Genomic DNA, 40,968 nt, shown 5'->3' on the forward strand with positions numbered 1-40,968 from the left:
CTTAATTTAAATCCCTTTACTCTTGAAGAGACTAAGCAGCATTTAGAAAAATACTATGATCAAGTGTTGCCTGAAGATGTATCAGAATTCCACAGGTTAACATCTCAAAATCCACGTATTCAAAACATCGCTTTGGCTAAAGGTCAAAGTTTAACGGAAACTCTACGCTTTTTCGGTACAAACCCTAAAAGCATCGAAGATACTATAAGTGATTTATTAGAAGCAGCTATCAATAATATTAAAGAGAATAACTTTAGTGAGAGCACCAAAATAGACAAGCTATGTGAGTCAATTGCGATTCTTAGACCTTTACTACCTGTCGAGGTACTCGCAAAAATATCACAGGTCCCTGAGGAACAAATCAGAAGCTTTATCGCAGATATTGGCGGACATCCTATTCGGTTACTGGATGACTATATCCAATTTATTGATGAACCAACAGAAACTTGGTTTAGAGACAATTATCACCCTAAAGACAGTCTACAACTTAGAGCTTATATCACTACACTCAAACCTTTGGTTAGCGACTCACATTATGTCGCCTCAGTTTTACCACAGCTAATGCTTGAGGCTGAAGAATATGAAGATCTTTTTGATGCTGTCTTAAACTCTAAACTCCTCCCTGAGACCTCCTCACTAGAGAGAAGACAAATTGAAGTACAACGGCTTCAATTTGCAATCAAAGCAGGCATTAAGCTTAATAGATTAGTTGATGTTGCTAAACTGTCATTAATGGCTGGAGGTGAAAGTGCCGCTCAAACCAGACAGAATGTTTTAATAGCAGATAATTTGGACTTAGCCGCAGTTTTTTTTGATGATAACCAGTTACAAGAATTAATAGCGAATAATATTTTTACTTTAGAGGATAAATGGGAAGGTGCGAAATTTGCTTGCGAAGCACAGCTGCTCTCATATAAGCCAAATTTATTAAGTGAGGCTAGAAGTAAACTTAGAGTAGCTGAAGACTGGCTTCATAGTTGGCTTAAACAACCCGTAGATGAAAGATATCAGAGAGGATTTGACGAAAAAGATATTTCAAGACTATTTATTGCTCATTTTAATATACATGGTCCTGAAAAAAGCTTAGCTTGGCTAAATAGATGGAAGCCAAAGTCTTTAACCTATATTGTGGCAACTTACGTAGCTCAAGAATTTCTAGAACATAATAGACTATCAGATTTAAAGTCTATGTTAGAACATGCCAGCAATAACATTTATTTCACATTAGGTATAGTGAACGAAGCCGTAAAACAAAACTATGGCATTCCTAAGCAGTATTTATCAAGATCTTTCAAGATTATAAGTCGCAACGGTGTTTTAATTAAATTGGAAGATGGTATTAAAACTATAAGTTTGAATACCATAACGAACTATCTACTTGCCTGTTATAGGTCTGGAGTCTGTAATAACATAACTGCCTCAGATGTATTATCTCGTTATATGCCAACTAGACTCCCTTATGAACTTGAAGATACTTGTGGTCACTATGAAAAATCAATATATATGCTTGCTTATGCATTATTAGCTAAGTGGCAAGCTAGCGAATTAACAATAGAAGACATTATTGACGAAGACACTAAAGAAAAAATCGAAGAATCTAACAGTTCATCTGAACTGAATGAAATTACCAATAATATTGAAAAATTAATTCCTTGGTATAAATTGTTAGCTGATAGCCTGTTATCTACGTCAACCATTTCAGGTATTGAAGAGTCGATTAGTATGGTTTTAAATGACTCCTATCTCCCTAAGGCAGATGAATATCGCTTTAATCGTAGTATGGCAGAAGACATTGTATGGGCATGGTTTAAAATTATCATTACTAATAGTCAAAACATAAAACAGTTAGTACAGGAGTTATTTGATTATTTAAGTATTAGGAAAATTACATTACTTCCTAGAACCCTAAATGAGTTTACAAAAATATGCTGTCAACATTCTGAACTTGAAGAACTCGCTTACGATTTGAGCCAACAAAACTTCGAGAGAGCAATTAAAGCTCAAGTAAATGCAAATGAGATACTGGACGATATTGTAGAAGTTGCGAGAGCAATACTACCGTTAGATACCAAGCAGGCTGAGTCATATTTTAATAAAGCTATAGAAGTCAGTAGTAAGATTGGCGATGAAAACTTTTCTCGATGGGAAGCTTTAATTTATCATGCTTCTAATACCAATGGGTTAATGTATAGTGAACAACCTGAACTAGCCTACAGATTCGCTAGATGTTCTGAGCTCACATATAAATATATATACGAAGACCATTTTAACTGGGATGCAACCGTTAAAGCACTCGTTGATATCCATCCAAATTCAGCTTTAGCTATTGCAAGTAGATGGCGTGATAGACGTTTTGGAGAAGATGAATTAGTAATCAGTACAATAGGAGAAAAGCTTTTAGAACATAAGCTTATCTCACCATTAGCACTTCTTTCCTTGCTTTGCCTAGAAACAGGTTCTTATTTAAAAGAAATATTAGATAGTATTCAATTTAATAGTTTAGATAATGAAATCCAAAAAGCTGTGATTCTTATAGTCTATCAATATCAAGTTATACCTAATCCATCTGAAAACAATATAACTATACTTAAAAAGCTATACGATAATTACTCACTACAAATAGATGAAATACAACGGTTTTTAGATACCTATGAGCCTGATGAATTGAAATCAAAAGACTCCAGCTATGATTGTAGCTCTACAGTCGAGAGTATAGATTGGGACAGCGTTTTTATCGATGATCAACTAGATAGCCAATACGATTATCAATCAGCTCAAGATAGATACCTAAGTATTAAAGAATATAGTTCATTAGATGATAGATACTATAGCGAGCTTCACAATAGGCTGTCCAATGCCTACGTTTACGATTATATAGAGTTGACCTTAAATGATCCAAAAATAGGAATATATAGATTAAACTTTATTTTGAAAACAATACCTGATAAATGGAAAAGACGTGAAGCCGTAAGAGAATGTTTTAGCGAACAATTCAAAGTATATTGTCGCAGGCATGCATTAGAACTATTTATCAGTCTTCGCTATGGTGACTTAAAGTTAATTACTGTAATGAGTTTAATATCTAATCTCCCAGAGAGTGAGTTACTTGGACAGGTATTATTAGGGCGTTCAGAAAGTGCGGAACTTCTAGATAGTGACCAACTATTTAACATGGTAAGCATGATTAGTAAAATCATCGATCCTGGAGACTCAAAAGACGTATTAGAATATGGTTTAACCTTGTTGGAACAAGATTTATCTGATGATATATCTGACGGTGAGTGGCTTGCTCACTTGATACCTCCAGATACTATTGAGGAAGCCTATGCAGGTTATCTTGTTTCAGGGCTAGCCTCACCATTTCTTTATACACGTTGGCTTAATGCTCATGCTGTCAAAGTACTGGGAGAGCTCCAACAAAAACCCGTATTAGATGCTTTAGTAAACCAAATAGACACTCAAGCTAATAAAGCTTTTATAGACAACCGTTTCAGTTATTACAGTTATACTGCCCTTCAATGGTTGCTCATAGCTTTTTTAAAGGTTTCTAATGGACACGCCAGCGCAATAGCACCTTATATTGACTTCTTCAAGTCTAATATAAATCCAGATAAACCTCACATTTTAATCCGTTTGTATTCTGCTAAAATTCTTCTGAACCTACATGAGCAAGATATTATTAGTCTAACACTGACTGAAGTAAAAGCTTACGAGTCAATTGGAACTTCAAATTTTGAGGTTATAGAAAAAGAAGCTGTTAATTTAGATGAATATCAGAATATCGATAAGTCTGAAGTAGATTCATTTGGTATTGATTTTGGACCTTATTGGATTGAGCCTCTTGGCGAATATTTTGGTTTACATGCCAAATATGCCTACTATGAAGTATCACTTGTCAAAGATAGCTTGTTTAATAATCCGAATAAATTAACAGATCATAGACACTCATCTTCAATATATGAGTGGCAAGCAACAAATCATAGTCGTGGCTCAGCACCAGAAGTAGAAGATTTAGAATTTTATAAAAACTATCATTCACTGATGATTGCGGCAGATATATTGCTAAATAAAAGGCCCTTAGTTCAACAAGACTGGTATACATTTTCTTATTGGCTATCGAAGTATGATTTTACATTGCTGAATGGCGTTTGGCTATCGAACTATAGAGACCCTACACCTAAACGAACAACCGAGTGGCATATTGGTATAGAGCAGAATAGTCCAAGTTGGGAGTACAGTATGTCATCAAGCGACTTTGATGAACATTTCAATTTTGATAACGATTGGTTGCCCATATGGGGTAGTTGGACAGAAGTACTTGATAGAAAAGAAAAAAGTTTTAACATGCGTTCAAGCTTAGTAAATCCTAAGACATCTTTTGCTTTATTACGTTCGTTGCAGTCTTACACAGACCCTAGCGATTATTGTTTACCAAAACAAGGCGATGACTTTAACATTGGCAACGGTGTCTTTAATTTAACATCATTTATAACAGAATCTGAATGGTTCGATAATACCATTTTCGAGAAAGACCCTTGGTCAGCATCTATTGAGTATAGAAGTCTAAAACCTACTGACAGTGTTATTGAACTTATGAACATAAGCTGTGACTCACTTGGTAAGACTTGGTTTGATAAAAATGGTAGTGAAGTTATTAGAACGTCTTATTGGGGGCGTTTGCGCTCTCGTAATCAAGAGTACTCCCGTGGTACTAAAATGCTCGTTTCTAAGCATTTTCTCATCAGTATGCTCAAAGCTTTAAATATGAACTTAATAGTATCATTTTCAGGTGAACATCGACTTCATTCAAGACATGGAAAGGAGGAGGATTATTACAAGGAGTTTGGGTATATTCCTAATAGTAAAAAAGCATATTTAATCACTAAGGAAAGCGAACTATATGGATATTAACTCACTGAAGCAGTTAGGCAAGACCCTTATAAAAGAATATGGGCTTGAAAGCTCTACCAATACTTTAGAAAGATGGATGCTTCACTATTTAGCTGAACTTTTTGATAAAGAAAAAGAATGTAATAATCCCAACGAGACAAAAACCATTCAACTTGAAATTAAAGAAATAATTTTAGAGTTTTGGCGCTTAAGATATTGCTTAGCAGATGAAGATAGTTTATTTAAGAAAAACCAAGCCCTTATTGATACGTTAGAGAAGATAAGCCCTCAGTCCTTTATACCCATTAGCTCGTTTTTTAATCCCTATGATAGTAAAGACACACTTGAAGTTAGCGAAGCAGGATGGCAAGAAAGACTGTTAGCTATTGACAAATCGTCAAAAGTAGTCATGTCACATTGTGTCTTAAAACACCTTAACGATATTGCTGATAAAAATAGTGATATTGTGAAACTCATTGAGTCTATTGAAGCTTTTAACTCTCCAGAATCCTTTTTAAGTAGGTTTTATGGTGATGAGACAGTAGAGACAGATAAAATTGAAAATATAGAAGAACGCATTCAAAACTTAACTGTCTTTATCGATACAGCGGAGTCTGTAATTGAAGAATATAGGTCTGAGCTAGATAGCTTAGATGTTGATTCACATAATAAACCTAAATAATTTTGCTTATCTAGGACAGCCCCTAATTTAATTACTCGAACTTAATTGTTTCATAGCTGCTACTTGCAACGACAATGATTGTTAACTAGCTATCATCATGTTTAATTAACACAATCAAAAGATACCCTAGATATTTAAGTACTCCCGATGATGCATAATAGTAATCAGTGGTAGCCAAGTTTTTGTCAGAGTGTTTACGTTTTCTCTGTACAACCCTTACCTCATAGCCATGAAAACTCTCACGAGCACCGACACGTATTGAGCTGTTCAGACCTAAGTCTTTTTTAACATCACTTACAACTTGCTCACTATATGTCCTAACTTGCCAATGATTGGCATCAATAAGCTGACAACCTACTAGCATAAAACTCTGTAGCATCTCAATCTGGGTCTCCTTAATACCAAAATGGATCGATGAGTTATTTAAGTTATGCTTATGCGCAAATATCTCAATAAATACTCTCAACTTCTCAGGATCCTTTATAGACATCTGATATGCCCTATCTAATGCTCTAATGATTACTTCCTGATTCTTACTACCTTTAGGCCTACCTAGTAATAGCCTGTCATCGTCGAACAGCTGACTAGCGCGCAGGTATAAACATTTAGATTCATTTAGACTTATACCATGTCTAATAGCAACTTCAGGTAACAGCTCATCTCGAGAGTTTTCTTTTAACTCCTGCAGCTCCTCTAGAAAACCTATGACGTCCGCATATTTAGGGTGAATAAAAATTGAATTTGTATTCGACTCTTTCAATTCATTCAAACTACTATTTAACAGTGGCTGGCTAGCATTGCTATCAGGTTCATCTGCATTCTTAAATAATGGTGTTTTATTAACAGCCGTTTTTTTAAGGAAATATGGTCTTATCTTATTTAATTGCACAGTCTTTGTCGTTGCATCATAAGCAGTTTTGTCTTGTCTATAGATAGCAGAGTAATCTAGATCTGTTATTAACTCTAAAACTGTTATAGGTAGCTCCAAGCAAGCATTACTCAGCCGCTCCCCTGCCAGCAGATGAGCAGTATGAATATAATACTCGAAGGTTGTGTCGCACGTTAAATGTCCTGCAAAGCTGGCCAGTCCAAACCAGGATCCTTGTTCCTTGTGATAGCCAAGGACCCCTTTTATTACTTTTTCGCACTGCTCATTATCATAATCAGTCATCACCTGTGCCAATGGCGACTTACTTAGTACTAACGCCAGCTGACTAATCGCAGTATGCCTAAAGCTGTGAAATGTGAAATCGTGCTCTCCTAGCAATCTGTCCCAAATTAACTTCATGAGATTACTGAAAATCACACTGGGTAACGGCTGATCACCTGAACCTTGAGAAAACAAGTAACGACGCTTCAACCTTTTCTGCTGACGATATAACTGAGTAAATTGTTTTAACTCGTCTTTCTTAAGTAGGCAGTTAATGGGTATAAGGCGGCTTGCGCTGCTACTTTTCAATCTCCGATAGCGATTTGGTCTTAACCATATTTGCGGCTGCTCTATTCGTTGTCCATGTTCATCAATATAGATGTCAGCTATATCACGAACTTTAACACCGATAAGTTCTTTAATTCGCAACCCTGTTCGATACGCAAGACTTAACACTACTAAGCACAGGTTTTTCTGTTCATCGTCTAAGCCCGAATTGACCAAATACTCTTTCATCGCATGATATATCCGAGGTGATATCATGTTCGCATTTACCACTTGGCGTTTATTACCCCATGGGAAATGCACAAACGGCGTATTATAGGATGCTCGCTGATAATCATGGAAAGCTCGTAGTCTGCCGTAAGTAAATTTTTGAGTATCTTTGAGCTTATCCAGATATGAAACTTTGTTTTTGTTTATATGCTCATTCTTTAAGCCATTGAGACTACATTGACTTATCACATCGTCTGCACAGCCAACTAAATCATCATCTGTATCTAGATTGTCTTCACCAAAGCCTGAGTTTTTGTTCAAAATAGACCGCTTTCTTCCATCCTTAATCTTACTTTGAATGATCTCCTCATATACAGCTTCAAAGTCCTCACCAGACCATTCATCAAGATTCTCATCCATTGTTAGCATCAGCCAATCCCGACCAATACATCCCAGATATTTACTAATGGTATCTAACCTGTTATTACTATCACTCAACAAGCTATTGACCCATCCTAAAAGACGAGTAGCATTAGGTTGAGTAAACTCCTGCTGCAACAGCTCTAGTTTTACAATAGCTGGGGCTTTACTGCCCTTAAGGGCATCTTGAACCTCTTTAATAAGATTCTTACTAAAACTCGGATACTCCCTACTATTGGTGCCTTTTTCGTCAGATTCTGAAAAGCTTGCTACAAATAACTCTTCCCAAGTAAGCGGCTGTAGATTTGAGTTAATCACCTCTTGATTATAATTAATAAGCTTATTTGTGGTTAAGCCCGTCGTTTTAATCTTGCCCTGTCTAACAATAGCCAGTGCAGTGTCTATATCGCCTCCCTTCATCTGCCGCCAATGATAGTCAGCGTACTTTATTAACTGTGATAAATGCGGTTTACTTTTATCTTTATTTTGTAGTTTTAGCTTCTTACAAATCTCATTAATAATGATTTCAAACGACTTCACATCTTCTTTTTTTAACTTTTTATCTTTTAGCACGTATAAAAAGCAAAGTGTCATATCATCAGGTATGTACTCTACATAGCGCTGTAAGCTTGTAGCAGATACATCCTCTGAGGTATGACTTTGCGTATAAGAACAACCGTAATTGTCATCATCAATACTGAGCAAGATTAGCGCCAAACTCTCGCTGCTGACACCTGAATCTGGTAACTCATCAGTTGCTGGTAGCTGCAATTGATATATGTCACGTTCGCCTAGGAGCCATTGATACAGTGCTTTTAACACATCTATGTCATTCAATCCCCCATACATCACGCTACAGTAGAGCACTGACTCAATCAAATCATTGTTTGAGAACCTTCTTTTCCGTTGCCATATCTCAATTATTTGCTGGCTAGCAAGGCTTACTTGAGCACCACTTACCATCCAATCATAGGATATTGTTAAATGATCACGCTCTGCTATGACTGGCACAACTGGTTCATCCATACTCAGTTCATGAGCTTTGTTATAACTCCGTATGTATTCTAAAAACCCTTGTCTGGCTAAGTGATAGCTATGCGCAGTATCAAAATGCACCTCAAGTATGCTACCAATGGTTTGATAGTATTCAGTTAGGTCTGTTCCTGTGAGTATGTGATTGTCATCAACATACGAAGCTATCAAAAATTTTGCCTCATTTTTGATACTCTCATGACTCTTGCTTTTATTTTCTTCTCTTAACTGATGAGCAACGGCATTATCCATATATATTCACCTCAACTTGTCGTAGGTTAAGCTCAACTGCAACTTTCTCTAAGTCAGCGGATAACGCTTTTAGCTCATTAATGGATAATGACGACATGGGATGCATAGCCTCCTGATCTGGATGTTCATGACCATATAGGGCGCAGATCAAATGCTCAGGGGACCTATTCGTTAGTAGTGAGCGTAATTGATGTCTAAGCCAGTTGTCTTGGTGACTAAAAAAGTGTTTTATCTGATAGCGAACCTTACTAGGTTTAATACCGGTAAAGCCTTTGGGATTTTGGCTAAATAGCTGAATGAGTGGCTGACTAGAGTTCAAAATTTTATTTATAGGAAATTGGTCATTGGGATATATAGAATTATGCATGACCGCAAATTGCTTGATATATTTAATATAATTTTGAATCGCTGTGATTAAGAAATCACTAAGAGGAATAAGCCTTCCCTGCCCTTGTCCCTGACGCTCTTCTTTATCCGACACCCATAACAGCCTTTGCCTAAAATCAAATTGATTTAAAAGCCCAGGCGCATGCTTTACGGGTCTAATCCCAGTCTGAATAAAGATGATGTGCCATAACCAGACACCATAAGCATTAAACTGCTCAATATAACGGTCCTGCCTTATGCTTACGTTCCGCTTTAATCGACCGTTATAACTCTCAGTTGCTTCAGCAAGCTCATCAAAAAATCTTTGGCAGATATCAATATTTAAAGTCATGTCACTACCAATATATTTTTTATAACGATTGCTTTTCGTGCTAGACATACTAAGCTGTCGTAGCTCACCTTGGCTGTCCGCAGTACAGTATTCGGTCAATAGTTGTATGGCGCTGTAGTAAGTCTTCTCTAAGCTTATCGTCTCAATACTGGTGTAATACAAAGATGAGCTGTGCTTCACATCAACCCCAGTAATCATGTCGGCATGTAAAGGCTCTTGCAGCTCATTCTTTATAACTGTGTATAAACAAGCGTCAATATGCTGATTCGATAATGCTGGTAAGTCCAGTTGCATTTTTAAACTTACCAGCACTTCAGACACTTCATCGCTATCCACTAAAAACTTATTTTCAATAACTGCTTGCAGCCTAGTTGGCAGAGGTAATTTAAATTCATTATCATGGCTTTGACGATGTGGCAATAAGTGACTTCTACGATTCGAAGTTACGTTAATAGTATTACTCATAGCATAAATATCAGCAGCCAAACCGCTCTCATGACTCAACCACTTGCGCTGACTTTTATCCAACGCCAGCTCATAAATAACGTCTTGGATCTTCCGTCCACTTATCATTGATAGCAATATAACGGCATAAACCTGACGCTGTTTATAGCTAACAACGGTAAAAAGCTGCCACACCCGAGCAAATAGCATTTGATAGCTTAGTAGGCTTAGTTGACGTAGGTTGGTAGGAAAATGAAACTGATTACGGCGGGCGTGTCGATAGTTGTTTTTTAGCTTCCATTGCTGCAACTCTGAGGATTTAGCGGTTGTCCTGGAAGGCTTAAAATCGTTATCTAAGAACGCAGGCGGGTCATCATCAGCAATATTCTCAGCGTCCGCCACGTTATCATTTTTATGGGGTCTGCCAAATACTGTCGCTCGTATTGGCTCATCAGCACTATCAAGGTATCGCTTATTAGTGTGTTCTTTGCTAAATTTATTGTTTTGTGAGTTGGTATAGGTTTTGCCTACAAACGCTTTGTTCTCTGCAACCACCTCATAGGCAAGTCTTATTTGACCAATTTTACCAGCCAACTTTTGATTAACCACTTTGCCTGACTCTTCATCACTTCTTATCTTAGCTTCATATACGCGTAATGCTGCTAGCGCATTCGTCAGTGAAGCACGTTGAGCATGGATATCAATCAGTTTTTTAACAATCTCAGACTGTGGGTTATTGTCCTTTAACCCCATCCTTAGACGCACACTTAGCTGACTGACTTTGGCAGAGTGCTCATCCTTACGTATAGCAATCATTATAATTATCTGCAGATATGCACTCATAAACTGCCATGCTTCATCATCCCTACGTGCTTGGCCATACCTCTGGTAAGACAAGACCAGCATATAAGTGACTGCCCAATCTTCAATCTTTTTCTCTTTGACGACTTCCCTGGCAATAGCTTCATATTCAGACGATGCAAATACTGGCATATCTATGTTGGCCTGTTCACCAATATGTAGGCAGAAGCCTGGATTAATATAAAGAGTATTGATAATCAGACTTTGTATTTTTATACAGTACGGTGAATCAAGTGGCACTAGATGATCTAAAACCCTCTGTAATTCGCTATTATCAAACTGCTTTATATTCATTAGGGTGCACCACTCAACCAGCTCATACTTTGAGGAATACCTAGAACTCGCTCTTCTAGTGCAAACTTACATTGGCGATATTCATAACTACTCTGGCTAATACCTGCAAAATGGCAATACTCCCTTACAGTCAGTTGCCTAACCCCCATAAGCTGACATATCACACTTTGAGGCGCCGTACTTTTAAGCGCTTTAAACAAATCAGGATGATGAATGCCTTTCAAGAACATCAAGTCTATGACCTCCATCCATGCGAGCTGCTGAACATCTTTAAGACTTTCAGGGATTATTAAACATGGGTAATCGCTATCACTCTCGAACCTTAAAACCTGATCGACTCTTTGGAAATCATTAAAGAAATAGAAAACACCGTCTCCTTCATTAACCAAGCGCAGTGGTGGACGGTAAAAGTTATTCAAAAATTTCGTATTGATATAAGTAGTCTTAGGTCTCAATCTCTGCCAAACACATAAAGCAGTTCTAGCATACGGATGTACATACAACTCATCCTTACTAGGATTAGCAAGTTTTTGCCCAACCTTAAGTTTATTATTCTTCATTATATTTTTAAAAATAGTGAATATAATTCATGTTATCTAATAATCATTTAGGTGTCAAACGCTTTAGTATTATGTGGCTTAATATCATAAAATAATTAATATTACTAAGTAGTTAATATGATTTAAGACACAAAAAAACCCCTTAATACTATAAAAAATATAGCTTTAAGAGGTTGTTGCATTTTATATTTTTATTAGCTGAGAAGGTTAAACTTGGAGTTTCATGCCTCTTAGCTATTCAAATAAAATTCGACTATACTTCTCACGTAAATCCTTTTTCACCATTTTTCCAGTACCGCTAATTGGAATTTCATCAACAAAGATAACTTTGTCTGGTATCTGCCATTTAGCAATTTTTCCCTGATAAACCTGCAGAATGTCTTCTTCTGTAGCTTGATTCTCGCTACGTTTTTTCACAATTAAAACTGGCCGTTCATCCCACTTTGGATGTACAGCAGCAATTACGGCTGCCATCGCAACTCCTGAATGTTCTAATGCAATATTTTCAAGTTCAGCAGATGAAATCCACTCACCTCCTGATTTGATTAAGTCTTTGGCACGATCAGTTAAACTCAGGTAACCGTCGCTATCGATTGAAGCGATATCTCCTGTATCAAACCAACCGTCTTCAGTTAGTAAGGCTGTATCTTTGTTATAATAATGCTCAATAATCCAATGTCCTTTAATCTGTAGATGTCCTGTCTGTCGTCCATCCTCAGCTAAACGATGAGTTCCATTTTCTTCATCTGTAATACGGATAGAAACACCAAACGGTGGACGCCCTTGAGATAAACGAACCTTAAGCTGTTCATCTTCAGACAATTCACCATGCTTTGCCTTCAACTGATTAATCGTACCTAGCGGACTTGTTTCAGTCATTCCCCATGCATGAATAGTGTCACAAGCATAGCGATCCTTAAATTCTGAAATAATTGATGGTGGACAAGAAGAACCACCCACGACCGTTCTTGTTAAGCTCTCAAGCTTGGTTGCTGAAGTTCGAGCATATGTTAAAAGCCCTTGCCAAATCGTTGGTACTCCTAAAGCCATAGTAATGTCATAACGATCAATGAGCTCAACTAAGCTTTTGCCATCCAAATCTGGCCCTGGTAGTACTAAGCTACATCCAACCATTGCAGACGCGTAGGGTATACCCCAGGCATTTACATGGAACATCGGAACTACGGGAAGGACAATTTCGCGTGACGATAAACTAATAGTGTCAGGGAAGCAGGTTACAAAACTATGTAAAACCGTTGATCGATGTGAATACAAAACTCCTTTTGGGTTCCCTGTAGTCCCCGAGGTATAACATAGTGAACTTGCAGTATTTTCATCAAGCTCAGGCCATTCAAAGCTTGCTGTTTGTGCTGCAACTAACTCATCATAGAACTTTACGTTTGGCAAAACCTTAGTGATCTCAGGATCTGCTTCGCTCATACAAACAAAGTGTTGGACGTTTGGAATCTCTTCTTGGATAGATGCAATTAAACCTGCAAACGTCTTATCAAACATTAAAACTTTATCATTCGCATCATTAATAATGTACGTCAACTGCTCAGGAAATAGGCGTGGATTAATAGTATGACATATCATACCTGAGCCAGAAATTGCATACCAAGATTCTAGATGACGATGGTTGTTCCATGCTATTGTAGCTACTCTATCATTCGGTTGTAGATTTAGACTTTTTAATGCATTTGCATACCTTTTTGCATTTTTAGAAATTTCTAGCCATGTGGTTTCAACGATATGACCATCTACCTCTTTAGAAAAAATCTTTGTATCGCCATGATAGTGTGCAGCATGTTCAATTAAACTGCTAATCAGCAGCGGTTTAAACATCATATTTCCTAACATATAAAACATCCTTATTTCAAATAACAATCAGCCATTTGATATTAGCTGCTGTAATAAAGTGCTTCGCTCAATACTACAAAGCAGTTTAAAAAACAGCTATGAACATACCCATGAAAAGCTGATAAATATCACTTTACGAAAACCATTACTATGATCTATCTAAAGCGCCTTATTGAACTTATGTTCGTCTTTAAATTATTAAGGCGTTGCCAGATTAAACCCATACTCAAAGTCATCTAGCATAGAGAAAAATTGCTGAATCAATTTTAAATCGCCTTGGTGTTGTACTTTCCCCTGTGCCATTAACGTCTCAAAAGAGGCTGTTTTTATTAGCAACTTATCAAAATCTTTCCGATTTAAAGTGAGAGTCAAATCAGCATCAGACGCTTGAGAGTCGGCCATCACATTTAAATGTGAATTCTTTAATTCTAAAGCAATCTTTTCATTGCGATCTGGCAGTACAAAATTAATCTTAAACGCTTTGCCTAGCGCCCGCTCAGCATTTAAACGCACACCCATATAGTCGAATACCAACTCTGTGTCCATCGCGGTTATTAGATCTGGGCCAACTTTAGTCGTTTTGACCTCTTTAGGCACACCATTACGTAATTCATAAGCTGCCGATAGATAGGCATTTCGCCATCCTGCACTTTCAGCTTGATAGCCGAGTTGTTCCAAAGTATCTGCCTGTAAAGCTTTTGCTTTTATGTTGTCAGGTTCCGCAAATATCAAATGATTCATCAGTTCTGCTACCCAACGGTACTCACCACGGTCAAAAGCCACTTTTGCTTTTCTTAATAACGCTTCACCACCCCCTGCCAAAGCCACATAGTTTTTACCCGCTTCGTTTGGACTAAGTTTGTTTAAGGTAGCTGGATTACCATCGTAATAACCTATATATTTATTTACTACACCTCGCACATTATGACTGACTGTACCGTGATAACCACGGTTATACCATTCTTGATCCAAAGCTTTAGGCATCTTAAATTCGTTATGGATTTCATTAATAGTGATACCTTTATTGACTAAATGTAGGCTTTGATCATGTAGGTAGCCATACATATCACGTTGTTTTTCCATGTACTTTACAATATTTTCTTTCCCCCAACGCGGCCAATGATGTGAAGCCATTAACACATCTGCCTTCACTCCAAATGTTTGCAATGCATGGTTGATGCTTTTACTCCACATTGAAGCATCCCGAGCTGCTGCACCACGAATGGTGTATAAGTTATGCATACCGGCAACGGTATTTTCTGCCATCCATAAGGTTTTGAACTGAGGGAACCATGTATTCATCTCTGATGGCGACTCTGTATTTGGTGTGTTTTGGAATACCATTTCTACACCATCGACATTTAAGGTCTCCTGATCTTTTTCTACGATATAAGTTGGCGTAATCAAACCAACTAAACCCGTAGGTACTCCTTTACCTAATGCACCATCTACCACGCCATACTTATTCTTAGGCATCATAATGCCATATTGATACGAGCTACGCCGCGCCATCGCATTACCTGCAAGTACCGACTCTTTTACCACGTGCTCCATAAAATCACGCGGGGCAATGACTTGTACTTCACCATTATCGACTTGCTCTTGACTGATGACGCCTTTTACGCCGCCAAAATGATCAACATGAGCATGGCTATATACCACGGCTTTGACAGGACGCTCACCCAAATGTTTAGTCACCAAAGCATGAGCGGCTTTTGCAGACTCTGGTACGGTTAGTGGATCGAATATAATCCAGCCTGTATCACCTTTAATATAGGTAATATTGGTCAGATCGAAACCACGAACTTGATAAATCCGATCTGTAACTTTGAATAGGCCATAATTCATATTGAGCTGAGCTTGGCGTTGTAAGCTTGGATTAATTGAAGCTATAAACTTATCTTGATTCAAAAAATCAAACTTTGCTAAATCCCAAACAATTTCGCCTTTTGCGTTTTTTATCTGCTTAGTTTCAGGCTTTGCAATCAAGCCCTTAGCAGCAAATTCGAAGTCCTGTTTGTCGTTGAATGGCAATTGTGATAATACGGCATAGTTTTTTTGTGTCGTAAATTTACTCGCAGGTTTACTAACGAACTTATCATCCGCTTGGGCTGCACCTATTATTAATATGCTCGAAATAGCAGCTACTAAAATTCTCTTAATCATTATAGAAATTCCTTTTCTTTTACATGGTTTAAGTCACTTGCTAAATCTCCTATCCCTTTGATATGGGAGATTTGTCCTGAAAGTGGTTCATTAAAGTGAATACGCTTAATTCTGGATGCTTTTTCTTCCGAAAACACAGGAATACGACTCATGGCAAACTCTGATAGGGCAGTAATGGTCAAAGACGGATTGACACCTAAATTTCCTGGGATGATCGACCCATCTAGCACTCTCAAGTTTTTATAACCAAACACCTCACCCGAAAGATCTACTACGCCATTAGATTGATCTGTGCCCATTGCTACCCCACTCATGATATGGGCAGTCGTTGGTGTGCCAAGCAACACTTCAGTTAAAGCAGAACCAGCTTCACCTCCTAATTTTTCAGCATATAGTCTGGTAGCTTTTTCAGCTGCGGGAAAAGAGACTGTCAACGGAGTGTCATTGGCTTTTTGTACAGCAGTGATACCATTTTTAAAAAAGCGATACCATTTGCGGCGCCATTCTAAATGTATAAAAGCCTCAGATTTTTGCATCACTAAAAACAAAATAGAACTACGAGCTTTACCTTTAGGACGTAACATTTTGGCAGTCTTCATTGGATGCAAAAGTGTGTTGAAAACAAACTTTACAATTCGTACAAGTCCTTTCCCTGTTACCATTGGAATATAAGGTACATACAACCAAGTGCCATCTGAACCCTCTCGGAAACGATTTATCTCCATATTGGTATTTCCATCAACGGAAATAAACGAGCTAATAGCAATACCATCATCGACCTTTTCACGTGTATCATTTGCGGTCGTTAAGGTTTCCGAATTGGTGCGGATTTCTTGACCTAAAACTGCTGAAATATTTGGTAGCGTTTTATATTTATCACGCATTTTTAATAATAGTGGAACTGTGCCCATTACTCCTCCAGATACTACGACCCCTCGGCTGCGTAATTTATACTGGCGTACTTTTTTAGAAAGAGTTTCTTTTACTAGGAGCTCATACCCTTCACTACCGTCATGATTTAACGGGGTGATTTTAATGACTTCAGAGCTAGGGCGTATCTCGACTCCATTACGTTCTGCAAAATACAAATAGTTTTTCATTAAGGTATTTTTAGAGTTATATCGACAGCCAATAATGCAGTTACCACAATACTGACAAGTTCGACGATCTGGGCCATCGCCATTGAAATAAGGGTCTTTTACTATCTTGCCTCTTTCGCCATCTTGTAGCGGGAAAAAGACCCCTGTAGTGACCGTTTTATAGCTATTACCATGTCCCATCTCTTGTGCTACCTCTTTTAAGGTATCATCAGCTATGTTAGTGTAAGTGTTTTCAGCCGTACCAAGCATACGCTGTGCCAAACCATAATAAGGTAGCAACGTTTCTTTCCAGTCATTACGTAATCGCGTCCAAGCCTTGGAATTAAAGACTTCGTCATCAGGAATAAGATGAACATTGGCATAAATTTGTGATCCGCCTCCGACGCCCACCCCATGTAATATAGTAACTTTACTAGTAAAACTCATCTGCAAAGTGCCATGCATGCCTAATTGAGGTGCCCATAGATAGTTTTTGGTATCTAAATTTGTTTTTGGAAAGTCCTTATCCTCGCGTCTTAATCCTTTTTCAAGGACTAAGACACTATTGCCCTTTTCACTTAAGCGTAATGCGCTGACAGAACCGCCAAAACCTGAACCAATGATGATTTGATCAAAGTCAAAATGTGGCTTTGACTGTGGTTTAACGTCCTTATTTACCATGCTATTAACTCCTTTAATAGTCTGTGCTTAGTCTTTTGTTTATGATAATACAATCATTTTTCTGATAAATTTAATTACTAAAAAATCTATATTTGTTTGTTACTGATTAAGATTTAGCATGAGTCAAGAAATTTAATACTCGATCGGCAAAATTACCGTATGGCGGCGCTAAAAACTTCATACTTGAAAAACTGGATTGATAAAATACAGGACGCATCTTTGAGAAGTTTAAAAACCCTTCGTAACCGTGATAATGCCCCATACCGCTAGCGCCAACACCCCCAAACGGTAAATCGTGTTGCCCTACATGAAATAAGGCGTCATTAACGGATACCCCGCCAGACATCACGTGATTGATGTAATAATTAATTAAGCCTTTATTCTGACTAAATGGATAGAACGCTAATGGGCGATCTCGCTGATTAATATAGCTGACGACTTCTTCAGGCTGATCATAAGTCTTGACCATTAGGATTGGACCAAAGGTTTCTCGAGTATCTATCTCCATTGCATCAGTACTATTAAAAATCAAAGTTAATGGGAATTTACGTGTTGATGCATCAGCTTGTTGATTATTTAAGTTGATTACTGTGGCGCCTTTGCTTTGTGCGTCCTCCACACACTGACATAAGCGTTGGAACGAGCGATCATCAATGATTGAGGTATAGTCCTTATGATTAATATCAGGCACATGCTTTTCTACCCATTTAATAACGGCTTGGATAAAACTATCTTTTTGTGACTTGTGTACAAACAAATAATCGATATTGGTACAAATTTGCCCAGCATTGAATTGCTTGACGAACATGATGCGCTCGACTGCTTTTGCCAAAGAATAATTAGGATCAATAACTGCAGGTGATTTGCCACCTAGCTCTAAAGTAACTGCTGTTAAATTCTCTGCCGCTGCTGCCATCACCTTTTTGCCAGTAGCGCCAGAGCCTGTAAACATCAGATGGTCAAAGGATAGCTTAGAAAAAGCAACACCTACCCCGCCCGTTTCATCAAAAATTTGTAGTTTTTCAGGCTCAAAATACTGCGGGATCAGTTGAATCAACAAGGCAGCTAGATGACGGGAGTTCTCTGATAGCTTGACCATAGCTTTATTGCCTGCGGCAAAAACGGCGGAAAGTTGAGAAAATAATAAATTAATAGGAAAATTCCATGGCACTATTAAGCCAATAACGCCTAAGGGTTGCGGAACCAGACGGTTTTTTGCGCCAAAGTACATACTCATATCTACTTTACGCTTTTGTACTTTAGTCCATTTTTTTAGATTTTTGATACTGCTATTTATATCATCTGTTGCCGTAATAATTTCGGCTAACAAGGTCTCATGTCTTGAACGATTGCCATAATCCTGATTGACGGCTTCAATTAATGCTTCACGATGATCGTTAATGATTGCTTTTAAATTTAATAGATGTGCTTTTCTAACCGCAATGCTTTCAATACCTTGTTTCTCTGCATAGCTTTTCTGCTGTTGCAGGCAGTAGTGTAGTTCACCTTCCATGTCTGTAGAATCAAATTTGGCTTTCATAAAAACTCCCTGTACAGCCGCTATCGTGATGATTCAATTAGATTTTAATAGATTGATTGAATCTTTATTCACTTTACTTTAACAAGGTTTTCTAATACATTCTTGACATTTTAGGACAAATTATTGATTATATAGGACATTAATTTAACTATTTGAGACAAAATAGAGGGTGATATGGGTAGCTACATCAGAGCGGCAGGTCTAAACGGTTTTGAAGAATTGGTTCGCAGCTATGGAAAAGACCCTACAAATATCTTTGATAGGATAGGCTTAATACCTTCTGTGATACGCGAACCAAATTCTCTGATTGATCATGATAAATATATTAATTTATTAGAGCTGGCAGCGATTGTCTGTAACGAGGAATGTTTTGGTTTAAAGCTTGGCGCCAAGCAGAGTATCCAGACGATAGGGTTGATTGGCGTCTACATGTCTAAACAAACTGACATAGCCAAAGCATTACTTGTGGCACAAAAATATATTTATAGTCATGCTGAAAGTTTTGTTTTCCAGATCAATGAGGTCTCTGATAAATTATGCGAGCTTGATGTGGTGCGTCAAAATGCACAGAACATAGATAGAGCACAGAAATCACAGCTATCTATATGCTTAATTTGTAATATTTTAAAAGATTTAATTGGTCCAAAATGGCGTCCAGAAAAAGTAAGATTAAAACAAAATCCATCACCTCAATCAAAAAAGTTATTAACCCAAGTATTAGGATGCCCGGTCGAGTTCAATACCAAAAAGAATGCGATATATTTTTCTACTGTTTATTTAAGCTACAAACCGCACTACTTTGAAGATAATTTGGTGAATCAACTGATTGTGCAACAGCTAGAAAATGAAAACAGTACCTGTACTCATGATGATATATTTTTGATAGAAAGCTCTATGAAGATGCTACTAGCTACTGCTGATTGTAGTATGGCAAATGTTGCGTTATGCGTAGGACAGCATCCCAAAAAAGTCCAACGTCAACTGAAAAACGAAGGGACTACTTACAGAGACTTATTAGAGGAAGTGCGAAAAAAGGAAGCAGTGCGAATTATTAATACTGGCGACGTCAGCCTAACGGACGTGGCTTTTCAGCTGGGTTATGCTGAGCTGTCTGTTTTTAGCCGACAATTCAAAAGCTGGTTTGGTATTACGCCAACAGAATGGAAGGACAGCTCCAAGGTATTAGTAACATAGTTAATTATGGTTTAACTACCCATATGCGCTCCTAACTTAGTTGACCACTAGAGTTATGCCTGTTTTAATACATTAGCGATTTGGTTTTCGCTAAAACATGTCTTTTTCATAGGTGAATCATACTGCTAGCTTAGCAGTTAATCTCTATTTCTAGCTTCTATTATTTATATAGTGCATAGGGCTGGACTATGAAACTTAATTTTCTTATGTGACGCTATTAATGTCGAATTTTGATATAAGACGTTTTAGGTCTCAATCCCTGCCAAACACATAAAGAGACTCTAGCATACGAATGTACATACAAATCATCCTTAATAGGATTGACAAGTTTTTGCCTAACCTTAATTTTATTATTTTTCGTCATTTTTATAAAAATAGTGAATATAATTTATGTTATCCAGTAATAACGTAGGTGTTAAACGCTTTAGCGTTGTGGTGCTTAAAATTGGAGAATAGCTACTAGTTTTAGATATTTCAGATTATTTTAAGCACAAAAAAACCTCTTAAAGCCACAATTGATATGGCTTTAAGAGGTCATTATTTTTTAGAATTTTACTAGATGATGAGCTCAAAGATGGGGTCTTGGGGTTTGGGTTTTTACTTTATTATTTTTGTTCTTAACCTCTTAAGCTCTGAAACCGACTAATAGCCTTAACTACTAAAAACGGGGATATGCATTAGGAATTCAAATTCGATTGGCAACCGTTCATCGGTTAGAAAAATAATCAGTATTTCAGACGCTATAATCAACTCATCAGCAAGGCTATCATTTACTTTGTCTGAAATTAAAAACCATAAAAGGATATAGTCATGAAGCTCAAAAAAACACTGATGGTTACTCCATTGTTATTACTTTCTATTAATGCTATTGCCGGCATGGGTGATATTAATGGTAACACCAAATGCACCATCGTTGACTCTATTAGTAAGAAGAAGGTTATTGCAAAGTCTTGTACTTACGATGGTGCAGTAGGAGGGAGCATGAGTTATGCCATTAGCCAACTAAATTTTAAACTGCCTAATGGTAGTACTTATCGTACCGTCAATAATGCTACGTTTGATTTTGATAAAAATGGAAACGTCCAAAATTTAAAAAAAGTATCTCAGTCAATGGTAAAGCAGCTGAAATAATAAATTTACATCATAAGACATTTAAAAAAATTTCCGATAAAGAAATAGAAAGTCGCTATGAAAAGAAAAGTCCTAATTTTTCTGATGTTTTGCAATGTTTCAAGTACATCAAAAAAGACACTGCTTTCTGCGTACCTTATGAATTTATTAGCAGCATCTCCTAATAATTATTCGGCTATAATGCGTTCTTTACTCTCTACTTTAACTACCTATATTTATCTACTGGAGCACTTATGAAATCCATATCTATAACTTCTTTGGCCTTATTAACGACTGCATCTTTACTATCTACTATTACTCTAGCTGCTCCTAACTCTTCTAAAAGTGTCAGCAGCTATAAAAGTAATGATATGGTCCATGTATTTGGTTGGATGGAAGATGCTTGTTCTGGTGAAAAACCGCCTTATAAAAAGATTGCTGCTAAAGACACAGCATTTATAGAGAGTATTAGCGGTCAAAAGGCCTCTGGAGACTTTGTAAAGCCGAAGGCGAAATGGTTATCAGAATATCGAAATATGATAAAAGATGTAAAAATGAAGAAAGGTGAACCATACACTGAATATCGGGTTATTTTTAACAAAGGCGTTACCTACCGCGGTCAGCCTCTAGACGAGTATACATTCAGTTTTATACCTGAATCATCAGGTGGTGAAAACGTTTTAAAGTTTGCATCGACTGCGACTGTACCTACCATTATGCCGAACTTTCAAACTCGAACCATGGAATACTGGGGTGAGATGGAAAAAAGAGGGGCTACTTACAACCCTAAAAATAAAACCGTCACCTGTGAGTTTTGGTAAATAGATTTTTTGAGTAGTGACTTCTGCTGTCAAATCCGTAGACATTAGCTTGAGAGATTATAATTTTAAAAAATTTTCATCTGATGTTTATTTTTATTAAAGTATAGTTTTAAAACTAACATCGATAGCGAAGAATGGTTCAATGCTAGAATGTAGTCGATACACTCTAAAAATGTCATAGCGCTACTGGGATGAATTTTGCGCAGCCTCTAGGAACGCAGCACGCAAGTAAAATTTATACCAGTAGCGCGTTTAAATCCATAACAGTTTTACATTCAGCTAACTATAGATCAAATATTAATTTAAACTATACCTTAGCAGATGGCACGTACCCCAAAACCATGGTGTTCAAAATATTAATAACATCTCCATATACCATTAATTTATTTACTCTGATAAGTCTAAAAACCCCTACATACTATTACTTGTATAGCATAGAAGGCTGAGGTATGAAATCCACTTTTCTCAGGTGATGTTGTTAATATTGGGGTTTGCTTTGATACAGATCGACTGTACCTTTCTCACCCTCAGAATGATTCATTTCCATTTCAGGATATAGTCGTCTAGTCAGCTCATAAATCTCATCCTCTGCCTTCATCCCCCGCTTATCAGGATTTGGATAAAGAGCGGCAGTAAGTATCAATCGGGGTAGCTCTAAGTGATGAGAAAACACCCTTGCAAGCTCTTTTCTTAAAAACTCAAGCCAAAACGACACCGTCTGTGTAGGCGTGTGTGGATCTGGCGTACTATAAGTAAACAAATCTGCGTTAAGACAATATTCCATACGGAACGCTGCCGCCATACGATCATGCAACCACTGCAAAGCTCTATGATCAAAACTATTCAGCTCATCTCGCAAGTCACTAAGTTCTGTACGGACATCAACCACCCTTTCGGCATGGCGATGCTTATCGATAGCAAAGTCAATGATGATTCGTAATGCTTCTCCGTAGCTGTCATGCTGGATCATTCCTATACGAATAGAATCTCCTTGAAACTCAGTACCCACTATCATCGTTAATCCCTGTTGATAAACTTGTAGCGTATTAAATTAATAAGCAATAAAACACTATATCCACCCTATTTTTCAGAACACTTAAGCCTTCAAATACGATAAGATAGCGCTATAATTGCACATTAGCCTGCTAATTTACACCCGTAATTCATCGAAAGAGACCTCCATGGCATTTAACCAAACCCAGTTTTTTGAAGATTTAGAAAAATTAACGTCCAAAGTCATTGATAAGAACAAAAAAGACGACTTTATCTTTGATTTTCTGAAACTGCTCGATGTCTCGAAAACCACGATAACGGCACTTAAAAAGAACGATAGCCGTTTTAACGTTGCCGCCAACCCTGAAGCTGGTGAGGTTGCCAATAAGCATCGTATCTACTTTAAGCCTGTCGCTGAAGGCCAAGACCTTGCTAAAGCACTAAGTGAGGTGATAAGCAGCCCAATCATCAATCAGCACAAAATCCGTATGGTAATGGTGACAGACTTCAATACAGTACTGATTAACGACACTAAGTATGATGAGACGCTCGACTGCGACTTTGCTGATCTTTATAAGAACTACCATTTCCTATTGCCACTTGCCGGCCTAGAGCGTGCTCGCGAATACTCAGAACATCCGGCTGATGTGCAAGCATCAGAGAAAATGGGGCGCTTGTTTGACCACATCCGCAAGCTCAATGAGTTTAATACTGCTGATGACTTACATGCGCTTAATATATTTTTGACGCGGTTGCTATTTTGTTTTTATGCTGAAGATACGGGTATCTTTAAGCCCGATCAGTTCCATGATGTGATCGATGGCACTACCAATATAGATGGTAGCGATGTCGATAGCGTCTTATATGAGCTGTTTGACATTCTCAACTTACCTGAGTCTAGCGCTGAGCGCGATGCCAAACCCACCCATCTAAGCGCCTTCCCGTACGTCAACGGTAGCTTGTTTGAATATCCCTTTGCCATCCCGGAGTTCGATGCGCGTACCCGCCGTATCTTGTTAGAGTGCGCACGTTTGAGCTGGGCTGAGATTAACCCCGATATTTTTGGCTCCATGTTTCAAGCGGTGATTGACCCTGAGCAGCGTGGCAGCTTAGGACAGCATTACACCAGTGTTAGCAATATCATGAAGGTCATACAGCCGCTATTCTTAGATGAGCTACATGAAGAGCTAGACGCGGTGAGAGCATTAAGTTATGACAATCGCCATAAGAATAACAAAGCCGAGCGTTTAGATGCCCTACTTAAGCGTATCAGCCAAATCAAAGTATTTGACCCAGCGTGTGGATCAGGCAACTTCTTGATCATTGCTTATAAAGAGTTACGCAAACTAGAAATCGGTATATTAAAGGCACAACGCGATTTACTAGGATCGAAAGACAACTTGTTAGGTCTAGGCTTTCAAAGCGCAATCAGCTTAGATAACCTGTACGGTATCGAGTATGACGACTTTGCCAGTCAGATTGCACGCTTGTCCCTCTGGCTCGCTGAGCATCAAATGAATGTATTATTCGAGCAGGAGTTCGGTGCCTCTCAGCCAATGCTACCGCTAAAAGACAGCGGTCATATCATTTATGGTAATAGCTTACGTATCGACTGGCAGGATGTCTGTCCGAACAATGGCAGTGATGAGATTTATATTATTGGTAATCCGCCTTTTGGAGGTAAAAGCAAAAGATCTGCTAGTCAGCTTAAAGATATGGAGATTGTATTTAAAGGGTTTAAAAAAATAAAAACCTTAGACTACGTCACTTGCTGGTTTTGGAAAGGTGCTCAATACATCGCTAAAAGCAAAGCTGAATTAGCACTTGTAGCTACAAACTCTATTTCTCAAGGTGAGCAAGTTGCTATTCTATGGGAACCTATCTTTGATTTCGGCATTCAAATAAATTTTGCATATCAAACCTTTCAATGGAAAAATAGCGCTAAAAATAATGCTGGTGTTCATGTGGTGGTTGTAGGTCTGTCAAATAACAATACGGCTAAAAAAAATATATATAGGCTAGTTGATGATACTTGGCACAAGGAAACAGTCGAAAATATTAGTCCCTATCTAGTAGCTGGCTCTAATACTGTCGTTGAAAGCCGTAGGTCATCTATATCTGGAAATTCGCCAATACTGTTTGGAAATATGCCGTACGATGGAGGAAACTTACTTTTAAACCAAGAAGAAAAAGAAAGTCTAATAAACGATGAACCTAAAACCTCAAAATACATTCTAAAACTTCTAGGTGCTAGTGAGTTTCTAAACTCAAAAGAACGCTACTGTCTGTGGCTAGTTAATGAAAATCTAGGTGATTTAATAAAAATTCCTGAATTAGAAAAAAGAATTCAAGCTGTCAGAGAAAGCCGCTTAGCTAGTTCAGATAAAGGTGCACACAAGCTTGCGGAAAGACCCCATGAATTTCGAGACCTAAATAATCCAGACAGTTTTATATTATTGCCTCGTGTCTCTTCTGAACGACGCAAATACATACCGATTGGTCTATTTAGTAAAAATGTAATTTCTACGGACGCAAATCAAATCATACCAAATGGTACATTATTTGAATTTGGGATATTAACTTCACTTATTCATAATGACTGGATGCGATTAGTCGCTGGTCGACTGGAAAGCCGTTACCGCTACTCAGGAACCATCGTCTACAACACCTTCCCCTTCCCTGACGCCACTAATGAGCAAAAAAAGAACATTGAAAATCTCGCGGAAGCAGTCTTACTCGCCCGTGCCAGTAATGCTGGCATGACTTTAGCAGAGCTATACGATCCAGATAAGATGCCTGATGATTTAAAGCAAGCGCATAGCACACTCGATGATGCGGTGGACAAGCTGTATCGCCCGCAAGGCTTTGCTAATACCGAAGAGCGCTTGGCACATTTGCTGGCACGTTATGAGCAGCTTATTGAAGAAGAAAAACAGAGCAAAGCTAAAAAGAAGGCCCAAAAGAAAGCTAAGTAGCTGATTTGGCATCAACATCATACCAAAACAACATCAACCCCCTTATAAAGAGCATTCTATTATGATTTCCAAAATCCTATCAAGCGCAGCCTTTGCTGCCCTACTTGTATGTTCTATGGGTCAAGCATCAGCTGCATCACAAAGCGATCTCATATCGCTAAAAGGTAAAAATGGTCAAGACCTTCCTGAAGGCGATATGTTTATATTGTTTGCTTGGATGGAGGATGGCTGTATTGGAGACGGGCCCGTTTATAGTTCTATCAACGAAAATCATAATAAATTTATTAGTAGATCAATGAAGATGAAGACGCTTGCAGAACCGAATGAAAATGATGAGATATATGAGTTTTCTATAACTCCGCGCTCTCAATGGAGCCCTGGTTATAGTCCACTGATGAAGGATGTGAGTATGCATACCAATCTTGAATATACTGAATACCATATTAAGTTTGCAAATGGCGTTAAATATCGCGAGCAACCTATAACAGAATATCACTATAAGTTCAGACCCGAGTCAGAAGGCGGTGCACACGTGCTGAATTTTGCTAAAAATGCAGATATGCAAAGTGTCTGGAAACACTTCAAAACACGTCAGACATCAGACTATATGAGTGATGGTATGTTTGATCAAAAAGCTAGGTTTGATCCTAACAATAATACGATAACTTGTGTTTACTAATAACGAAACCAACCTAAAACCCTTCAAAAGGATTTGAAACATGAATATAAAACCACCTCTAACTGCTGTAATCGGTGTCACCTTAGTCTTAAGTGGCTGCGCTGAAACATCAGCGCTGGGCAGTGCAGTGAATCAAACAGTAAACGCTGTTGTCACTGGTACGGTAAATGGCATTCAAGAAGGTATGAATGAAGCTATGAACCAAAGACCAAAAGCGCAACCAGGTACGATGCCTAATAGTGATATGTATAACTTATTTGGTTGGATGGAAGATGGCTGCATGGGTGACAGTAATGCCGTCTATCAAAAAATCAGTAATAACTATAGCCAGTTTAGCGAAAGTATTATCACATTTGTTCGAGTTAAGCCTACCGATCCTAGAGCGTCACCAGTTAAATATATTGTTAAACCAAAAAGCCAGTGGCCCTCCGGCTATGATAACTTGATCAAAGATATCGTGGTAACAACACCAGATAACTTCGATATTACTTATACCGTGATATTCAAAGATATGGTCAAATACCGTGGTCAACCTTTAGATAGCTTTTCTTTCCAATTTAATGCTGATACTGAAGGTTCAGAACAGGTTTTAAACTTTGATAGTCGTGCAAACGTGTCTACCGTATTTTCTAATTTCCGTACTCGTCAATACGAACCCTATTGGGGTAAACCGGGCCAAGTTTATACCAAAGGTGCCAAATACAACCCCAACAACAAAACAGTTGCTTGCTATGGCGATTAACTCTTAAGCTATTAAGTTTAGAGGCTAAGATTTATTTTAATAAGGATTTTTGATGAGCAAAACGGTCAATATACTAGATCAAACCTATGCCCGCACGGGTCAAAGCAAAAAGAACAATGCGCTTGGCATGCGTGAAATGCAGGCGCGTGCGTTTGAGAAGCGTAATAGCCAGTATTTGCTCATTAAGTCGCCGCCCGCCTCTGGTAAGTCACGTGCCATGATGTTTTTGGCACTCGACAAGCTGATCAATCAAGGTATCAAGAAAGTCATCATTGCCGTCCCAGAGATGAGTATTGGTAAATCCTTTAAATCAACGCCTCTAAGCGACTTTGGTTTCTTTGCTGATTGGGAAGTGGCAGATCGTTATAACTTATGCTTGAGTGTTGCTCAAAGTGATACTCGTAAGACCGCTATATTCTCAGAGTTTATTACCCAAGATGTAGATGACAGCGCCCTACCCCAAGTATTAGTCTGCACCCATCATAGCTTTCGATATGGTTTTGACAAAGTGATTGAAGATGGCGGCGACATCTCACTATTTAATGACGTGCTGATCGGTATTGATGAGTTCCATCACGTGTCAGCGGATGACTCTAATCGCTTGGGTGCCATACTCGATGACATTATGACGCAGACTAGCGCACACATTGTGGCGATGACCGGCTCCTACTTCCGTGGCGACTCCGTGCCCATCTTATCCGATAGCGATGAAGAAAAGTTTGATAAGGTGACTTATACCTACTATGAACAGCTAAACGGTTATGAGCACTTAAAGTCATTGGGACTGGGCTATCACTTTTATAAAAAATCCTTCTTTGATGCCTTAGATGAATGCTTGGACACCAGTAAAAAGACCATCATCCACATTCCTAACGTCAACAGTCTCACTGCTGAGACAGACAAGTATGAGACCGTTGGCCGTATCATAGATGTCATTGGTGAAGTTGAGTCTCGTGATGATATTACTGGTGTTATGACAATACGCGCACATGACGGTAAGCAATTGCTACTCGCAGACCTAGTGACTGATGACGCTATGCGAGCGAATACACAGGCTTACTTAGCGGATATTACCTCTCGTGATCAGATGGATATCATCATCGCTCTTGGTATGGCAAAAGAAGGCTTTGACTGGGAGTATTGTGAACACGTATTGACCATTGGCTATCGAGGCTCTCTGACCGAGGTGGTGCAGATTATTGGCCGCTCAACACGCGATAGCGCGGGCAAACACCATGCTCAATTTACCAATCTAATCGCTGAGCCAGAAGCTGATAAATCTGAAGTGACAAGCTCTGTTAATGACTTATTAAAAGCCATTACTTTATCACTACTAATGGAGCAAGTGCTCAAACCTAACGTCAACTTTAAACGCCGCAGTGAGATAGACCTATTAGGGACGCAAGACTTGCCGGCAGGTACCATTATCATTGACGATACAGTAAACCCTCCCTCTGATCGAGTCATGGATATACTAAACCAAGACCGTGATGAGATATTGGCCCAGCTCACTCAGAACACTGAGACGGTCAAAAAGTATATTGCCGCTGAGACCAATAACGTCGAGACCGAAGCGGTGTCAGACTCCGTCATCCCTAGTATTATTCGTAGTAAGTATCCAGCGCTAGACACTGATGAGGTACGGCAAGTACAAGAGGGCGTCATGCAGTATATGGCTATTAACCGCCAAGGCGGCGTGGTTGAAGGTAAAGACATTCCTGAGGATGCGGTCATCGAAAATGAGCGTTTTTTTATCAAGCAAGGTCATGAGTATGTCGATATTAATACTCTAAAAGCAGAGCGAAAAGAGGCGCTGAATGACAATGACATCATTAAAGAACGCCACTTGCCCGCTGATGCGAAAATCTATAACCCTCAAACCAAATCAAGCAGTAATAGCGATTCGAACCCTAGCAACGGCTTTGTCAAAGTCGGTAGTAAGTTCGTCAATGTAAACAACCTTCCTATCGATCTTGTGCGCTCCGTCAACCCCTTTCATGATGCGTATGAAGTTCTCTCTAGAACCGTCGATAAAGAAGTACTGCAAACCATTAATGACGTCGTCCATGCCAGCCGCTCGAGCGTCACTGAGGAAGAAGCGGTACTCATGTGGCCAAAGATCGTTGCATTTATGAAAGATAAAAATCGTCAACCTAGTAAAAACTCAGAGGACGCTATCGAGCGGCGTATGGCTGAGGTTATCACTTATGTCAGAAACCAAAAAGCCAAGCGAGAAGCCAATAGTCATGATTAAACTCGATGAGATCTATCAAAGTCGTGAGTACAAAACGCTAGACGATATTTTTATCAATGACAGTACTGGTCTACTTGATGATATAAAGCCTGTCACCAAAAGCTCTTCGAATAACAGCGTTTTAGCGCAGCAGTTTGACACTATCAACCTTTTTATCGATCAACAGGGGCGCGTGCCTAGTAGCAGTGCTAGCAATATCAATGAAAAGATAAATGCTCGCCTATTAGCTACCATACAAACCAACCACGTAGACTCGCAAGAACTGCTAGCTTTAGATAGACATGGTTTATTAACTGCTCAAAGTGCGGCCTCTACCCTATCTAACGACAAACCGACCCTCTCAGACAAAAGTATAAGTCATAAGAATAATGGGTCTGAAAAGGCAAGTAGCGCTGGCACTAAAAAAGCTGAGCCGTTAGTTGAGGCTGTTAGCGAGCCTCCTGTGATTAATAGTCTAGATGATATTTTTAACAGTGATGATCTAGGGATTTTTGACAACATTCATTCTGAAATCCTAATCAGTGATCATAAGGCTAATACACGTGCCAGCTATGATCAATATAATGACGAAGATATAGCCAGCCGGTTTGAGTGTAAGGACTTTTATAAGTTTGCAGCAACCTTTGAGCGCATATCTAAAGCCATTCAAACGGGTGCTTTTACTAAAACTAACTTTTCATCAGTGAAAGATATCAACATTGGTAGCGTCTTTGTTTTAAATGGCATGCTTTGCTATGTGGCTAATATTTATAAAGCAGAGGCCAGAAAGAATACCCGTAGCCAAGAGAGATTGCGCTTAATATTTTCTAATGGTACAGAGTCCAATATGCTCACTCATTCATTGGCTACCGCGCAGTATAAATACGAAAACAGCTACCAGTTATTAATCACTGATCCTGACTGGATGAATGATGAGCTCGCCAAAAACTTTGGGGACGAGCGACAACTTACCGGTGTCATTTATGTTGCTAAGCTGACTGAGACCCCAAGTGATTTAGCGCATTATAAACATCTGCACAAAATTGGCTTCTCAACCCTTACAGGAGAAGCGCGCACTAAGCACTCGATTAGGGATACTGCTTTCTTGCAACAGCCCGTAGATATCATAGCTGAATGGCAAGTCTATGATGCCAATGCTCGTAGTGTGGAAAGCGTCTTGCATGCCTTCTTCTATGATCAAAGAGTCAAGGTATCTTCAAAAGCAGCAGATAATAATCTTTACAAGGCGACAGAGTGGTTCAATGTTCCCCTTGATGAGATTGAGAAAGCGATTAACCTGGTTATCACCGGGAACATTAAAGACTATCGAATGGATGGTGCGGCTGGCAAGGTGGTTTTGAAGTGATAAGCGCTTGCAGCATTAACTTATATCCATATGTTTAAAAGTTATCAGATGTGATTACCTATAATATTACGGGTCTATAAATAGTATTTATAGAAATACTGATTATCAACCACAATATGAAAATACTATGGTGATAATTCATCTAAGCCTGTTTATATAAAGCTAGCACTACAACTTTCTAATCATAATATTTGTCAGGTGGCTTTGTGAAAGTCGGGGTTTGACAATAATAAAACAGACTGACAAGCATATTTGCCATATTAAATAAATTTGAGTTAATTTTCTCTATCCGATAAGGAATCTATTGTGAGTTTTCAAGGCCTATCTGCTAAGTATCGGCGCTTATATCAAGAGCATGCAGGATGGCGATTGATGCGAGCAGACAATGCACCGCACATAATGGCGTTTATCTCTGATCTATTCAGTGAACGTAGCGAAGTGCCCTATAACCGAGCTAAATTACTATTAGAGGCGCAAATTGAACACAGTCGTAATCTTGGTATTTGGGAAACCCAAACCAACGCTACTACTTACCTTAATCAATGGATAGCTCAGGGCTGGCTTCGTGAACTTGATGATCTATTGACCAAAACTGATGCAACAGAAATGGTGATACGCTTTTGTCATGGGCTAGAAGAACGTAGTATTGGTGTCAGTGCCTCACACTTGCGTATCGTACAAGAAACTGTTCGAGATTTTGTGGTCGTTACCAATGAAGATACTGATAGTCGAGTTAAGTTACTTGAAGAAAAAAAAGCAGCCATTCAGCGTCAAATAGATGATTTGCAGGCAGGTGTGGTACATACGTTGAGCGACAATGAACAGCGTGAATATATCCGTGAAATATACCAGCTTGCGTCACAACTCACCGGTGATTTTAGGTTATTAGAAGAACAAATACGTAAACTTGATAAAGACGTTCGCATACAGATGATCGACGATGCTACTTCAAGAGGCAATCTGCTAAATGAAGTTATGAAACAAGAAAATGTGTTATCAGAGACCGAAGCTGGCAGTGCTTTTGAAGGGTTTTTTCAACTATTGTGTGATTATAACCGTGTCACAGAGTTTCGTGAGCAATTGCAGTATGTCTTACAAACGCCTGCAGCAAAGCATTTAAGCTTACATCAACGTCAGTTTTTAGCGGATTTGATAGCAGAACTGAGCCGTGAGAGCGAAAGAGTACTTCGCATTCGCAGACGTACCGAACAAGAATTAAGAGCCTATATTGAAAGTGGCGCAATGAGCGAAAACCGTACCGTAGGCAAACTCATCAACAAGCTTGAGCAGTTGGCGGTAACCTTACGTAATGAAGAGTGCAACTTAAAATCAAACACCTCATTGTCATTGTCTGTGGGTAAGATTGAGTTGTCATCTCCAGACTCAATCAGACTAAAACAACCCGATGAGCGACTACAAATGGGCCTCACAACACCTCATATTAATAGCCGTGAGCCAAGCGTCAAGATGCTTGCGAGTCTAAACTCAGTTAAAGTGCAAGAAGTGGCCATAAAAGTAAAGTCTATGCTCATGCAAAACAGTCCACAAACCATTTCTCAGCTTATTCATCAACTACCCATTAGTGAAGGGCTTGAAGAATTAGTTGCTTACATTCGTATTGCCCGTGCTGTAAAAGCTACTGAGCTTGCATCAGTGGAGGAAGTTATCATCAATGACCATCAAGGCAATATGTTACGTGCCAGCATACCAACAATGCTACTAACGCCTTCTTTATTCCCTGAAAATATTGAAGACTTATCGCTGTAACCATACCTTTTAATAAGACTAGTTATAAAAGACTAATGACGACAGACTGAATATAGAGGATTAAAATGAGTGTATCCAATCATTTTTTTGACATGGTCATTGGTACCAACAGTGACACTACCGTTAGTAGTAATCACGATAAGGAATCTACATCAGCGAGTAAGAACGAAACTATTAGTTCTGATGGCGAAGGTGTTAACGATGAATCTGCGATTAAAAATACTTTGCTAGACCCTATGCCTGGCGATGCCAGTCGCGTCTTAGTCCATATCATGCGCCATGGGGTTATTTTTCATGCGCAAAAACCTAATTTATATCATTCATTATGCCGATATCAGTCGATGATTCAGCGCCATTTGTCTGAGGTCTACTTAACCTTAGTTTTAGATGAGCGGCAAGGTATTGCTTTTATTGCTCGTTCTGATAGTGAGACTGCAGGCAACAGCCAAGATAGCTTTGATTCAGCAAGTACAAGCGACCCTAAAGACCTGTTAGCAGATGAGCTTATAGATAGTAATGATGATGAGCACACTCACTCGCTGATTAGCAAACGCACACTGAGCTTATATGACACCTTGATATTGTTAATGTTGCGAAAATATTATCAAGAGCGCGAAACCAGTGGCGAACAAAAAATCATCATCGACATTGAACGCCTGTCATCGCTACTCATCCCTTTTTTACCATTAACTGATCATACCAGCCGAGATCTCAAAAAACTGAGCGCGCGACTCAAAGAGCTTAGCCGTCGCCATTTATTAAGTAGCATTCGCGGCACTGATGATCGTTACGAGATAACGCCTTTGATTCGTTATGTGGTCAGTGCTGATTTTTTAGAGAGTATGCTGGGTGAATATCTGCGCTTGGCACAAGGTACAACAAACACAGAAGTAGAATCACCTACTTTTGAAGATGACGATTTCGAAGATAACAAACATTCTCAGAATGACTCCTTAAACAATCAATCTACAAACAAAGTAAAATCCGAAAAAACTTCCAATAATCAATCTATAGATAATCAGTCCGATTTATTTGGCGAATGAGGATGAATATAATGCAACAGTCATCAAATGACGCGACTCTGAACATCACGCCACTTAGCCAAATACGCTTAGCCAAACTGTCTGTATTTAATTGGGGGTCATTCCATGGGTTACATACGGCCAATATCGACGTGGAAGGAACGCTCATCACAGGAGATAACGGTTCAGGAAAGTCCACCTTAGTCGATGGGTTAATGGCATTGCTCATGCCTGCTGGTAGAGCGACTTTTAATGTCGCAGCAGCGCAAAATGACAAAAGTGACCGCTCACTAATCAGCTACATGCGTGGCAGTTTTGGCTCAGCGCACGATGGTATCAACACTAAGGTAAAAAGTAAGCGCGATAAAGGTGTTATTACAGGACTATCTGCTGAATATCTCAGTGACGATGGTCAAAAAATGACTTTATTGGCACTATTTTGGACGACTGTCGCTAGTAATTCGTTAAGTGATGTGAAAAGACTGTATGTCGTCGCTCAAAAACAGTTGCCACTGTCAGAGGTCTTAGATCAGTTTGCTCAAGGCAATGTCCGTAAATTAAAACAATGGTTAAGCATGCAGCCAGAAGTAACTTGCTGTGATGATAATTTTGGCGACTATCAAGAGCTGTACCGACGCATGCTCTATATGGACAATCCAAATGCGCCAGCCCTACTCTCGCGAGCGCTGGGTCTAAAAAAGATTGATGACTTAACTGAGCTGATTCGTACGCTGGTACTTGAGCCAAGTGGCGTTCGTGATGACGCCAAAGAGATTGTGAAAGAATTCGGTGACTTGGTTGCCATTCATACTCGCCTGCAAGATGCCAAAGAGCAAGTTACCCACCTTGAACGCTTACCAAAGCTTGCTGATGATATCGCAAAAACACAATTAGTTATTAATGACACTTCTAAGCAAAAACAAGCGCTGCCGATCTATTTTGCTCAGTGCTACGCCAAACTATATCAGCAAAAGCAACAGCAGTTGTCACAACAGCTAGAGCAATTAGAGCGCGATCTTGCGCAAATCGAACAACAAGAGCGTGATGCTACTGACACGGTAAACCGCTGCCGTGATGAATATATGAACCTCGGCGGCAATCGCATTGATAGCCTAAAAAAAGACATCCAAGCTACTAAAGATACCCTTAACCGCACCAATGCGAACGCCTCTCGTTACCAAATACTATGCCGTAACCTAAGTATTAAAACCACTTTAGATGAGCTGACTTTTCACAGCAATATTACTCAAGCCAATAATATTCAAGAGCATCTCGCTGAGCAAGAAGCAGACCGTGAACGTGAATTTGGTAACTGCGCCATTGCTTTAAATGAAACTGAGGAACACCATCGAGAGCTATCAAATGAGATTGAAGCACTTAAAAGCCAACCTAACTCAAATATTCCACCGAAGTTTAACCAACTAAAAGACGCAATTTCCCGTAGTTTAGGCATTGATCCTAATACACTCATGTATATCGGTGAGCTGATCGATATAAAAGAAGATGAACAAGATTGGCAAGGCGCTATCGAGCGAGCACTTGGAGGATTAAAAACCACATTACTTGTACCAAAAGAGTATTACTCGCTTGTTACTAAATGGCTTAATAGCCAGCACACAGGATTACATGTCCGTGTACAAGTAGTATTGGATAATCAACAAGCTAAGAGCCATACTGCATTTAAAGCTGACGGTTTTTTATGTAAGCTAAAATGGCGTAATCACTCTTATCGTGACTGGCTCAAAACATTTTTATCTCGTTATGATTTGCTGTGTGTGGCTAACACCGAACAGCTCGACCGTACTGCTTTTTCAATGACTCGGCAAGGATTAATTCATAAAGAAAAAGGCCGCTTTGATAAAAAAGACTTGCAGAGTATTAATGATAGTCGTCATTGGCAACTGGGCTTTAGCAACAAAAACAAGCTCGCATTGCTGCAAGTAGAAATAGAGCAGCTCAAAACAAAGCTGCAAGAAGATAGTAAACACTGGAAAGATGCACGCGCAGCCATGCGTAGTGTCAGTGAGCAAATATCCTCATGGAAGAAGTTAGAGGAATTTGAATGGTCACAAATCAATGTACCGTATTGGCAACAAAGACTGGAGCATGAGGAACATGAGCTAAGCGCTATTGAAAACGCCCAAGGCGATTTAAAACAAGCGAAAGTACGCTTTGATAATGCTGAAGAAGCTTTATCTAAAGTCGCTCAAGATAAAAAAGAGAAGGTGCGTCAAAACGGTGCAAAAGAGCAAGAGTTATCATCTGTGCAAAAGGAGCTTGATAGATCTAAGCGATTAGCTGAAGTAGAGTTAGATGAACAGGTAAAACAGCAGCTAAAGGCGTTGGTTGGTAATATTGAGCTTGACAATTCTAGCTATCAAACGCAAATAACCAAACAGCTTGAAGAAAAAATAAACGAAAACCAAAGTAGGCTCAACAAATATACTCATACAGCTATCGGCATTATGAGTAGCTATAAATCAAAACCACAATGGCAGGCTTATACGGTTGAATGGGAAACAGGGCTGAATGGTATGGATGACTATATCGCCCATTTGAACCAATTAAGCAATGAGGGATTACCTGAGTTACTGGATGAATTTAAAAAACGCTTAAACAAACATGCCACTCAATCGCTGGCACGTCTAAGTAATCACTTATCTATGGTGCATGACGATATTCGTCGGCGTATTGGACATATCAATGAGGTATTAAAGAAAACTGAGTTTAGGCAAGACTCTTATCTTAAGCTCAGTTTAAAACGTGAAAACTTCTTGCATGTACAAACCTTTAACCAAAAACTCAATCAGGCCCTCTCTGCGGTGAACGACGATAACCATACAAGAAGGTTTTACCTACTTAAAGAGGTCATCGACATATTGGATAAAGCTACTAGCTCCACTTCGAGTACCACCCTTGAAAGTTTACGTTTATTAGACCCTCGCTATCAGCTGGCATTTTTTGCTGAAGAAATTGATAACGATACACAAGAGGTCTTGGACGTGCTCAGCTCATCAAGTGGCAAATCGGGCGGCGAAAAAGAATCTTTTGCGGGTATGATTGTTGCAGCAAGCCTCGCTTATGTGTTAACGCCCGATGGCTGTGATATGCCAATATATAGTACTGTGTTTCTGGACGAAGCTTTTTCAAATACTGCCGAACAAGTTAGTCGCCGCGTACTAAAAGTATTCAAAAAGCTAAACATTCATGTCAACTTAATCACCCCATTTAAGAACCTAAATTTGGCACGTGAATCTGCCAGAAGCTTACTGATTGCTGAGCGTAACCAAGAACATCATGAAAGCCGATTATGCGAAGTTACTTGGAAAGAAGTGGATAACATCCTGGCAAAGAATAAGCTTGAACAGTTCTCCCAAGACAACCAAGAAATTGCAGAATTAGGTATTGAGCTTCATGACTAAAGAGATGATAACTACAGAAACACCAAATTGGGGTTTGATGCCTGCAGCAGTCATCACACAACTAAAAAAGCGAGAGTGGGACAATCTACCACGCCTTAAAGCCCGTTTAAAAAATGAAAGAGCCTTCCCTATTGTCATAAGCCTAAAGCCTCCCAAAACAGGTAATGAATTACTCAACCATACACTGCATTTCCACGAATTTGTGCAAGCGTGGCGTAATTTTGCTTTCGCTGATATGGTGCAATGGCAGCATAATAGCTTTCGACATTTTTCTGAACAGACCCTTCCTATCACTTTAACTATTCCTAATATTCAAGCACTGTCTGAAATATTAGGCGCATCGGCACGCCAGCAGCTTAAAGACTGGCAAAAAAAACTAAGCTACCTTCATACCGAAATCGCTAAAGGCATGACAATGTCATCTGCTAACAGTACAAATAAGATTGCAGATAGCTGGCATGAGAATTTATTTTTTGCTCTCATTGATATGTTAGAAGTTGTTGATAACTTGAGTGCTGATGATCTAAAGTTACTGGTCGCGCTTATACCGCAATTAAAAAAAGGAATGGGTGCCGGGCTATACTTGCGCGCTTTGCCAGTATGTTACGTTGATACCAAGTTTATAGAAACCTATCACAAGCTTATCGAGACCTTATTGGAAGCTTTTTATCCTGGGCAAATCAAAGAACAAGGCTTAGCTTATTGGCTCGGATGCTTGGATAAGCCTAAAGGCTGGTTAATGGTACGACCTTTGTGCCCTGATACAAGATATGCTTTATCTGGCTTGCCTATTTTAAGATTACCGATACATGTTCTACATAGCCAAGCGCTGCCTGCTAAACATATTTTAGTCGTAGAAAATGAGCAATCTTGCTTAGCACTCCCAGAAACAGAAAACACGATTGCAGTTGCAGGGGGTGGTAAAAATATTAATTGGATGAATGCTGGCTGGTTACAGAAAAAGACAGTAGCGTACTGGGGCGATATTGACTCTGAAGGTTTAATGATATTAAGCCGCGCCAGAGAATACTGTCCAAAGTTGACCGCTATCATGATGGACGACCAAACGATAAAACAGTTTATCAATCGTATGGTAGATGAGCCGGACTCTATAAATCATGAGCCAACACACTTAACTCATGACGAGTTAACATTATTTACAGAATTGCGCCGAGGAATATATGGCTTTAAGAGATTAGAACAAGAAAGACTTCCAAGCGAATATATTAAACAAGCATTGGAAAAGTGGCTCGATAAGCCTACTCCATATTCTTCATAATTGCTATTTAGCTTAAAAGATCAATTATTTGAGATTTCGCTACGATTGATAATATCTTTGCTAATTTATTTCCTTATCGTAGTTATGTCTCAAAATACTTAGCCTCTAAAACTACTGAAGTTACTCATACTGATCTACTCTCCCCGTAGCAATTTTTTATTTTTAGAAATTGTAACTGATATGTAAGTTTAAAAGTAAACATAAGCAAAAATTAGAGTTTTTGCTTATATCCACACTTTATAGTAGTTTTTTTTCATTGCTATTTATATTTATTTAATTCTAATCATTGTATTGTTGAATGACATTAACAAAGATGAAGATTTAACTATGTATATTAAGAAAAAGAAATGGGCTGATTACACACATGATGAGCTCACATTAATGAAAGAAACTGTAGCGAATGCATCTGCTGACACTCCATTTTCGCCTGAGTACGCAGCGGCCTATCTAAACAAATCCGTGAACACTCTGCAGTATATGCGCTGTCATAAGTCTGATGCAATAACGTACAGTAAAACTGGTGGCCACATTGTATATCGGCGTAAGAATTTGGATGCTTATCTGGATAAATGTGAGAAAAAATGTACATCTAATTTTTGATTAGTGACAATAGTTACTCTTTAGCTCTTTCATGAATAAACTCATATTTCATAAACTTATTTTAAGGTTAGAAATAGGCATATAAAAAAGCTACTTACATTTAAGTAGCTTTTTTATTTCAAGTCAGAGAGCCACACTAACTACAGTAACGTTTAATTAATTGTAAATAACTTATAAAAATCAAGTTGTAAAGAAAAAATCCTCACCGACCAACTCACCATCCTCTAGGTAATATACACCCGAAATATTTAACCTTTTTTCAGTTGATTTGGTACCTCCGTACATCGCAATCTTCTCTGAAAGTATTGTCCAGATCACTCTACATCCAGTGCTTTTTTGCAGCTCTTCTAATGCGTCCTTTTTCACCATTAGGTTGTTACCAGATTCATTACCATAAAAAGAAGCGTCGAACATCACTAATTCATCATGCTTATCAACCCATGAACCAGAGAACTTATCATTTTTTAGACTCAAAGTTTCGAATAATAATCTAGCAGGTGCACTGATGTTATAGCCTAAATCACGATTTTTTATCCCTTCTGAAATATGACTTTCTGAACAAACGTAAACTTCACCTAAACTATCTTCATCTGAACCAACTCGGCGTTCATATATGTTTTGCCACCCAGAATTACCATAATATTCATTATCATAGATTTCAAGTAAAGGTGACCAGTAATACTCTAAGTTGAATATATCGTTATACCTCTCTACAGACTCAGGCATCCATCGACCCATAAAGTTTTTATTCTGTATATTTGATACGACCAGATCAAAGTCTTCATTTTTTACCAAATATGCGTTGATCATATACCATACACGTTGATATGAGCCAGAATGGTCACCATCACCTAACTTCTTATTAGGCTCAAATTCAATATGCCTATCTAGGGATAACCAGTCTTCGTTCTGAAAATGGTTTAAGATGACTTCTTTTGAATCAATTAAATCATTTTTTGAAACTACCCAATTTTCAAAATCATCACTCCACCCATTGTAATTAGGGGGAATTATAAGACGGATGTTAGTTGAATCAGGAGGTATGAATGTAGGGTCAATATCTCTAAAAGAAGGCTCTACAGAACCGTTATACCATAGATATTTCTTATCATCTTTCCAACGTGTTGATGGGTCTGTCATTTCAAAGTTATCCGCTACTCTAGCTACCACTTCATACATTGCCATCCACTGATATTTTTTGCCAATTCGTTCAACTCTATTTTCACCACGACCTGTATAGGGAGTGTTTCTATCAAATTCACCATGTTTTTCTGCATCATAACCAAATTTATTAAAAATTATTTCTACAGCATAATTGCTAAGCTTATCAATATTTATATTACTCCAGTTACTAAAATTAGACTGAAAAACGTAACGCCCAAAATCACCGTACCAACCTGTACCTCTACCATACTCTGTCGTCATTGAGTCTATAATTTTATCTTGAGCAAAACGATGTTTAGGAATGGTTTTATCTTCATAATCATTCGCGTACTCATTGTCAATGTCTTCATTACTAGGAATAGTTTTAGGAAACACACTTTTATATGATGGTCTAGCTAACTTCAGCTCACTTTCGCTAAAACTGAGCTATGCTGAAGAAACCGTACAAGTAAACTTGGTAAACTAACGACTCAACGA

24 protein-coding genes (1 of these 24 only partly in view) are annotated in these 40,968 nt (G+C 38.7%); 15 read left to right on the forward strand and 9 right to left on the reverse strand.

What is annotated here, in order from left to right:
- Positions 1-4,911, forward strand: partial view of a hypothetical protein gene (locus QL886_RS01845; protein ID WP_290177436.1) — the 3' portion only. The gene continues 1,326 nt to the left of window position 1, outside the view; 4,911 of the gene's 6,237 nt are visible here — the last part of the coding sequence; the start codon falls outside the window, past its left edge; the stop codon is at positions 4,909-4,911.
- A complete protein-coding gene (locus QL886_RS01850) occupies positions 4,901-5,572 on the forward strand; it encodes a hypothetical protein (RefSeq protein ID WP_290177437.1) in 672 nt (223 codons plus the stop codon). The genes QL886_RS01845 and QL886_RS01850 overlap by 11 nt, the downstream gene beginning before the upstream one ends.
- An 85-nt stretch (positions 5,573-5,657) precedes the next feature.
- On the opposite strand, the gene QL886_RS01855 is transcribed toward QL886_RS01850, so the two are convergent.
- The 7 genes from QL886_RS01855 to QL886_RS01885 form a co-directional block, all read right to left on the reverse strand.
- Positions 5,658-8,921, reverse strand: coding sequence for a site-specific integrase (locus QL886_RS01855; RefSeq protein ID WP_290177438.1), 3,264 nt, complete (start codon positions 8,919-8,921; stop codon positions 5,658-5,660).
- A complete protein-coding gene (locus QL886_RS01860; protein ID WP_290177439.1) occupies positions 8,914-11,238 on the reverse strand; it encodes a hypothetical protein in 2,325 nt (774 codons plus the stop codon). The genes QL886_RS01855 and QL886_RS01860 overlap by 8 nt, the downstream gene beginning before the upstream one ends.
- Positions 11,238-11,798 carry a hypothetical protein gene (locus tag QL886_RS01865; RefSeq protein WP_290177440.1) on the reverse strand — a complete coding sequence of 187 codons (561 nt, stop codon included), beginning with the start codon at positions 11,796-11,798 and terminating at the stop codon, positions 11,238-11,240. Before QL886_RS01865 ends, QL886_RS01860 begins: the two co-directional genes overlap by 1 nt.
- A gap of 234 nt (positions 11,799-12,032) precedes the next feature.
- A complete protein-coding gene (locus tag QL886_RS01870; RefSeq protein WP_290177441.1) occupies positions 12,033-13,658 on the reverse strand; it encodes a long-chain-fatty-acid--CoA ligase in 1,626 nt (541 codons plus the stop codon).
- Between the two features lie 198 nt (positions 13,659-13,856).
- Complete coding sequence (locus QL886_RS01875; RefSeq protein ID WP_290177442.1) at positions 13,857-15,824, reverse strand: alkyl sulfatase dimerization domain-containing protein; 1,968 nt, start codon at positions 15,822-15,824, stop codon at positions 13,857-13,859.
- Positions 15,824-17,584, reverse strand: a complete 1,761-nt coding sequence (locus QL886_RS01880; RefSeq protein ID WP_290177443.1) for a GMC family oxidoreductase — start codon at positions 17,582-17,584, stop codon at positions 15,824-15,826. Before QL886_RS01880 ends, QL886_RS01875 begins: the two co-directional genes overlap by 1 nt.
- A gap of 106 nt (positions 17,585-17,690) precedes the next feature.
- On the reverse strand, positions 17,691-19,124 hold the full coding sequence (locus tag QL886_RS01885) for a coniferyl aldehyde dehydrogenase (RefSeq protein ID WP_290177444.1): 1,434 nt from the start codon (positions 19,122-19,124) through the stop codon (positions 17,691-17,693).
- A 174-nt stretch (positions 19,125-19,298) separates the two neighbouring features.
- Here QL886_RS01885 and QL886_RS01890 point away from each other — a divergent pair, with 174 nt between their 5' ends.
- The 3 genes from QL886_RS01890 (at position 19,299) to QL886_RS01900 (ending at position 22,249) form a co-directional block, all read left to right on the forward strand.
- On the forward strand, positions 19,299-20,318 hold the full coding sequence (locus QL886_RS01890; protein WP_071001758.1) for an AraC family transcriptional regulator: 1,020 nt from the start codon (positions 19,299-19,301) through the stop codon (positions 20,316-20,318).
- A gap of 810 nt (positions 20,319-21,128) precedes the next feature.
- Positions 21,129-21,449 carry a hypothetical protein gene (locus QL886_RS01895; protein ID WP_071001759.1) on the forward strand — a complete coding sequence of 107 codons (321 nt, stop codon included), beginning with the start codon at positions 21,129-21,131 and terminating at the stop codon, positions 21,447-21,449.
- Between the two features lie 233 nt (positions 21,450-21,682).
- A complete protein-coding gene (locus QL886_RS01900) occupies positions 21,683-22,249 on the forward strand; it encodes a hypothetical protein (RefSeq protein WP_290177445.1) in 567 nt (188 codons plus the stop codon).
- Between the two features lie 478 nt (positions 22,250-22,727).
- On the opposite strand, the gene QL886_RS01905 is transcribed toward QL886_RS01900, so the two are convergent.
- Entirely contained in the window at positions 22,728-23,264 is a 537-nt protein-coding gene (locus QL886_RS01905; protein ID WP_290177446.1) for a hypothetical protein, read from the reverse strand.
- Positions 23,265-23,430: 166 nt separating this feature from the next.
- Between QL886_RS01905 and QL886_RS01910 the strand changes: the two genes are divergently transcribed.
- The 10 genes from QL886_RS01910 to QL886_RS13005 all read left to right on the forward strand — a co-directional run bounded on the left by QL886_RS01910 (position 23,431) and on the right by QL886_RS13005 (position 39,327).
- Positions 23,431-26,217 carry a DNA methyltransferase gene (locus QL886_RS01910; protein ID WP_290177447.1) on the forward strand — a complete coding sequence of 929 codons (2,787 nt, stop codon included), beginning with the start codon at positions 23,431-23,433 and terminating at the stop codon, positions 26,215-26,217.
- A gap of 61 nt (positions 26,218-26,278) precedes the next feature.
- Positions 26,279-26,896: a hypothetical protein gene (locus QL886_RS01915; RefSeq protein WP_290177448.1), complete on the forward strand. Its 618-nt coding sequence runs from the start codon at positions 26,279-26,281 to the stop codon at positions 26,894-26,896.
- Positions 26,897-26,936: 40 nt separating this feature from the next.
- The gene (locus QL886_RS01920; protein ID WP_290177449.1) at positions 26,937-27,638 is read left to right on the forward strand and encodes a hypothetical protein; all 702 of its coding nucleotides are present in this window, start codon (positions 26,937-26,939) and stop codon (positions 27,636-27,638) included.
- A 52-nt stretch (positions 27,639-27,690) separates the two neighbouring features.
- Positions 27,691-29,892 carry a DNA helicase gene (locus QL886_RS01925; protein WP_290177450.1) on the forward strand — a complete coding sequence of 734 codons (2,202 nt, stop codon included), beginning with the start codon at positions 27,691-27,693 and terminating at the stop codon, positions 29,890-29,892.
- Positions 29,846-31,237, forward strand: a complete 1,392-nt coding sequence (locus QL886_RS01930) for a GIY-YIG nuclease family protein (RefSeq protein WP_290177451.1) — start codon at positions 29,846-29,848, stop codon at positions 31,235-31,237. Before QL886_RS01925 ends, QL886_RS01930 begins: the two co-directional genes overlap by 47 nt.
- A gap of 306 nt (positions 31,238-31,543) precedes the next feature.
- On the forward strand, positions 31,544-33,004 hold the full coding sequence (locus tag QL886_RS01935; RefSeq protein WP_290177452.1) for a DUF3375 domain-containing protein: 1,461 nt from the start codon (positions 31,544-31,546) through the stop codon (positions 33,002-33,004).
- Between the two features lie 65 nt (positions 33,005-33,069).
- A complete protein-coding gene (locus tag QL886_RS01940; RefSeq protein WP_290177453.1) occupies positions 33,070-34,047 on the forward strand; it encodes a DUF4194 domain-containing protein in 978 nt (325 codons plus the stop codon).
- Between the two features lie 11 nt (positions 34,048-34,058).
- The gene (locus QL886_RS01945; protein ID WP_290177454.1) at positions 34,059-37,448 is read left to right on the forward strand and encodes an ATP-binding protein; all 3,390 of its coding nucleotides are present in this window, start codon (positions 34,059-34,061) and stop codon (positions 37,446-37,448) included.
- Positions 37,441-38,727: a DUF3322 and DUF2220 domain-containing protein gene (locus tag QL886_RS01950; protein ID WP_083328828.1), complete on the forward strand. Its 1,287-nt coding sequence runs from the start codon at positions 37,441-37,443 to the stop codon at positions 38,725-38,727. Before QL886_RS01945 ends, QL886_RS01950 begins: the two co-directional genes overlap by 8 nt.
- A gap of 381 nt (positions 38,728-39,108) precedes the next feature.
- Entirely contained in the window at positions 39,109-39,327 is a 219-nt protein-coding gene (locus QL886_RS13005) for a helix-turn-helix domain-containing protein (protein ID WP_156770958.1), read from the forward strand.
- Between the two features lie 180 nt (positions 39,328-39,507).
- Here QL886_RS13005 and QL886_RS01955 read toward each other — a convergent pair whose 3' ends face one another.
- Positions 39,508-40,866 (reverse strand): hypothetical protein, encoded by a 1,359-nt coding sequence (locus QL886_RS01955; RefSeq protein WP_290177455.1) that lies wholly within the window; start codon positions 40,864-40,866, stop codon positions 39,508-39,510.
- Positions 40,867-40,968: the final 102 nt, after the last annotated feature.

This window comes from Psychrobacter sp. APC 3281 (assembly GCF_030407815.1).
In the GTDB taxonomy this organism is placed as follows: domain Bacteria; phylum Pseudomonadota; class Gammaproteobacteria; order Pseudomonadales; family Moraxellaceae; genus Psychrobacter.

What these genes read in the sequence shown, in the direction of transcription:
- QL886_RS01850 (WP_290177437.1), top strand. Translation starts at nt 4,901, where the DNA reads ATGGATATTAACTCACTGAAGCAGTTAGGCAAGACCCTTATAAAAGAA.
- QL886_RS01855 (WP_290177438.1), bottom strand. Translation starts at nt 8,921, where the DNA reads ATGGATAATGCCGTTGCTCATCAGTTAAGAGAAGAAAATAAAAGCAAG.
- QL886_RS01860 (WP_290177439.1), bottom strand. Translation starts at nt 11,238, where the DNA reads ATGAATATAAAGCAGTTTGATAATAGCGAATTACAGAGGGTTTTAGAT.
- QL886_RS01865 (WP_290177440.1), bottom strand. Translation starts at nt 11,798, where the DNA reads ATGAAGAATAATAAACTTAAGGTTGGGCAAAAACTTGCTAATCCTAGT.
- QL886_RS01870 (WP_290177441.1), bottom strand. Translation starts at nt 13,658, where the DNA reads ATGTTAGGAAATATGATGTTTAAACCGCTGCTGATTAGCAGTTTAATT.
- QL886_RS01875 (WP_290177442.1), bottom strand. Translation starts at nt 15,824, where the DNA reads ATGATTAAGAGAATTTTAGTAGCTGCTATTTCGAGCATATTAATAATA.
- QL886_RS01880 (WP_290177443.1), bottom strand. Translation starts at nt 17,584, where the DNA reads ATGGTAAATAAGGACGTTAAACCACAGTCAAAGCCACATTTTGACTTT.
- QL886_RS01885 (WP_290177444.1), bottom strand. Translation starts at nt 19,124, where the DNA reads ATGAAAGCCAAATTTGATTCTACAGACATGGAAGGTGAACTACACTAC.
- QL886_RS01890 (WP_071001758.1), top strand. Translation starts at nt 19,299, where the DNA reads ATGGGTAGCTACATCAGAGCGGCAGGTCTAAACGGTTTTGAAGAATTG.
- QL886_RS01895 (WP_071001759.1), top strand. Translation starts at nt 21,129, where the DNA reads ATGAAGCTCAAAAAAACACTGATGGTTACTCCATTGTTATTACTTTCT.
- QL886_RS01900 (WP_290177445.1), top strand. Translation starts at nt 21,683, where the DNA reads ATGAAATCCATATCTATAACTTCTTTGGCCTTATTAACGACTGCATCT.
- QL886_RS01905 (WP_290177446.1), bottom strand. Translation starts at nt 23,264, where the DNA reads ATGATAGTGGGTACTGAGTTTCAAGGAGATTCTATTCGTATAGGAATG.
- QL886_RS01910 (WP_290177447.1), top strand. Translation starts at nt 23,431, where the DNA reads ATGGCATTTAACCAAACCCAGTTTTTTGAAGATTTAGAAAAATTAACG.
- QL886_RS01915 (WP_290177448.1), top strand. Translation starts at nt 26,279, where the DNA reads ATGATTTCCAAAATCCTATCAAGCGCAGCCTTTGCTGCCCTACTTGTA.
- QL886_RS01920 (WP_290177449.1), top strand. Translation starts at nt 26,937, where the DNA reads ATGAATATAAAACCACCTCTAACTGCTGTAATCGGTGTCACCTTAGTC.
- QL886_RS01925 (WP_290177450.1), top strand. Translation starts at nt 27,691, where the DNA reads ATGAGCAAAACGGTCAATATACTAGATCAAACCTATGCCCGCACGGGT.
- QL886_RS01930 (WP_290177451.1), top strand. Translation starts at nt 29,846, where the DNA reads ATGTCAGAAACCAAAAAGCCAAGCGAGAAGCCAATAGTCATGATTAAA.
- QL886_RS01940 (WP_290177453.1), top strand. Translation starts at nt 33,070, where the DNA reads ATGAGTGTATCCAATCATTTTTTTGACATGGTCATTGGTACCAACAGT.
- QL886_RS01945 (WP_290177454.1), top strand. Translation starts at nt 34,059, where the DNA reads ATGCAACAGTCATCAAATGACGCGACTCTGAACATCACGCCACTTAGC.
- QL886_RS01950 (WP_083328828.1), top strand. Translation starts at nt 37,441, where the DNA reads ATGACTAAAGAGATGATAACTACAGAAACACCAAATTGGGGTTTGATG.
- QL886_RS13005 (WP_156770958.1), top strand. Translation starts at nt 39,109, where the DNA reads ATGAAAGAAACTGTAGCGAATGCATCTGCTGACACTCCATTTTCGCCT.